Genomic DNA, 48,344 nt, shown 5'->3' with positions numbered 1-48,344 from the left:
AAACACTCACTTACTTCATGCAGCCAGTCTGTCTATTGAATGCTGACGGGGGACAGCCTCGACACGAGTTAGGCTTTGTTCATCCAGCTGATAAAAATAATATTTTGTCTTATTGATCACTTTTACCCGAGCTCGAACCATCATCAGACCGAGAAATTCCAAAATTTCATTCAGTTGCTGCATCGGTTTTTTGTCAATATCAGCGCGTTGTTCCAAATCAAACTGCCCTTCGAAATATATCGCAAGAGCTTTGTATGCTTTCACAAATTCATTCAGATCATGGCTTGAGACCTCGATATCTGGATTAAAGTTCTCGCCGTCGAATATTGGCGTACACTTCAACACGGTAGATATTAGATAGGAACCATATGCGAATTTTTTGCATGTCTTAAGCTCGAGGCTTGTGCCATCGGTGCTTTCATTATTTTTTATGGCGTCGAAAGTGTTGTTGTTAGCTGCACTATCTACAACCTTTCGGTATAAACTTATCTGTTTTCGGAAGCTCCCATTTCCGTCTTCACGGACTAAATCTTCAGTTATTGCCTCACAATAGAATAACTCAATTTTGGTCCGATGATATCTGTCTAAAAAACTCAATGGGATAGAGATATTCAGATGATTTTTGGCATCTTCCAATTTCTGAAAATAATAGAGATTTAGCTGCTTGGCGTTAGCAATTCGATGGACCTGCTTTTCAAGCACCACCATCGAGGCGGCATCATTCAGTTCTTTCCCTTTTTTTGAGGAAATCTGGTCAAATTCCTTATAATTTATATAATATGACTGATCTCTTTTATATTGAATGAAATGCTTTTTTAGGTTGTTTTTAGAATGGCGTTGAGAAGCTACAATTTGAGCAGCCATTATGAGAAATGGCCTTATCTCATATGCGGTTTGGTTCGTTTGGATATTAAAGTTATTATGAGACAAATCTTGAAGAAATAGGGCCTGCATGTCGGCTTGCACCACGCCGAACTCAGTTTCAAAGTTATATACTTTACCTGAAACCCATACATTTATATCCTTCGGATTGCGAACTCGACCAAGCTGCTGATCGATATCAAAATGAGTGTTTATTCGATCTGCAAAAATTCCATATACTATATCGATTTCCTGGCTGTCGTTTTGAAAAGTGATATCGATTCCGGTCCCTAAAGAGGGTGACGTAAGAACCACATCATAATTTAGAATTTCCGTTTCAATGTTACTAATAAAACTCTTGATCGGTTTGCTGGTTGAATTCTCTGATGTAACTACAATTCTCTTAATCGTTATGTTATTTTTAGACTCAATCGTTCCGAGAATCTCATCCAATCGCTTAATTTGAGCTTTTGAGTTGGAAGTTACAAAGACCCTTTTTTTCGATACAACCGATTCAATAAGATCATTTATTAGATGGTCTCTGTTCCCATAGACATTGATATTTTTTTCTGGAGGTTTGTACTGGTTTACAAATATGGTGATCGGGAGTTCGGGAGGCAGAGCTTCGTCATGTTCACCGGTTTTCCGGATCATTTTTTCCATAAAAATCGATATGATGGTATCAAATGTAATCCAGCCAAGGTCTGCATCCAGAAGCACCACTTTTGACGCTTTGCGTAATAGCGCGCTGAAATTTGCAAATAGAGAGTCTCGTCTTGACCCGATAGTTGCCGATAGAAAGTGGGATAAAACTTGCTCAGATTCGTCTATTATCACCCAATCATAAGTTCGACCTTCAACTTTCCAGAGACTATCCAGACAAACTCCGTAACGATTCCGTATTTCATCGAGTCTGTGCTTTTCGTGGTTTTTATCATTGAGGTAGCAATTTAAATCCAGCTTGTCGCATAAGCTCCCAATCAGCGCTTTTCTGTGCCCAATGAGAAGCACCGACCTGTCCGGGTGGTAAAATGGAAATTCTGTATCCCCCTCTGAGTTGGAATATTTTCTTACAGGATCGTTGGGTTTGTAATGACCATCAGGATCAACGCGAATATATTCCCGTACATCGTTGGCGATGAGCGTCGTTTTTCCGGTGCCTTTTGGGCTTTTGATGAAGTTAAGTCCTGCAGGCAAACTAGCTAAACTAGAATATCTCTGATTTTGAACTTCAACATGCCGGGCCTCAATTGTAACCTTCGAACCCGATTCAAGGAAACGCTCTATTCCTTGCTTTGGACTAGTAGCTTCACGTGTCGAAGTTTGCTTTTTTAGGCCAACGACGACGTTTTCAAAGTCGTTAAAATCATAGCGGGGTGGTGCAGACTTTTGCCACCAAGTCAGCTGGCATTTGGAGCAGTGAAGATACCTGTTTCTATGCTGGTTGAGTGCGACAAAGGCACTGGCATTTTTGTCATTATGAAACGGACAATGTACGGAAACCTTTTTATCGATTTCACCCAGTTCAATTATCGACCCATCGTGCAATTTAATGTTCGTAGTTGGCTTTAGTTGTAGGTCTGATCTGTTAGCGGTAGCTATATTTCCAGTGATCGATTCCCTTGTCGGAACGACCTGACCGTCTGTAATTAACTCAGCTAAATACTCATCGGTTAACGAATTCGCGAGCAATTTATGTCGACAGTTAGTTGATCCATAGAACATCCTCGCAGGATCTGTAACGCTTGGATCACCTCCAAGGCGCCTAGCTAGTGATGTCATGGCACATCTAAGTTCGTTCGGGTCAGTTATGGTTCGTGGTAAAATGAACACGACCCGAAATCGATCTCCATCAGCAGAATGAGACGGAGTGGTGTAATAGAAAGATCCGTAGGATTTGACGATTGGATCATCCAAAGTGTCTTCGATGGTTCGCCCACCATCCATATCGGCACAAAGAATGTCAGCCGCTAGGAAATTTTCTGTTTTGCGGACGTTGTCATTGAAATCATACGAAAAGGCACAGCCTTTCGAGACGATCTTCGCAAACTCCTGAATTGAAAATTCATACGTTTCAAATCCCTCGGTATAATGACGCTTGTCCTGAGGTGGAATTTTGTCAATCAGTTTGGAGTTGAATGAAATACGCAATTTTCGTGATGCATTGGATTTTGAAGTTTTTTTGGTACCCAGCATCATCAGATTCCTCATTTCAAAATCTGTAGGGTAATCCTAGAACAACTTCCAAACCAAATCATCAAAGGATGGAGTTCCAGTCGCGATTGGTTGGCACAATAGTGGTAAGCCAAGCTACCCTTTAACTTGCCATATTGCTATATCCGATGAGCGTAAAAGCAGACATTGTGGAGGAGTTAGCTGCCGTTCCGCTACCGCCCCAGGTGCGGACTTTAGGGTGATCCATATCAATGCCTGAAAGCTGCCATTTATCGGAGAAAAATCTTTTCGGCTTCAACGAAAACCAAAGTTTGCCGTTCGCGCCGACCCAGAGCATGATAGCTTCGAGGTCACATCGCGACGTCTGCTCACATCGCATTTAGTGCCTTGAACTGGTTCATTCTATCTATATCACAATCAACACCAAGAAAGGGCTATTCCGACCGGCTTTTGGAGAACAGACATTGAATCGCATTAAATCGCTCTCACTCCTTACCGTGTTGATGCTCGGAATGAGCAGCGGTGCCAACGGTCAGGAAGCTGCAGATGAATGCGCTCGACCCAAAGTCGAGAAGGTCGAAAGACCCAATGTCGTGTGGCAGCCGGGGCCGGGCGGGAATCAAGTCCCTCTGTGGCCGGAAAACCTCAAAATCCAAACGCCAGAAACCGACGGCAATCCGGAAATGGTCGGGAATGGCTCCCCGCTCGTCGCAGGACGTATATGGAATTGGGCGACCTATGTTTCCCGCCCAACGATGACAATCTTTCCACCGAAGGGTGAAAATACAGGTGCAACCATGCTGGTCTTGCCGGGCGGTGGCTATGTTGCCATCGCGATGGACCTTGAGGGGACGGAGATCTGTGACTGGATTACGCAGCACGGCGTGACGTGTGTCGTTTTGAAGTATCGGACGCCACAAATATGGGGTCGAGGGGAAGACGGTAGTCGGCTGCCGCCGGAAGGTGATCTGCTTCCCCTACAGGATGCTCAGCGCGCGATGGGGCTGTTGCGATCCCAAGCCTCTTCCTACGAAATCAACCCCGACAAAATCGGCGTGATCGGCTTCTCTTCCGGCGCACATCTTGCGGCTGCAGTCAGCAATGCGAACGAACGCACTTATGATCCGGTTGACGCGGCAGACGAAGCGTCCGCACGGCCCAATTACGCGATCGTCATGTACCCAGGAAAATTCATGTCCGAAAGACGCCCGAAAAGACTGGAGCTTGCTCCATGGATGGAGATTAGCGCTGAGGCGCCTCCAACACTGTTGATTCACGCGATGAACGATGACTCCAATGATATCCGCAATACCATGGCCTATGCTCTGGCGCTCAACGATGTTGGCGTTCCCGTCGACATGAGAATTTTTGCCAAGGGTTGCCATGCGTTCGGGCTTCGACCAACCGACGATCCCATCACGACCGAATGGCCCGGGCTGGCCGTAGAATGGTTGCGGGATATCAAAATCTTGTGAATACCAATGTCCGTTCCCTTGGCTGCGGCATCAAAAAGCTGCCGTTCAGCAAACCACCCAGTTTCGGTCATTCCGACTGGTGAGATGGAAAATAGAAGCGGTTGGTCAGCAACCGCCCCAATAGCGGTCGTTCCGGCAGGCAGTGGCCAGTATTAAAAGCGGACAGACGGTTAACGACCCAGTCTGCAATATTGCGGCCGCAGGTTGATGCTCGAACCCAGCAATTCAATCATATGCTTCATTTCAGCACTGTCAGATCGCCATCGATTTCGGAATAATTGGCAGCTTGTTTGGCCCAACCGCATTGAACCGTAAAATCACAACTTTAGCCATTCATCCGCTCTCTAGATCTTTGGAGACGGACTCAATGAGATTTTCGATGCGCACAACCCGCGCAGGCAATGTTCGGCCACGTCGAGAAATCATCCACAGATCATGGCGGAGCCTGACGGAAAGGACCGCGATCTGGAGCCTGTCTTTGTCAGGGTAGCTGTTCACGCCGCTGCGTGGCAGCAAAGTATATCCGATACCGTTCGCTACGGGTGCAGGAATCTGGCTGATCTGGTTTACAAAAGTACGAATATGCAGACGGTCCGATCCCTGAAACTCTTTCGGAAAATTCAGCGAGAGCAGACTGTTAGCATAGGCAAACCCGTCAGGATGCGCCACAAAACCTAGGGCTTCGAGCCTCTTGAAGCTGATCGGAGACTTCATCGCATTACGCGGAACAACTAGGCAGAGTTCCTCTTGTCCCAGATGTTTGGCATCGAGCCTTGGATGATACGGATCATGGTCAGCAACTCCGAGATCAAATTGCCCGTCCAGTACACCGGCTAGTACCTTGTCCTGCGGAGTTGCCTCGAGCCTTATGGTCAGTTTCGGGGAATCCTGCATTGCCGACAGGAGATGGGGAAACAGAAGCATCGCAAAACTACCCGAACACGCAATTTTAACTTCTCCGACCGCCGGGTCATCGCGCAGGACGGTTTCGAGCAGTGCTTGTTCCTCAGCGCGTCTCGCGCGGCCTACGGCCAGAACAGCTTCGCCGGCCGAAGTAGGGCTAAAGCTTTTTCCCTGGCGCGAGATCAGCGATTGACCGACTTGGGCCTCAAGCTTTCGCAAATGCTGCGAAACGCCCGGCTGGGTCATATTCAACTGCTCTGCAGCCCTCGTAAAGTGGGCGGTGTCGCAGAGTGTGACGAAAGTTTCCAACCATTGCGCATTCAACATTATGCATTACTAAATGTAATGATAAGATATTCAATTGATTATTTCTAATAATGGAGAAATTTCCTTATTTCCATCGGCACACGGAATAGAAGGAACTCCTTGATGCTGCCTACACCACGCGCTTTTTCCCATATCGGCCTGTCGGTCCCTGACCTCGATGCCGCGGTAAAATTCTACACCGAAACCCTCGGGCTCTACATCATCATGAAACCGACCGATGTGACGGAAGACGAAAGTCCGGTCGGAATCATGTGTACCGACGTTTTCGGTAAGGGATGGGGGAGTTTGCGCATTGCCCATCTTGCGACTGCCGACCGTGTTGGGATCGAAATCTTCGAATTCCCGGAAAATCGTGCGCCTGACAAGAATCTGGATCATAAGCGCCACGGAACTTTCCATTTTTGTATTCAGGATCCGGACGTCGAAGGCTTGATCGAGAAGATCGTCGCCGCCGGAGGAAAGCAACGGATGCCGGTTCGAGAATATTATCCGGGAAAAAAGCCTTATCGCATGTGCTATGTCGAAGACCCGTTCGGCATTGTATTCGAAATCTATAGCCATAGCTATGAACTGACCTATTCCGAAGGAGCCTATTCGTAGCAATATGGCTGGATAAGGTACGCGGTCTTGAGCCAGAGCTCCGGTCGCGCATCGGAGTAGCTGAAACTTGAAGTAATGTAGAGAATCAGATCAAATTGGAGTTAGACGTCAGGAAAGCTCAATTGTTTCTTACATCTCGCGACCAAATCCGCCACACCGGCGGACAGCCCGTAACAAGCCCCTGGATGGAGAAAATTGTGAATATTCTGACCGAAATATCAGTCGAGGCGGTGTGGGCAGGTGGCTGACAAGCAGAATCTGACTGACGATAATGCCGGTTATAAGTTCAAGCAGCACGAACTGCCGATCTTGCCCGGATCGCCGGCGAACCCGGACCATCCGGCGTGCCGCAAATTTGCTTATCTGGTAATCGGGCTATTTCTGGGCCTCGTCGGAGGAGCCCAGAACGGATTTTTGCTAGCCAACACGGCCGCGCTGCAGGGCGAGTTGGCGCTGACTCCGGTACAGGCCGGGTGGATCAGCGTTGCCTTCTATTCGACCTATGCCTGCATGAGCATGTTGCTGTTCCGCGTCCGCCAGGAATTCGGCATCCAGCCATTTGTCAAATATGCCATGATCGGCCTTGTCGCAGCGAATTTTATCCAGCTGCTGGAACTCGGCTATTATCCTGAAATCGCCGCGCGAGCGATGGCCGGGATCGCTGCTGGCGGCCTGTCCGCGCTATCGATTTATTATCTGATGCAAGGGCTGCCGGCATCCGCACGGATTGGTGCGCTCGTCCTCGGCATCGGCCTTGTCCAGACGGCTTTCCCGCTAGCGCGCGCCATATCGCCATATTTGCTCGTCGACGGGAATATTAGCCGCGCTTTCCAGTTACAATTTGGTCTGTCCATAATTTCGCTTGGAGCGGTCTATCTTTTGCGACTTCCCATAGGGTTCAGGAAGAAGACATTCGAGAAGCTCGATCTGCCAAGCATCACGTTGTTTCTGCTCGGCGTGGCGGCATTGCTGGCCTTCCTGATCCAGGGACGGATCCAGTGGTGGGATGCCAGTTGGCTTGGGTGGGCGCTGGCGCTTGCTATCCTGTGTCTCGGCGGCTGCCTTCTTATCGAGATGAACCGGAAAAGCCCGATGCTCAATACGAGCTGGCTATCGAGCCGGGCGATCCTGTCTCTCGCAATCACCGGCGCAGGGGTGCGGGTTCTTGTCGCCGAACAAAGCTTTGGAGCGAGCGGACTGTTCTCCGCACTTGGCTATGGCAACGAGCAATTGACCGGCTATTATTTTGTGCTGGCCGGGGCAACCGTTGCCGGCAGTATCCTTTCACTAGTGCGTTTGGACCCAAAAGACCTGACCCGACCGATCCTTTTTGCCATAATGGTTATTGCGATCGCGGCATTCGCGGATACGCGCACCGGCATCATGTCTCGTCCCAGCGATCTCTATTGGACCCAGGCCGCAATCGGTTTCGCTGCAGTTTTTGCGATGGGGCCGGTGATGATGGAAGGCATGTTGCGTGCCCTTGCAGCCGGCCCCGCTTACGTGATCAGTTTCATCGCGGTCTTTTCTCTCTCCCAGACGCTAGGTGGTTTAGCGGGCGTATCCGCGCTCTCCGCCTTTCACACCATCCGGCTCAAAACCCATCTGATCGACGCCGGTGCCACGCTGACAGCTACCAATCCGCAACTCGCCAGCGAGATAGGACAATTTTCGACCCGTTTTGCGGCGACAATCACCGATCCGCTGTTACAGCAGCAGGCAGCGGCTGCGCGCATCTCCCAGGAAGTCGGTCGCGAGGCAGCGGTATTGGCATTTAACGATGTCTTTTTTCTTATCGGATCGCTCGCTTCCATCGCTTTTGTCGCGGTGCTAGTGCCCTGGGTGATTAATCGCGTCCGGGGACGGAACCCACTCAGCAAGGAACTCGTCTTTCTCGAGAACATGATCGCCAGGAGCAAGCGTTGAAGCAGCAGACGAATAGCGACAAGCCAGATGACGGCGACCCGGAGGTGGAAAATATTTCCGATCCTGAAGAGGTGCCAGAAACAGGCTCCGAGGATGAGGGCGGTTGGAAGCCTGACGTCTCTCGCAAAAAACTTGTGCTGGGCATACTGGTGATATTCGCGGGCGTGTTGATAGCGCTTTTCTCTTGGGGACTAACCCCATTCAACAGTGGTAATCAAACGACCAACAACGCCTATGTCCGCGGGATGACGACGGTGATCAGTCCGCAGGTCTCGGGTTATCTGACCGAAGTGCCGGTCAAGGATTTCGAGCGCGTTAAGAAAGGGCAGTTGCTCGCCAGAATCGACCCGGCGCCCTATCGTCAGCGCCTGCAACAGGGACAAGCCAATACGGCGGCCCAGCGTGCAAATCTTGCCAACAGCCAGCAAAGCTTGCGCTCGGGCGAGGCACAGATGCGCCTGCAAAACGCCTCGGTCGCCAGTGCCCAGGCTGGCTTGCAGAAGGCACAGGCCGACATGCGACGGATTGAAGAACTGGTTGGCCAAGGATCGGTGTCGCTCCGTGAACGCGATCAGGCTCTTGCGGCATTGAAACAGGCAGAAGCGGGTGTTCTGCAGGCGAAGGCACAGCGCGCGATCGCGGCTGAACAGATACGGTCGGTTCAGGTCGGGCGCGGCGCTCTCGAGGCACAAGTGCAAGGCGCAAATGCATCGGTGGAGCTGGCAGAAATCGAGCTGTCTCGCACAAATGTCCGTGCGCCCCGCGACGGGCGGCTTAGCGAGATTTCGGCCCGTCTGGGCCAATTGGTGACCGGCGGCACCCAGCTGATGTATCTTGTGCCGGATGATCTTTGGGTTACCGCCAATTTCAAGGAAACCCAGACTGCCAAAATGGCAGTCGGCCAGCGGGCCACCTTGACGGTCGATGCGCTGGGCGGAGCGGAGTTGACCGGTAAGGTACAAAGCATCGCACCTGCCGCAGGCAGTGAATTTAGCCTGGTCAAACCAGACACCGGTGCCGGCAATTTCGTCAAGGTCCCGCAGCGCATTGCCGTGCGGATAAAGTTCGATCCCGATCAGGAGCAGGTCAAGCGGTTGGGTCCGGGCATGTCGGTTGTCGCTACGGTGCATACACGGGCAGGGCAGTGATCCGATGAACATTTCATCCCGCCCTATGCTGGCCGTTGTCACACTGGCTGGCGCTATCGCGCTTAGTGCTTGTGCGCCTGGCGTGCGCCCCTTGCCCGCGTCGATCGGCGTGGAACCAGCGCTCGAATGGCGGACCGAACTTTCGATCACAGAAGAGCTGGAGCACAGTTGGTGGCAAAGATTTGGTGATCGCCGGATGGTGGCGCTGGTCGAGAAGGCGCGAGAGAATAATCCCGACATGCGTCTAGCTGCGGCAAGGGTGGAGGAAGCCCGGGCAACGGAAGCGGTGTCCCGTTCTCTGTTGTTGCCAACACTCGAAGCAGGACTAGCGGGAGGAGCGCGACGCGAAGTGTCGGCCTTTGGCCAAGGGCAGAATTCACTGGTGGCGGAACCCGCGTTTCGCGCATCCTATGAAGTGGATTTGTTCGGTAAAAACCGAGCCAATATTAATGCGGCGGAAGCGGGCGTCGCGGCAAGCGAGGCAAGCCGGGAAGCCGCACTGCTGTCGGTTACCGCGGCAACGGCCAGCGGTTATGTCAGCTTGCTGGCGCTCGATGCCCGGCGCAAGGTCCTGAGCGATACGCTGGAACTGCGCGCACAGGCATTGAAGTTTGCTCGCGACCGGGCCGAGGTCGGCTACACCTCGCAGCTCGAGTGGCGCCAAGCGCAGGCGGAGTATCATGCGACGGCACAGCTCGTGCCGCAGATCGAGGCGCAAATCGCGCGGCAGGAAAATGCCCTGTCCGTGCTGACAGGCGAGATTCCGGGCGATGTTATTCGCGGTGGCTCGCTCGCCGACCTTAAGCAGCCACCGGCTCCCGATCTCGTCCCCTCGGAACTCTTGCGGCACCGACCCGATATTGCCGCGGCAGAATATCAACTGGCGGCATCCGACGCACAAATGCGGGCTGCACGGGCGGGCTTCATGCCGAGCCTGAGGATCAGCGCCTCTGCGGGTGCGGCAATCTCCGATCTTTTAGCCGACCCGATCTCGATATGGTCGGTCGGCGGAAGTCTGCTCGCGCCGATATTCAATGGTGGCCGGCTACAGAGCCAATTTGATGCCGCAACCGCGCGGCGCGATCAGGCCGCATTCTTCTATCGCTCGACCGTCTTGAACGCCTTTCGGGAAGTGGAAGACCGGATGGCGGTCGTGGCTCGACTGGGTGATCAGCAACGCGCTCTGGAAGCCCAGCGCGCAGCTGTAGCCGACGCATTGCGCCATGCGCGCAACCGTTACCGGGCAGGCTATACGCCTTATATTGAGCAGGTCGACGCGCAGCGTAGTCTGCTCGGTGTCGAACTGTCTCTTGTTCAGGTTGAAGCCGACCAGATAAACGCAATAATCGGGCTCTATCAGGCCGTCGGTAGCGCACCCGATACCGAACCGACGGTAAATTAACTTCCTGTGGTAGCGTCATCTAAAAGAGCATGTGTCTCTGGGCATTGAACCTGAAGATCAGCAGGGTAGCTGTTTTTTCAGAGCCTGCGTTCCGGGTTTTGGTGCGACCAGATTAGGATCAGTATTTGTGCACGAGCCGCCTGCGACCGATTTATCGCTCAATGGCTCGGTACGTCACTTTGCTTTCCAAAGCCGGAAAGTTTCCTTTGCATCCGGTCGTGAATTTCTGAGAATGGCAAACCTAATGTTCGTTTTCGGCAAGTTGCAGATATAAGGATCAGGCACGAAGATAATGCCTATTGCGCGCGCGTTGCTGTGGCGCTGTACCGACCCTATAAATGTCCGTTTCTTCCGCCTGAGTGCCCAACAGCAGACGGACAACTACCCACCCAGTTTCGGTCATTCGACAGGGAAAAAACTAAAGTCCGCTTATGAGATGAAGCAGACATTTTCTAATCTTCAAACCGTTGCTGAATTGGATTGGTTGTTTGAGGTTTCTTCGCTCTGGTTTTGGTAATCTGGGCTGCTGCAGAAGACGTTACGGTTTGGCCATAGTGCTTCTCAAGCATTTCAATCGATGTCCCCATTTGCTTTGCCAGATGAAACGGAGATACATCCTCATATAATCTCTGCGTGGCGTAAAGATGGCGCAGGGAATAGATGGTCCGAGCTGTCCCGTTTTTCATTATCGGCACATTTGCAAATTCCAGCAACGAGTGAAAAGACCGTTTGAAGGTTCTAATCTCAGTCCCATCAGGATGACAAAATACTAATTGATCCCGATGGGGTTTCCAGAGTTCAGGATTATCTGGATGCTGTTCTTTCAACTCCGCGCAGCGCAGATCGATAATCTGGTTGAAGATCCTGCCGGTTCCCTTTTGACAGACAACTTCGCGAATACCTGTTTTGCCACGAACTTCAGCAACGACATATTTGGCATCATCATCTTCTATGGGTCTTAGATCTCCCCATTTTAATTTTCTAAGTTCTCCAACGCGAAGTCCGGTATTTACCAAAATGAGAAAATAGAGCTTCGCCAAAATGCGATCTTTGGAGGTGGCTTTCTGTTCGCCGTCTTTAAGCCAGCCATCCATTGCTCGTATAATTGCTTTCCATTCCTGTTCCGTAAATGTTGGTCTTCTCTCTCCGTTATTTTTGGGCGGAGTAGAATCTGGGATTTTCGCAAGATGCCCCATTTTAACGGCGAAATTGAACAACGAGCGGATTGATGTTCGTTCACGGCCTAATGTGGCATTTGATGGGATCTTCTTGGCGTAGTTTTCTTTGCGCCAGAGCCAATAGTTTTGAAAATCGGTTGGGCCAATTTGGTCAATCTTCATCGACCCAAAATACTCAAGAGCATATGACCGGACACGATCGATTGTCGAAGTCCAAGAGCCCCCTTTTGTTGTGGGACCCATCAAGGTTATCGATTTTTCCCATTCTTCGAAAACCTTTGCAAAAGTCTTGGTTTTTATGGAGCCGCCCATTCTTACATGGTGATCAAGGTCATCATAGAGATTGGCCGCAAATCGTTCGGCATCACGAAGATTAGCTGTTTTTGTGGAAATGGTTTTATAACCGGAAGCGCCTGGAACCCGAATGCGCGCTTGCCATTTAGGATTTTTTAAACCTTCTCGTTTGTATAAAATGATGCGCCCATCACCGCGAAGGTCAATTCGCTCGTCAGCATCAGTGCTGCCAGATCGGTTGCTTTCCACTAAGATTCTATAAACTAAAACGAATTTCCCGGGAACAGTTTTTTGTATAACTTTTGTACATAGCTAAAATGCACAAATTTACACATTCACGGAATTATGATTTCCGTTAAAGCGTTGAAATATAATGAAATAATGGTGCACCCGACAGAATTCGAATCTGTGACCTCTGCCTTCGGAGGGCAGCGCTCTATCCAGCTGAGCTACGGGTGCCAAGGCGTGTACCGCCGGATGGGCGTTTAGCAGCGACATTGCCTGATTGCCAATCAAATATTTGGCCCATTGCGAGCGGCGGTCTAGTCTTCGGTTGCGGCCTTCGGAATTTTCTCGATTTGCTGGAATTTGCCGAGACCGCAGGCGCCGCGGCTGTCGAGCCGGCCGCCGGTCTGGGACAGCACGTGGATGATATCGACGCTGCACAGCCGGTTGGTCGATGTCTTGTAGGAAAAGGCTTCCTCAAAGGCCAGGCCGCTGCATTTGTTGGGCAGGCGATTGCGATAGATATCGCCATTGCGCATCTTGAAATCGATGGTCTGGTCGTCGATCACATCGGTGGAGCGGATGCTCGAGCGGTTGATACAGCTTTTTGCTTCACCGACCTCGCGGATTTCATATTTGTCGTCCTTGGACGCTTTTTCGGCGGCAAAGGCGACGCTGCCGGCGGCCAGAGCGGAGGCTATGATGATCGTGGATTGCAGGCGCATGGTCTTCTCCTGTGGATGTTTGCCATCTTGGCCGGGAATTTACATCCGGAAATATTTCCCGAAGCTGAATGACCAGCGCGATGTCGCGGGCCGGCCGGCCTGCAATCGCCGGCTGTCATGCGGGCGCGGGCGTCTTCTTCTTGAACCGGCAGAGATCGGCGACCGGGCAGCGCCAGCATTCGGGCTTGCGCGCCTTGCAGATATAACGGCCGTGCAGGATCAGCCAGTGGTGGGCGTGGACGCGGAACGGGCCGGGAGTCCGGGTTTCCAGCTTCTTTTCCACCGCTAGTACGGTCTTACCCGGCGCCAGGCCGGTGCGGTTGCCGACGCGGAAAATATGGGTGTCGACCGCGAAAGTCTCGGCGCCAAAAGCACAGTTCATCACGACATTGGCGGTCTTGCGCCCGACTCCGGGCAGCTTGACCAGCTCGTCGCGGTCGGCGGGAACCTCGCCGCCGAAATCGGCGATCAGCATTTCCGACAGGGCGATCACATTCTTCGCCTTGGTGTTGAACAGACCGATGGTCTTGATATGCTCTTTCAGCCCGTCGAGCCCGAGATCGACCATCTGCTGCGGTGTTTTGACCTCGGCAAACAGCAGCCGAGTCGCCTTGTTGACGCCGATATCGGTCGACTGCGCCGACAGCGCCACCGCGACCACCAGCTGATAGGTGTTGTCATAGTTGAGCTCTGTCTCCGGCGACGGATTGTCGGCGGCAAGACGGGAGTAGAATTCGAAGATATCGGCTTTTTTCATGGCGCGTCAGTTTTCCGGAACCCGGTCCATCAAATCCATGAAGTCCCGCGCGCTATTGCGATCGGCCTCGTCTTTGAAGGCCTTGTCCAGATCCAGATGGGTGCCGAGCATATAGAGCACCGCCCACAAGGCAAAGCGCCGCCCGCGATCCTTCTCCAGACCGAAGTCTACCCGCATATGCTCGATGCCGGCGTTCATTGCCTCCGGCTGGATCGAGCCAAGATCGGCGGTGCCGAAATAGCGTTGCAACTGGTCATCAAAATCCATCCGGAAGACCTATTGCGTCCCCCCGACCTTGGCAAGCAGATTGGCTGAGGCGATTGCAGGCCTTCATCTGCCCGCAATCGCTTCTAACGGCCTATTTTACGCAATATTTGCCGGAGGTTTTCAATCCGCTCGAGCAGCTGCCGCTTCTGATTTCGGCATAGTCGCCTTTATCACCGACGCAATAATTGGCGGACGATTTGAAACCCGAGGGGCAGGAGCCGATTTTGGCAATGGCGACCTTGCCGGAGCTCGATTTGCACGAGCTTCCCGACGATTTGAATCCGGTCGGGCAACTGCCGTCCTTGGCTACGGTCGTGCCGCTCGACTGGGCGAAAGCCGCCGGAACGGCCAGACTGGAAATGATCAGTGATGATAAGGCGATTGCGTAACGCATATTGTGGTTCCTTCTGGAAATTTGATGAAGTGAAGCGGGTTCGAAACTATCGCGCCGGCGCGCTCAGATATTCGAAGGCGACCAGGCTCTTGCCGGTTCTCTTGTTATAATATTGGCAATAGAGCTTTTCCGTTTTCGCGCGGCTGTGCTCGTTAAGGCGGGCGAGAAAGCTGATGCCATATTTGCCGCGATTTTTCCGGTCGGCGGTATAGGCAGAGGCCCGGGACGAGTTAGAGCCGGTTGCGCAATCGCTGACACCCTGGTCATTGCCGCAATGCAATTTCATATGGGAGTCCCCAAGATATTGATCACTGTGCCACGTCCAGTAATCGACCGTACCGGCGCCCGGATCATCCGATTTCACGCACTGCCAGACAAAGTCATTGCCCTTGTCCATCGCCTTGTACTTTTTCTCGTCGACTTCAAAATAGAGAATTTCCTGCGGTTGCAGCGAGGGCGCGATGCAGGAGCCGCTGACTTTGCCCGGCTTGCGGTTGATGAAACCGGTGCGCTTCTCTTTGCTGAAGCCCTGCTGGAACGTGTAACTGCCAAGATTGCCGACGGTCACGTTGGAAAGGGCGATACCCGCGCATTGCGTTTGCGATGTGAGGTTCGCGGAGGGTGTGCCGAGGGTAGTTGATCCACCACCGCTGCTGCCGCCTTTTCCGATTTGTGCTCTTTTGCCTGTTTTACCGCGGATCGCATTGTCGATCGCATTTTCCGCGTCGTTTACGGCTTCGCGTTCAGCGTCGCGCTTGCTTTGCTTTGCTTCTTTCTTGATCGCCTTGCCCAGACCGCCAAATTGCGCGTGAGCAGTTCCGCTGCCGAGCATGGAAACGGTGAATAATGCCGCGATAGCCGGTTTCAATAATTTCATTGTTGATCTCCATTGCATTTACCGAGGCAAGTAATGAAGTCGCGGAGGCATTAGAATATACCATATAGTACATAGTGGCGGATTATCGCCGGAAAATGCTTGTGAAACAGCCCGGTGCGGATTGGCGCTATCAGTCGGCGGGGATGTCGAGCACTGGCTCAATCCCGGTGGATTTTCGCAGCTTCCCCGAATATCTGATGCGGGACTTGCTGAATCGCCAGACTGCCGACGTCCTGCAACGGCCCGATCAGGTTGAAGCCATAGCGATCACAGAATGTTGCGACCATATCGGGTGGCGCAAGCCGGTCTTCCGCTCCGCTAATAACCGTGACCGGCACCTCCAGATCGCGGCACCATTTCGACCAGTCACTCGCCGTCAGGATCGCCTGTTGGGCGGTGGATTCGTAGCCGTCTTCAAACGTACGCTTCATCGATCGCTGCATCAGGTCGGCGACGTCGGGCCGGTTGAGCGTTTTCATGTCGGCAGCGCTTTCGCCATAGATGCTGCGGAAATAGGCCATGCTCTTCCCGCGCCGGACCATCGTCGAGATGGCCGCAAAATATAGTCGCACGAACGACGGCGCGATACGGGCGAGCCGCAGAGGCGCGCGATAGCCCATGGCGAGATGCGAGAAATCATTGTCGTTGCCCGCCGGCAAAATTGCGCCAGCCATGACCAGTCCGCAAAAGCGGTCCGGGTGGCTGCGAATGGCGGCCATGCCATAAGGCGCGGCCACTCTGGCCGAAACGACGGAACAGCGCTTTATTTTCAGCTGGTCCAGCAAATGGACAAGCCGCCCGACAAATTCGTCAACCACCGCAAGGCCAGTGTTCGCCATCTTGCTGCCGGCGTAAAAGGGAAGCCAGGGGGCGATGACGCGCAGGCCCTGCTGCGCGGCGGCGTCCTGCTGGCGTGTGGTCAGATAGGCGCCATCGATCGTCGCGTGGAGATAGAGGACCGGCTTTCCGTCCGGATCGCCATAGACTTCAAAAGGCAGGTCGCTGCCATCCCGCAAGGTCAGTTTGTGGCTCGAACGGGAGGAGGGCAGGTTCTGTTCCTGCGATTCTGCGGTTGCAAAGGCGCTGCTAAAGCCCGCGTAAAGCGAGATAAGCTCGGTTTGCGAACCGATGCCCAGTTTGCGCAGAAGGGTTTTGAGCTGGTTTCTTGCTGTTCCCAAGGCCCGCTTTCGCAGCGCCGCAAATTCGATCACCGACAGGCCGTTGACCAGATGTTCCGCAAGCTGCTCTTCGGTTGCTGTCAGCTCCAGAGACCGTGCGAAGGCATTGCCGATAACGTCATTCCAGCGCAGCCGCATGACGCGGAAATCCAGTTCGGCATTGCTGGCGCCGGACAATTGGGCGGCAAACAGCACGCCCCTGTCATCGTCCCTGTCCGTGTATAGACGGACAATTGCGGGGCCGGAGCTCCTGCCTTTGAGCAGCTTTTCTACCTGTGCATAAGCCTCGCCATCGACGCCAAACAGCCAGTCGGGGACCGATCTCCCATCGTTCAGTTCGGAGCTTTTGAAGATCTGCTCGTCGACGTTTAGCACCGTCATCGAGGTGCTGAGCGACAGGTCCGGTTGCGCTAGCAGACCGTTGGGTCCCTCGAGATCGCGGGCATAAGTGGAAAAATCGTCGCCGACGCTGGGATCGATCTCGGTCAGCAACTCGGTAACATTGGCAAAATGCGGCTGAAGGTCGCCTTCATTCTCGGCCCCCGGCTTTTGCAGGAGCGTCAGTAATTTCATCAACCGTTCCGGCTGGGCCGCGATGGCATAGGCGTCGCGGATCAGCGGATCGAGAGAATCATTCGGCATAGATGCAGCCTATAGAAGCCGGTGACTCACGGGAAGCCTCTCGCGCTTTTTCTATCCATTTTTGAACCTATTGTGTTTGCCGGTTGTTCAAACTGCCCGGGCAGCGGCAAAGTCAGTATCGTCCGGCCCGGTCCGCCCATTTGTCTTCCCGGTTCCGGTTTCTGGCGGGAGCGGTTGACCGGTGATCGGGCGTCGGGGAAGGCTGTCAATGGGTTCAACCTTTTCCAGTCCGCTACGCTGTGCGTGGTTCAGCAGCAATTCGGTCGCCGGCGCAGGCGCAACGGCGGGCGAGTACAAATAGCCCTGTCCGAGTTTGCAACCGATCTGGCCGAGCAAATAGGCCTGATCTTCGGTCTCGATTCCTTCTGCGACAACCCGGATGTCGAGCTTCCGCGCGATGTCGAGAAGGCCTTCGATAATCGCGATGCTGCGGTTGTCGAGCCGCAACTGGCTGACAAAGGATTTGTCAATTTTGATGATGTCGACCGGCACCGTCAGCAAATGGGTGAGCGAGGCAAATCCGGTTCCGAAATCATCCAGTGCTATCCGCAGGCCATGGGCGCGAAGCGACTTGATTTCTTGCGCAACAACCGGGTCATTCTGCCCGAGATAGACCGATTCCGTCACTTCGAGCACGACATGTTTTAGCGGGACATTCTCGCGACCAAAGGCGGCTTCGATGCGGTCGTAGAGCGTGCCGCTATGAAAGTCGGCAGAAGAGATGTTGATGCCGACATGCTGGAACGGGATGCCGCGGTCCAGCCAGGACCGAAGGTCAGCAGCGACCAGAGCCAGCATGCCCTGGGTCAGTTTGGCGGCCACATCCACGTCTGTCGTGGCCTGATGAAAGGCGCCTGCCGAGACGATATTGCCTTCCGGCGTCCGCAGGCGGCAAAGCGCCTCCATTCCGGAGATTTCCCGCGTGTCGAGCCGGATGACCGGCTGGTAATAGGCCTCGATCCGTCCTTCCCGCAGCGCACAGTCGACGTCCTGGATCACTTCGATCCGCTTCTTGATCGCGGTGCCGATGCCCGGCCAGTAGCGGACGAAGCCGCCGCGACCGGTTTCCTTGGCGTGATAGAGCGCAAAATCGGCATGTCTGTGGACGGTTTCGGCATCCTCATCGCCCGGCGAAAGCGCGGCCCCGCCGATAGTCGCGCGCGGCTGGATCATATGACCGCTGCAACTGGTGACGCTGCCCACCGCATCGAGAATATGTGATGCGGTTCTGTCCAGATTGGCAACCGCGCCGGCCTCCTGCAGGATCACCGCAAATTCGTCGCCGCCGAGCCGGAACACGTGATCAGGCAGGACATTCACCCGTATCCGCTGCGCCACATTCTGCAGCAGTTCGTCGCCGGCCTGATGACCGAATGTGTCGTTGATTGTCTTGAGATTGTCGAGATCCACCACCATCAGCGCCCAGGTGCCCGGCTCGTCGCAGGACAGGCGGCTTAGCGCCGTATCAAAGCTGGACCGGTTCGGCAGGTCGGTCAGCGCATCGATCGAGGCCCGCCTTTCCCGCTCGAGCGCCCGGTCGTGCTGCTCGAGCGCGATCGCGCAAAGATGGATGCAGGCGCTGACCAGTTTCTCTTCGAGCGGGTTCGGCTTCCGCTTCTGCTTGAAATAGAGCGCAAAAGTACCGAAGACGACACCCGCCGCATTTTCGACCGGCACCGACCAGCAGGCCTTGAACCCGGCTGGCAGCAGATGTTCCTTGAATCCGGTCCAGCGCGGATCATTGTCGATGTCGGTCACAATCACGGGTTCGCCAAGATAGGCGGCGCTGCCGCAGGATCCGACATTGGGGCCGATCATCGTCCCGGCAACCAGTTCGGAAAATATCGCCGGCAGGCTCGGCGCGGCAAGCGGATAGAGCAAGCCGCTGCGCTCGACCCGGAGTACCGAACAGGCGACGTCTGGCAGCAGCAGTTCGATTTCGTGACATAATCGCTCCGCCGTGACATCCAGCGACACTCCGGTAGCGATCATCTCCAGGATGATGTTTTGAAAACGCAGCAACTAATAGAACCCTTTTCCACGCGGAAAGATACCGGCTGAATTTACGATATCGGGGTAAAGATAAGATGAAGCGGCGTGTCGGCGAAATTCTTGTCTGGGAAATCATGATCTTAGCCGGGTTGATCTGTAAAATTACTGACTCGATACTCGCTCGGTCCACAAATTGCGGCGTTGAATCGGGCAAGGGGGCTGCGTTCTTTCAACCCCGTCACCGGGTACGGCCGGCGATATTCCTGTTGCCCGGAACTTGACAGCGGTGGCTTGTTTTATTTTCTGTAAACTTTGCCCTGAAGCCTCAGATTTCCGGTATTTCCAGGTCGCGAACCGGTCACCCAGTGTAATCTTAGCGTGACCTTTGCATTTGCTTCGTCAACGGGGTGGCCAGAACCATGCGGACAGCCGTCAACGCCAATATTATATCCAGTTTGTCAAAGAGCCTGCCGCGATCTTACGCGATGGGCGTGGATGTAGGACAGGGCTTTTCCGGGGCTTTGATAGCTTCTTGCTCATTTCAGAAGGATGTTGACTGCGAAGGTCAGAGCGATGCTTACAACCCCAAAACACCATCCATCCCGTACCGTCCAGCACTCTGCCCGACCAGCCAGCCAGCCGCCTTCACCGCGCCGCGCGCGAAGATCATGCGGTTTTCCGCGCGGTGGGTCAGTTCGATGCGTTCTTCGTCGCTCGCCAATATCACCGTGTGATCGCCGGCGACCGATCCGCCGCGCAAGGCGGCAAAGCCTATCGCTCCCTTTTCGCGCGCGCCGGCGATGCCGTCCCGGCCGCTTTCGCTGTGGTTGGCGAGGTCGATACCGCGGCCGCGTGCGGCGGCTTCGCCCAATAGTTTCGCGGTTCCCGAAGGCGCATCGACCTTGTGGCGGTGGTGCATTTCGACGATTTCGATATCCCAGTCATCGCCCAGCTTGCTCGCCGCCTGCTCGACCAATGCGGCCAGCATATTGACGCCGAGCGAGGTGTTGCCGGTCTGCAGCACGGGGATTTTTGTTGCGGCCTGATCGATCGCGGCGTGATGTGCGGTCTCCATTCCGGTGGTGCCGATGACGATCGGTTTGTTTGCCGCGACGCAGGCATCGAGCGTCGCCTGCAGCGCTTTCGGGGAGGAGAAATCGACCAGCACATCGCTCGCCGCGACCAGCGCCGCGACATCATCGCCCTGATCCGCTCCGCCGGCGTGGCTGTGGCCCGCTTCCTCTATGGCCGCGACCAGCGCCTGTCCCATGCGGCCCTTGCTGCCGATTATTCCGATGGCTGTCATTCTGCTTGTTCCCGTTCGTCCTGAGCGCGATCTCGTCATCCTGAACTTGTTTCAGGATCCACTTATCCTCTAAGCAGTTTCTATGAGACGAAATGGATGCTGAAACAAGTTCAGCATGACGAAGAAAGGCAATATGCTAGATCCTATCAACAATATCGTCATCCTCACCGGCGCCGGCGTCAGCGCCGAAAGCGGGGTCGCCACGTTTCGCGGGCCGGATGGCCTGTGGGAGGGGCACCGGGTCGAGGATGTCGCGACGCCGGAAGCCTTTGTCCGCGATCCCGGTCTGGTCCAGAAATTCTACGACGAGCGCCGCGCCAAGCTCAAGACCGTCGAGCCCAACGCAGCGCATCAGGCGCTGGCAAGGCTCGACAAGACATGGGCGGGCGAGCTGCTGCTGGTTACGCAGAATGTCGATGACCTGCACGAGCGCGCCGGGTCGGAACGCCTGCTCCACATGCACGGCGAGTTGAACAGCGCCTGGTGTCGCGCCTGCGACGCGCATTTTCCCTTTGAGGGCGTAATGGCGAGTGGGCCTGTCTGTCCGCATTGCCATGTGCCCGGCTGCCTGCGCCCGGACATTGTCTGGTTCGGTGAAATGCCCTACAAGATGGAGCGGATCGAGCAGGCGCTGAGCCAGTGCGATCTGTTCGTGTCGATCGGCACATCGGGCGCGGTCTATCCGGCGGCCGGCTTTGTCCAGACCGCCCGCTATCATGGCGCCCGCACGCTGGAGATGAACCTCGATCCGTCGGAGGGCAGTTTCCATTTCCACGAAAGCCGGATGGGCAAGGCGGGTGAACTGGTGCCGGACTGGGTCGACCAGGTCCTGTCGCACGGGCTGTGTTGAGGAGGCTGCCGTGAAAGGCCAATGCCATTGCGGCGCGGTGCAGATCATGGTGGCGACAGCGCCAGCCGAAGTGCTGCGCTGCAATTGTTCACTGTGCCGCAAGACCGGCTGGCGCGGTGGTTACTGGCATCCGGATGCAGTGGCGGTCGAGGCGGAGCGGGATGCGCTGACCCCATATGTTCAGGGCGACAGGATGATCACATCGTGGATCTGCAAGACCTGCGGCTGCTTCACCCGCTGGACCCCGATCACCGCGTCGCCCGAGCGGATGGGCGTGAACATGCGGATGTTCGAGCCGGAAGAGTGGCAGCATCTGCCGGTCCGGGACGTGGATGGAGCGAGCTTTTAGTCTGTGCCAGGCAATATGCGAACCCCTGTGGGTGATGAGTGTCTGGTTTCGAAAGCCCCTATCCATTTCGAACGTAAAAGGTGATATTACACTTGGGGTAATATTAAAATATTCCAAAGCAGCATATTCGATAACAACTACGGGTTTAATTGATCGGTAAGTAAGGATGCGATATTCGCTTCTGATATAGAGGGAGAGTTGTGGTGATATTTCGTCCTATCAAATGGTATAAAATATCTCTGGCAATGTCCTTGTTCATTCCATTGCTTGCGCCAATGACCGCATCGGCATCGCCGAACCCTGGGCCGGCTCCGGTAATGAAGTTGCCTGTCATACCGCAGCCGGTGAGGTCTTCGGCGCATCGACTTTCACAAGATGCTGTTCTAAGCGATGCTTCGCTGCAATCGCGAACTTATAATATCGATATTAAAATCCCGGACGACGAACTGATCTCTCTGATAAGAAAGCATCGGATGGATTGCGAATCTTATGACAGCCAGTGCAGCATCATCCAGTCCAGCTCAGATTTCGAAGTAAACGGAAAAAAGCCGGTAGCGGCAAATTATCCAACCAGACAACCGGTTTTGAAATTGGCGGCTGACCCAAAAATTGCGTCCGAGATAGTTGATGGCCTTACCGGTTCACTAACGACGGAATCGGGAGGAAGGCTCTCGACCGAATATCAAACCGAAAATTTGAATGAGACGATTAGAGAGCTAGAGGCCGAAGTCGAAGTCTACGAAAACTTGCTTGGGGACGGTCGGACCGAGAGTTCTGATCTATACCAGCAAGCGGCAATAGCAAAATTAGGCGCACAACTGAGCCGTTCGAAGCAAGCACTTGAAAGATATATGGATCTATCCCGACGAACAATAATATCGATCAATTATAATCGATCCCAGTATCGAGGCGGGTTCAACAGCGGATGGACATGGAACAAGATGATGCCGCCATTCATAATTGGTTCCATCATTCTGCTTTTGTTGATGGTCGGATATATAGTTTTCGCTCACCGGTCCAAAATGAAACAGCATGAAGAGAATATCTGACAAATAATATCATCCAACGTCGCTTTAGAGATAAAGCGGAAGGGGGGAGATCATTTGTTCAGTCTTCATATGGAGTTCGAATTATACCCAGTAATTCGCTACACAAAGGGAGCCTGACTTTGCGAAACCTATCGATCTGTCTGCTGTCGACAATCTATGCATTTGCGTTTGCGCCAGCCGTTTATGCTAAAACAGTCAATGAAACGGGCGTGCAGACGACGGTCAGCAGTCTGGCTGGAAACTATCGCCTCGCCGGGGTGATGGAAACCGCGGCAGAGCTCCAGCTTGACGCCGATGGCAGCTATAAATGGATGCTGATCGTCGGCAGTCTCGACCTCTATAGCGAAGGTAAATGGACGCAAAGCGGCGGGCAGGTGATACTCGGGCCGCATCGGTTCGACAAAGACACGCCGGTATTTGCGCTGGCGGGTGGTTATCCGTGGGGGAGCGAAGAAAGAGACGCGGCTTTTGCCAGCGAAAATATCCGGCTGAAAAACCGGGCGAAGTGGCAATGCGCTTTTCTTGACACGGGCGGCTATTACCAGTCGTCGGATGATCATGCCGCTGCGGAAGGGCTGACGCCGCTGCAACGTTTCGACGCGGCTGTTGAAAGCGAACGCGAACTGCGGGACGCTTATGAAAAGGCGATTGCTGCCTATTTTGCCCGCGACCTGTCCGACCCGGATGACAATCTCGAGATTTCCGCACGAAGCGCGAGACGGGACTGGGGCCGCGCGGTCGCAATTCTGGCCAGCAGCGCCCGCGCCGCCGGCAAGACCGCCCGCTATCAGCCGCCCTCGCTGCCCGCCGACTGTTTTTTCCTGTCCGATTATACGTCCGAATATGCGGGCGATGGATCCGGACCCCGGATCGACTGGAACGAGGGCGTCGGCATCTGGGTCAACCGGCGCGAGCGGCCCAATCCGCGTCTGGACATCGAGGCCGAATTCTCCTTTGCCGATGGCAGCGTCGATACGGCGAACAGCCATGAGCTGGGCTTCGCCTTCGCGCCCGCCGCCGATGAACGGCAGCTAAAGGCGATCAAGCTGAGCTTGCGCCACGACGGTTCGGAATATGCTTCGAGCTTCGATGTTCCGCCCGACCGGGAAGCGCGGGTCTTCGAAGTGAAGCTGGACAACCGGGTGTTTGTAAAGCCGCCGTTCAAGGAACTGCGGCTGGATATCTCGGGCGACACCCTGGTGCCCGCAGACGGCAGCGGCGGAGCCTATCTCAAGCGTGATTGACCTGCCGGTCCGGGCAGGATTTACAGATGCATCGTCACAAACAGAAACACGATCCACAAGGCCAGCGCGACCGTGGTCAGCCAGGTGGCCAACACGCCCAGTTGGCGAAAACGCGGGGAGCCGCCTTTGTGATGCTGTTTCATGCCGACGATATGGGCGACGCGACCGATCAGGAAGATCGCTGCGATGATCGTGATGCCGATATGATTGGCATTGGCCAGCTCCAGTATCGCGAGCATGATCAGGAATAGCGGCGCATGTTCCGACAGATTGGCGTGGGTGCCGCGGGCCGCCAGCAGGTCAGGATTGCCGCCGTCGCCAAAGCCGATCTCGGTCGCAAGGCGAACCTTGACCGTGGCATAGGCGCAATAGATCAGCAGCAAAGCGCAAATCGCGGCGGCGAGGCCGGTTACCGGTAATGTCATGATGTTCCTCCTGCGTTTTTTCTTGTCCTAGCCGATTTTGGACAAAGCGCAAATTGCGAGGGAGGGGAGGTTGCGTTCAGATGGCGGCTGGTCCGCTTCTATTTCGATCCCATTAGTTCGAGCGGCAGCAATTGGGTGGGAAGCAGACATTGAGCTTTGTTGAAGATTATGTCCGCTAATTTCAGAACGCGGGCATTAGCGCACAAATAAAAAACCCTGCAAGATTGCTATAGCGAGGCTTTAGGAAAATTTTGTTGAATGGGCTTAGCCGGTGTATTTATTCGCACGTCAATGCGCTATGAATAGGTGATTGAAGAAGATGCGATGCAGAGAGTGCTCTGCGTCCCATGACATTGTGAATTTCGACAATAGCGCATGAGATCGATACCAAACCTCTGGACACGGATTTGGTGGATCAAATGCCGTTCATGTAATTCACTCAAAAAAATCAGCGTCAAAAGGTTGATAAGTTACTTACATTTTTTTTTACCAACCCACCCAATTGGGTGGTGCGCACTCGCCCCCCCCCCCTCTGCTAGGTGCACGGCATGAGAAACAGGGATAGGTTTATGAGAAAAACAATTTTTACACTCGGTGTATCACTGGCGGTAATGACGACGGCTGGGCAACAGATACGGACAAGCGGACACTAGCGCTCAAACAAAAACCCCGCCAAAATCAACCGCCAGGACTTAGGAGCAAACTTGTTTTAAACTGTCGCTTAAGCGTAGCTAACTTTGACCTTCGCTCTACGCTGACGCCGCATTGCACCGCCAATAGCGCCAAAGCCAAAGATCATGAACGCCCATGTGGCTGGCTCAGGAACAGCACCAGCTACGTTAGAAATAGTGAGTATTCCGCCGCCAGTACCAGGAGTTGTAACAGCCTGAGTCAGGTTATATGTACCCAAATTGAATATGGGATTGGTCCTAGAACCGTCAAAAAGTACGGGGCCTCCAAAGCTGCCAAACCCGAAATTGGTAGCGTTAAGACCTAACTTGGAAAAGAAGCTGTTTCCAAAAGAAATTGAGGTGGCGGTATTTGAAGACCCGGCAGTTCCGTTGAACGAACCGCTGACATTTCGGTAAGTGATCTGCGATGCGCCAGCAAACAGTTGAGATGCATCTGGTGTTTGACCCTGCTCAAGCGAGAAATTGAAGCTTCGATCTCCGCCGACGAAATCGAACAATATAGTGGTCGCTGCGTTGGCCGGTGTGCCAACGGAAAAAACACTTATTGCTACAGGGATGAGAATTGCATTTTTTAGCTTCATCAACTTAACCTTTAGGTTCGAGGAAATAAAATTTAACAAATTGTTAACACTCGTAGTGACGTTTCAGGTCGCTGAAAGGTTTCACATCATCGCGTAATAAAAAATTTATTTACAAGCAGTTACACAAAATTCGGCGAGAATTCACCTAATACCATTTCGTCACACAGGTATTGCCGTGCATGAGTGCCCGTCAATTCGAGATTGGTGTTGCACGTTACGGTCACGTCGGCCCATGCTGGGCTGGCGAGTGTAATCACGCCAGTTGCCACTGAAATTATCATGGTCCGGCTGAGAAATTTGATATGTTTTGACATTGAAATCCCCTTCATTTTGCTGATGTGCCCGCAAAGCGGTGGTTCGCAAATGAAGGTAGGGAAGCGGACGCCAAAAAGACGCAGCGGGTGCAAATGGCGGCCATGTCTATTTTGCGAAAAGGGTGGCCGCCAAGCCCCTTTCGATCTTGTCTGCTCAAAATCATCCCGACGGGCGCTAGCCCGGAAGGGCGTGACGGTTCACGGCATCACAATTGCGTCGATTTCGTGGATGATCCCGTTGGACTGCATTACGTCCGCAATGGTGATATTGGCAGTGCCACCCTTTGTGTCGGTCAGCATCCAGCCGCCATTCGGGGAATGGGAGACCGTCAGCTTGGCGCCGGCAACCGTGGTCAGCTCGACTTTGCCACCCATCATTTTTGCCTTGGCAGCGAGATCGGCCGCAGTCAGCCGGCCTGGCACTACATGATAGGTCAGAATCTTGGTTAGGGTCGCCTTGTTCTCCGGTTTCAGCAGCGTCGCAACGGTGCCGTCGGGTAGATCGTCAAAAGCGGCATTGGTCGGTGCAAAAACCGTAAACGGTCCCGGACCGGAGAGCGTGTCGACCAGGCCAGCTGCCTGCACGGCGGCGACCAATGTAGTGTGATCCGCGGAATTGGCGGCATTTTCTATGATATTGCGGGTCGGATACATGGCGGCACCGCCCACCATCGGATTGCTGGTACCGGCGGCGGTGCTTGAACTGACCTCCCCACCGCCCTGGTCGGACATTGAGCAGCCGGAAAGTGACAGCGCAAGGGCCAAAAGAGGAAGGGTAGGCGAAGATATTGTTCGGAAAGACATAGAAAGTCCTTTCAGTTGCAATAGAATGATTGCGGCGAACCGGAAATATGATCCGGACTACGGGCAGCTACGCTACACAGCGCGAATTGGACGCAGGTTTTCTTAAATTTTTGAAATTGTTGCCGTCGCAATGATCGGGATCGTCGGTGCTTCGAACGGCGCTCCCGACGGATCTTCCATGGTCAGTGCCAGCAGCGAGCCGACCCGGACGAAGGACCGAAAAGCCGGATCAATATTGATTGATCCAGCCCTGTTGGTCGGCAATATTCCCAGGGCACGCGGTGTCCCGTCGGCAGGCACGACCCACAATACCGGGGCACCCTTTCCGGGAACGAGACCCGCGGTGCTCACGTTCATCTCGCCCGTGTCGGGGTCAAAACGGGTGGCTACAGAAAGGTCCGCCTGTTCGCCGGAGAGCTGGGCGATTATCTGCGCCGATGCCAGCTGCTGCACAGGATTTTCAGGGACAACCACCGGAGCCGGCCGGACTAATAACGCGAGCGCCAGCGACGCCGCAATCGCGCCAGCGGTCAGGGCTGCCACGCGCCAGCGATTCAGGCGGCTCCGGAAGGAAATCTTGGAAATATCATCATCGGCAGGCTCTGCGGACCGGGTATTCAGCCGTGCATTGATCGATTGCCAGACGTGATCCGGCGCCGATTGCGGCGGGATCACATCGAGCAAAGGCGCCAGCCGCTTTTCCCAAGCGTCGACGGCCTGCCTGAAATCCTGATCCGACAGGCGCAGACTCAAGGCTGTGGCCAGATCTTCGCCTTCAAGAAGGCCCAGCACTAGTTCCGCAGCCAGCTGCTCGGATTTGTCGAGTTCTTCAGGTAGATCAACCATCTTCAAGACACTTTTTCAAACTCATCAGGCCTCGTCGGATCCGGCTTTTCATCGTGCTGAGCGGGACCTCGACCTGCTTGGCGAGTTGGGAATAGGTAAAACCTCCGAAGAATGCCGAACGGATCGATCTGCTCTGTTCTTCGTCCAATTGTTCAAGGCATTCCATGATTCGGGCCTTCTGTTGTTTGTCTTCAATCACAACATCGCCCAATGGTGCATCGTCGGCTATGATATCGATCACAGCGTTATCATCATATTTTCTGCGACCGTTTTTCCGGAGCCAGTCAATCGAGGCATTGCGGGCGATAACCGCTAGCCAGGAAATCGGGCTATAGGTCCCCGCCTGATATTGATCGGCACGATACCAGACTTTGATATACACTTCCTGTAAGACATCCTCCGCTGCGCTTCTGTCTCCACAGATACGAAGACAAACGCCAAATAATTTCGATGAGGTCAGTTCATAGAGCTTCTCGAGTGCCACTCTTTCCCTGTTTGCAACACCTGCCATAATTTCGAGCAATGGCTCGCTGGTCATCTGTGTATCAGGTTCGGAATGATCCGTCGGTCTCATGTGTGCTAAATGAGTGGAAATTTTGCACTGTGCAATAACTTATTGTCCTCAGAGCCATTTTTAAGCTCGGCAGGAGTTTTCGCACTGAGCTTCTGCAATGACGAACTTCTCCTTGCTAAAAAGCGGTCCGAAATTGGCTTGTGAGACATTGCGTTGCTGGCTCCCCGAATTTTGGTTGATCGAAGATGCCCAAGTTGCGATCCGTCCGCCCAAAGCGGATATTTAATTGGATTGGGATCAATGTCCAAAACTGGGGCGTTTCCGGAACGTCTGTTTTCGTTTTCCATCCGATCAGCTCGAATGGCCGAAACTGGGCGCAAAGCGGAAGGGCGGGTTTCGAGGGGGAAATCGATTGATGCGGATTATCGGTCAGTCCGGCCCTGTTTGTAAAACATCTTCACCTATCCGGCGCACCCACAACCTTGACCGTAAATCCATCGCGCACATTCTCGATTTCATAGTCCGTCAGCGCCGGGCTGACGCCATATGCGCCGGTCCAGTCCATACGCCACCGCCGGTAGATCCACTCTCCCCCGGCACCGCCAGTCATGGCTTTGCTGACCACATCTCGTCCTACAAAAGACACACTCTGAAACTGGGCGCCGGTCGTGACGGTTAGATCCTCGATCGCGAATTTCCCGCTTTTTGCCTCTTTGACCATGTCTTGTTCTACCCGCAGATCGGGAAAAGTGATCCTTTCAGGATTTTTGCCGCGCTGCATGAAATAGACTTCATAATAGGGATAGGGCTTGCCCCAGCTTACCGGCACAGCAATCAGATAGGTGTCGCCTGCATCGGACCGCACGGCTAGCGGAACGCCCCCTGTGGATGGATCGGTTGCCGCCCAGGTTTCCAGCACATCCGCTAGGCCCGTCAGGCCTTCCATGTCAGCGAAACCGGGATCGGAATAGGCCCGCAGCGCTACATATCTGCTGGCATAGACCTCGCGAATACAAGGCACATCAGAATTGCACCCATCAGCGGCCCTTATCCAGGCTAGTTGCTCGCGGCGCAGGTTCCGGTCCTTGTCGCCTTCCCGTGGGTTTGTTTCCAGGGTGAGCGCCTCACCATAAGCCTTGTTCAGCATGGCATCGAGAGCAAGCAGACCGTCCGACTGACAAACGGCTTTTTCCCGTTCTGTCGCTACGGTTGTGCAATCAATAGCATGAGCCGCGTCCGAATAGCCTGCTAGAAAGCACATAAAAAACGGGAGCAGAATATATCGATTAATTGCCATGCACATTGCCCTTGAACCGGTCGCCTGCAGAAAAACCATAATCCTGCGCGGCGTTGGATATTCCCGATAACAAGGTTTCTGCTTTCAGGCGAGAGATACAGGGCAGGAATGGCCGCGACCGGGGCAGAGCCCTCCATTGCAGCCATCCCATATGGAATGGCTTCGGTTCGTTTCGGTGACATGGCGGACCTTTGGATCAGCTACTCACAACAGCACCGGCAGGTCTGTGGTCGGGCGAGTCGACGACCTGACCATGTTAGCGCCGATCAGGTTTTTGGTGGTGTGCCGCAGCTTTTGCAATGCGGGTCCTTGGGCAGGTTTATGCTGCGCATCGACGGTGCGAGGCCATCGAAAAGCTGGAGTTTTCCGGCCGGATCCTGGCCGAAGCCGGTGACCACGCGGATCGCTTCCATCGCTGCAAAACTTCCCATCAGGCCGACCATCGCGCCGAGCACGCCAACTTCGCTGCAATTGTCGCAATCATCGGGGTCGAGCGCGTCGCCGACGAAACAGCGGTAACAGGGCTTGTCCTCTTCCCAGCCGCGGAACGTGCCGAGCTGTCCCTGAAACTGGCCGATCGCCGCGGAAACCAGCGGGACGCGGTGAGTGACCGAGAGATCGGAGACCAGCAGGCGGGTCTGGTAATTGTCGGTGCCGTCGATAATCGCGTCAAAGGGCGCAAAAAATGCTGCGCCATCGTCTGAAAAATGCTGCGCGGTAAGCCTTTGATTAACCTTGTTTATTACAATCTCAGGGTTGAGTCCTTGCGCGAATTTCTCGGCCGCATCGACCTTCGCTTTGCCGATATCATCGGCTGTAAACAGGATCTGCCGTTGCAGGTTCGACAGAGAAACAACATCATCATCGACAATGGTAAGCGCGCCGATGCCCGCTGCCGCCAGATATTGAATCGCCGGACAGCCAATACCGCCCGCGCCGACCACCAATATATGGGCATCGAGAATTTTCTTTTGCCCCACGCCGCCAATATCCTTGAGCACGATATGGCGGGCATAGCGGTCGAGCTGTTCGTCAGTGAGCGAAGTCATGCCGGGTAACGGAAGAAAAAAATGGGACGGCAGCCTCTCAGCACGGGGTTTCTTTCGGTCAATCTATATTCCTGTCGAGCCGAAGCCGCCAAAGCCTCTCGCGGTATCATCCAGATCACCGACCTCGACCAGATTTGCCAGCTGCACCGGCGCGACGACGATCTGGGCGATCCGGTCGCCGCGCTCGATGATGAAATCCTCTTCACCATGGTTGATCAGGATGACTTTCAGCTCGCCGCGATAGTCGCTGTCGATCGTGCCCGGCGTATTGGGTATGCTGATGCCTTTTTTCAGCGCCAGACCGGATCGCGGGCGCACCTGGATTTCATAGCCTGCGGGAATGGCGAAGGCGAAGCCGGTTCCGGCCAGCCCGCGCTGGCCCGGTGCGATGGTCAATTCTTCTGCCGCACGGACATCCATGCCGGCCGAGCCGCTGGTTTCATAGGAAGGCAGCGGAAGGCCCCCGGCATGATCCAGCCGTTTGACAGCGATATCGACGGGTTCGAACATCAGGAAATTTCCTCGCTGATTTTTGCTATTAGCCGCCGCGCGACTTCGGGTTTTGGCAATTGCTCCCAGATTTCGCTGCCGGTTGCGGTGACGATCTGCACACTATTGTTGGTGCCGCCCATCACGTCTCCGGACACATCATTGGCGACAATCCAGTCACAGCCTTTTTTCGCCAGCTTCGCCCGGGCATGTTCGGCAACTTTCTCGGTTTCGGCGGCAAAGCCGATGAGCAGGCCGGGGCGCTGCGCGTGACCCGCCAGGCCCGCCAATATGTCGGGATTTTCGGTCAGCTTGAGCGGCGCGGGCGCATCACCCTTTTTCTTGATCTTCTGTCCGGACTGGCTGTCGGCGCGCCAGTCGGCGACGGCAGCGACCATGATTGCGATATCGGCGGGCAGGGCGTCGTGTACAGCCTTTTCCATTTCAAGCGCGGTCTCGACATCAACGCGCGTGACGCCGGTCGGCGTGGCAAGATGTACGGGGCCGGCGACCAATGTCACTTGCGCTCCGGCTTCGACCGCAGCGGCGGCAATGGCGAAGCCCTGACGGCCGGACGAGCGATTGGCTATATAGCGTACCGGATCGATCGGTTCATGGGTCGGTCCTGCGGTGATCAGGACATGTTTGCCGCGCAACGGACGGTGCCGGTCTGGAGCGAAGGCCGGCTGGCCGTCGAGCGGATTGCGACCCAGCCCGGATTCCTGAGCCACTAGCGAAGGTGATCCCATCAGCGCGCTAATCTCCGCCATCACCGCTTCCGGCTCCGGCAATCTGCCTGGCCCAAATTCGCCGCACGCCATGTCGCCTTCATCGGGCTGCATGACGATGATGCCGTCGGCTTTGAGCTGGGCGATATTGCGCTGGGTGGCGGCATGTTGCCACATCCGTACATTCATTGCCGGGACCGCCATCACTTGGGTATCGGTCGCCAGCAACAAAGTGGTCGCGAGATCATCGGCGATCCCGCCTGCCATTTTGGCGATCAGATTGGCAGTAGCGGGACAAATGACCACCAGATCGGCCTCGCGGCTGAGCTGGATATGGCCCATTTCGGTCTCGTCTTTCAGGCTCCAGAGCGTGGTGTGTACTTCATTCTCGGACAAGGCCGCCAGCGTCATCGGTGTGACAAATTGCGCGCCCGATTCGGTGAGCACACAGCGAACGGTCATGCCGGATTTCCTGATCAGACGGATCAGCTCGCTGGACTTATAGGCCGCGATGCCACCGCCAATGATCAGCAGGATATGATTTGGTTTTACCATCCTATCCGATTTAGGGGCAAGCAGGCCCAAAGCCAAGCGACATGTGTCCTCTAATTCGGACGCAGGTCCGGTTGGTTCATCCCCACAGGAACATAGCGGCGGCTCCGGCTCCGCCCGCCACAATCGCGGTCAGTGCATAACGCCAGAAGCCCCCGTTGCTCGACTTTTTCCGTTTCTCCCAGATCAACTCGACATCGGCCACCGGCGGTGGCGGTGGCGCGCCGCCCTGGCGGGGGAGCTGGGCATCGAGGCGCCGGACAATATCGGGCAGCATCATGATGGTGTCCAGGTCGTCATTGATCCGGTCGGCAATCGCTGCTTCCGGACCCAGTTCGCCGCGGATCCACTGTTTTACATAAGGTCCGCTGGCATCCCACATATTGATCGTCGGATTGAGGTCGGTGGCAATGCCCTCGACCATCACCATCGTCTTTTGCAGCAGCAGCAGATGCGGCTGGGTTTCCATGTCGAAATCGCGGGTGATCGCGAACAATCCGTCGAGCATATCGCCGACCGACAATTCGCTGACCGGTTTGCCGCGCATCGGTTCGCCGACCGCGCGCAAAGCCGTGGCGAAATCCTCCATGCTGTGATGATCCGGCACATATTGCGCTTCGAAATGGATTTCCGCGACGCGTTTGTAATTGCCGGTGGTCAGACCGTAGAGAATTTCCGCCAGCCAGACGCGGGCTTTCTTGTTGATCCGGCCCATGATGCCGAAATCAATGGCGACAATCGTGCCGTCGGCCTTCACGAACAAATTGCCCTGATGCATGTCGGCGTGGAAATAGCCGGCCTCGATAGCCTGCTTGAGGAACGTGTGAACCAGCCGGCTGGCGATCGAATCAAGATCATGGCCCGCGGCGACCAGCTCGTCCCGGTTCGATATTTTTATGCCATCGACCCAGTCGAGGGTCAGCACCCGGCCCGAGGTCCGGTCCCAGTCGATCGCCGGAGTCTCATATTGATCGACCTGAGCCATATGTTCTGCCAGCTCAGAAGCGCTGGCGGCCTCGCGCCGCAGGTCCAGTTCGCGCATAGTCCAGCGACGGAAGTTGGCGATGACCAGTTGCGGACGAAGACGCCTGGCCTCGCCGCCGAGAGCCTCGAGGTGGGCTGCAGCCCATTCGTAGGTTTCGATATCCCGGTTGAATTTCTTGATGATGCCGGGACGCAAGACCTTGACCGCAACATCCTTGCCATCCAGCGTGGTCGCGCGGTGAACCTGGGCGATCGAGGCGGCGCCCACCGGAACCGGATCGATATGGCTGTACAGCTCGTCCAGAGGCTTGCCGAGGCTCAGTTCGATCTCGTCGCGGATCAAATCGAAGGAGACGGGCGGCAGGCTGTCCTGCAATTGCAGCAGATCGCGCGCGGCCGCTTCGCCGATTACATCGGGGCGGGTTGCCAGCGTTTGTCCCAGCTTGATCGCCGCCGGACCGATGGCCTGCAGCGCAGCCGAATAATTAGGCTCCTTCGGCTGAAATGTACCGATGCGCGCGATGCGGAACAGGCGGCGGACTTGTGGCGGCGTCGCCTTGTGCTTCTCCAGATTGCGCAGCGCGCCATGTTTGGCGAGCGTGCGGCCCCATTTGAGCAGACGGAATATATGGGTGCGGGAACTGGTCATCGGATATGTGCTCAGGCTTTCCAGCCGCTGTGGATCGCGACCAGTCCGCCCATCATCGGTTCGACTTTGGTCTGGCTGAATCCGGCGGCCTGAATCATCGCCCGGAATTCTTCCATCGGCGGAAATTTCGCGATCGATTCGGCCAGATAGCGATAGCTCGCTTCGTCATTCGCCACAGCTTTGCCAACCTTGGGCAGGATCTTGTGGGAATAGGTTTCATAGACTTTGTCAAAGCCGGGCCATTTGGTTTGCGAAAATTCCATGCAATAGAAACGCCCGCCATATTTCAGCACGCGATGGGCCTCGGCCAGGGCTTTGTCGATATGGGTGACATTACGGATGCCAAAGACAATCGTATAGGCATCGAAATGTGCGTCGGGAAAGTTGAGCTGCTCGGCATCCTGCTGGCTCCAGACCATGCGCGTTTCGTCTTTGTCGAGCGCCCGTTTCACGCCCTCGGCCAGCATCTCCGCGTTGATATCGGCAACGGTAATATCGGCGCCGCTGTCGACCATGCGAAAGGCAATGTCGCCGGTACCGCCGGCCATGTCCAGGATAGTCTCGCCGGCGCGCGGCTTGACGCGGCGCACGAAGCGGTCTTTCCACAAGCGATGGGTTCCGGCGCTCATCGCGTCGTTCATCACATCATATTTGGAAGCAACGCTGGAGAAAACCGCACCAACCTTGCCGACCTTTTCGCTCTCTTCGACCTCTTCATAGCCGAAGGAGACGGTTTTGCTTTCGATAGCCATTTTTTGCCCGTGCTGATTTTCGTTGAAATCCCGAGTAGACGAGCCTTGGCAGCACTGCAATCACTCTATAGCTGCCTTTTTGACCGTAACGAATAAGGAACCTCATGCCAGAGCTGCCCGAAGTGGAAACAACCGTCGCCGGTTTGCGCCCTGTGCTCGAGGGCCAGCGGCTCACGCTGGTGGAGCCGCGCCGCGCCGATCTGCGCTGGCCGATTCCGGTTGATTTGCGCCAGCGGATGACCGGTGCGGTGGTGACCTCGCTCGGCCGGCGGGCAAAATACGGGCTGATCGAAACCGACAGGGGCGACGTGATGATCTTTCATCTCGGCATGTCGGGGCGCTGGCGGATTGATCCGGAAGAAATCGAGAAACATGACCATCTGCTGCTCGAGACCGATTCGGGGCACCGGCTGGCGCTCAACGACCCGCGCCGATTCGGCTCGCTGGACATCGTGCGTGCGGAGCTTCTGGACAGCTATAAGCCATTTGTGCTGATGGGGCCGGAGCCGCTGGGAGACGATTTTACCGCTACCTATCTGAAAGCCGCGACCAGGGATCGCAAGGCCCCGATCAAGCAATTGCTGCTCGACCAGCGCACGGTCGCCGGACTGGGTAATATCTATGTATGCGAGGCGCTGCACATGGCGGGCATATCGCCGGGCCTGAAGGGCGGTGCCATCTCCAGGCCGCGCTACGAACGGCTTGTTTTAGCGATTAAGCAGGTCCTGACCGCTGCCATCGCGGCCGGTGGCTCGTCGCTGCGCGACTTCGTCAAGCCGGACGGGGAGCTGGGATATTTTGCCAAGGACTGGCTGGTATATGGGCGGGAAGGAGAGGCCTGTCACTGCGGTGCGCCGGTGCTGCGCCGAGTCGATAGCGGGCGATCAACCTTTTACTGTTCGCAATGCCAGAAATAAGCGGTTCACTAAGCTATTGACGGGAATCGGCTCTCACGCTATTGCCCGCCATCTTGAGCCGGAAGCCATACGCAGCGCCCCGGCATTTAATTTCAGATTTTGAGGGTTTTTCATGGCTAATACGCCGCAAGCAAAAAAACGTATCCGTCGCAACACGCGCCGCACCGTGATTAATAAAAATCGCCTGAGCCAGATCCGTACCAAGATCAAGGCCGTGGACGCAGCCGTTGAAGCTGGCGACAAGACCGTAGCAGCCGCAGCCCTCAAGGCCGTACAGCCTGAGCTGGCACGCGGTGTGAGCAAAGGCCTCTATCACAAGAATACGGCTTCGCGGAAGTTCAGCCGTCTGACAAAACGGGTTGCCGCGCTTCAAACAGCGTAATCAGGCTACCCGGTTTAAAAAGAATAACCCGCCCGATTGTGGCGGGTTTTCTTTTGCGCGAGTGCCATTCGATTCGGCCCCAGGACCTTCGAGTGATCCTGTTTTTTCCTTGTGCAGTTGATCCGAAAGGGTTCAAGTCGGGGCAGGGCTCCAATCTGCCATCGTTCAACACCGGTTCAGCCCGGTTTTTCTATCGTGCGGCTCGTGATCGTGGGCAATCTAAAGGGAAAAATATGACTATTTTCGTCAAACAAGTCTCCAATCGGAAAGCGCTATCGCTGCTTGCGCCGCTTGCCCTTCTGGCTCTCGGGGCTTGTACAACACCCTTCCGTGCCGACGTTCAGCGTTTCGTCGCGCTGCCCGACACCACCGGCCAGAGCTTCGCTGTTGTTGCCGCTGATCCCGATCTTTCCGGCGGTCTCGAGTTCGGGCAATATGCCATGCTGGTCGAACAGCGGATGCTCGACCTCGGCTATCGTCGCAGCGATGATCCCGCGGCGGCCGAATTGATCGTCAGCATGGATTATGACATCGACAAGGGCCGGGACAAAGTCGTTGCCGACTATGATCCGTTTTATTCTTCCAGTCGATTCGGCGGATATTACGGACGCCACCGTTATCTATATGGTTTCAACGACCCGTTTCTTTATGGAGGATACGGCTTTTCCGGCTATAACGGCGCTCGCAGCTTTACCGTTTACACCTCGGAGCTCGATCTGAAGATAGATCGTGCGGTCGACGGTCAGCGCTTGTTCGAAGGCAAGGCAGAGGCCTTGTCACGGTCGAAGAATCTGACCTATCTCGTACCCAATCTGGTGGAAGCGATGTTTACCGATTTCCCGGGAAACAGCGGTGAACGAGTCCGGATTTCGGTCGCTCCCGAGAAAGAATAGGCCCCGCGTTTCTAGCGCCTTGCCCCTAGCTCTCTAGCTGGCGGAGCAGCATCCGGACATCATTGTCCATTTCGCTGTCTTCGCCACGCAGGTGCTCGACCAGCTTGACCGCGTGAATCACCGTGCTGTGGTCACGGCCACCGAATTTCCGGCCGATTTCCGGATAGCTGCGCGGCGTCATCACCTTTGCCAGATACATCGCAACCTGCCGTGGCCGGGCAACAGCCCGCGCGCGGCGTTTTGACGACATCTCGTTGCGGTCGAGCCGGTAATATTCGCAAACCGTGCGCTGGATCTCGTCGATCGTGATCCGGCGGCGACAGGCGCTCAGAATGTCGGACAATTGTTCTTCCGCCAGTTCGCGGCTGATTTCGCGGCCGGTCAGTTGCGCGTAAGCGAGCAGCTTGTTGAGACCGCCTTCCAGCTCGCGCAAATTGCGGCTGATCGTGCGGGCCAGAAAATCTACCACTTCTTCCGACACATGCTGGTGCGGCATGGTGGCGAGGCGATGCTTGAGAATGTCGCGGCGCAGCTCAAGTCCGGCAGACTGGATATCGGCAACCAGACCCATCGACAGGCGCGACAGCAGGCGCTGGTCGACACCGTCCAGTGCTTGCGGTGGACGGTCAGCCGCGACGACAACGCGTTTGCCCTGGCTGATCAGCGTATCGATCGTGTGCAGAAATTCTTCCTGCGTGGAATTTTTGCCGACAATGAACTGTATGTCATCGACCATCAGCAGATCGGCTTCGCGCAGCGATGCCTTGAATTCCATCCCCTCGTTGCGGCGCATGGCTGAAACGAATTCGATCATGAACCGTTCGGCGGACATATAGATAATTTTTGAAGACGGAAATTCTGCACGAAAGGCATGGCCGATGGCGTGCATCAAATGGGTCTTGCCTTGGCCCGTCGAGGACTGGAGATACAGTGGGCTGAAAAGTGGCTTCTCGGTTGCCGCCGTCCGCTGTGCGGCATTGAGCGCGAGAACATTGGAATTGCCGGGGATGAATTGGTCAAAGGTCATCCGCGGATCAAGATCCAGGCGGAACTTGCTTTCCGGAACCATATTATACTGGTTATTTGCGGCCACCCCATGGGCGCTATTGGAATTTGAAAGCTGGGCGATTTTCGCAGCGCCGGACTGGGCTTCAAAAGCAAGGCCGCAGACCGCCGGATGATGTGCTTTCCACGCCATCAACAAACGCTCTGAATAACGATCCCGGACCCAGTTGGCGGAAAATTCCGAAGGCAGTAACATAAGTATGTTACCGGTGTCCGAATCAAAAACGGATAATTTGATCGGCTTGATCCATTGGCCGAAAATCTGCGCTCCCATATCGCGTCGCAGACCCGCACAGATTTTTTGCCAGATAGTTTCCAACTCGGCTGAAATAATATTCTCGGATGCCACGGATTGACTTTCAGGCAGGTCGTTAACCTGCGCAGATTTGATTTCGTTCACGAACATCCCCCGATACTATCCCTCTGGCCCGCACGATAGCGATGCCAACATTCAACTGCAGCTTTCAAACATCTGACCATCAACTACCCCCAGCCATGGGAATCAATCAGACGCGAAGAATCTATGCTGAAAACATGTTTTCAGCGATCATTTTCATTTTCATTTGAGGCCTGGAAATTGCATCCGGAGCCACCAGCCAAGATTTGTTATTAAGCCCGTCCGTCCGAGTCGATCAAGAGCGCCATCGTAAAAAAAGTGAAATATATCGATTGACAGCGGCAAGCCGTGGTTTTTTCTGAATAACCTTCTAAGATATTGATATATATTAATAATATTCTGTGGATAAGAAGGTATAACAAACGAATCGCGGAGTCAGCTTAGGTTCCGGCAAATGTAAAAATGACGCCGCCTGATTGGCATCAAAAATCTGTTAGCGGAAATCTTGTTGGCGAACCGGTGCAAATAGGCTTGCCAAAGGCGCAATGTTTTGGCAGTGGCGCTCGCCTGACCCCGGCGATGCAATATGCATCTTGTCATTGGGGGCGATTAGCTCAGTTGGTAGAGCGCTTCGTTTACACCGAAGATGTCGGCGGTTCGAGCCCGTCATCGCCCACCATATCCTTTCGAAGCATATCTGCTTCGACTTGCTTCAGCCAAAACTTGATATTGCGACGATAGAGATCAGCGATAGCGTGATAGCGACCATCATCGGCATCGGGCGCAGCCGGTTTTCGGGTAGCTCTTCGCCGGAAAAGTCACTGCGGGGACGCCCGCCGGTTATCATCGGCCGGACCAGTCTCTCTTTCACGACAAAATGATAGACAGCGATTGCCACGATATGCAGCCCGATCAGCGCGGCCAGCAGGTTGAAGTTGAATTCGTGGATCTCGGCGAACTGTCTGCCGGTATCGAACGACACCAGCACGGCGAGCGGCCCCGATTCGAGACCGTCGACGTCCACGGAGAACAATCCTGTCGTGACCTGGGTAGCCAGCGCCAATAGCAAGGCGAACACGCTCAGGACTGCCAGAGGACTATGGCCGAAGGTCGGAGCATAGTCGCGCTTCTGCAATTTCCCGACGTAGCTCTTTAGCGAGCCTATTCTTTTCACCATCGGAAGGAAGCGCGCCGTCCATGTTCCGATCAATCCCCAGATCAGCCGGAAGAGCACGAGGCCGAACATGGTCAGTCCGAGCCTTCGGTGCCAGTCCATAAGTCCCTCTTCTGCGGTCCACCACAGAAGAGGGACAAGAAGCACCATCAACCAATGCACCAGCCGGATAGCAAAATCCCAGACCAATATGCGTGGGGACCCGGATGCCATGGTCAGCTAGTCATCCAGCCGATATTTGTCATGACAGGCCTTGCACGTACCACCTGTGGTTTGGAAGGCACTGGCGATTTCTGTGACATTGCCGCCCTGGGCCACCGTTTCGAGCTTGGCCGCTGCGTCCTGCAGTGCGGCAACCTTGTCGTTAAAATCCGATTTGCTTTCCCAGATGATCGGCAGTGCTTCGGTTTTGACGCCGGCATCAGGGCCGGTTCCTTCCGGGAACCAGTCGGCCATGTCGGCCGTTTCTTTGGGAACAACCGCAGCGGCCGCCTGAATCTGCGCCAGATCGGGGGTGCCCGCTTTCAACTGGTCGTTGATGGTTTTGAAGGCCTTGCCAATTTTCTTGAGCTGGGCCTGCCGCGCCTCGATCTGTTCCTTTACCGTCATCCCGTTAGGAAGCTCGACGCTGGCTGTTTCGGAAACCGGGCCTGTATCGCTATTCTGTCCGCAGGCGGAAAGCAGGGCCAGCCCGGCAATCACCGGTAGCATGATTTGTATTTTGCAGCGTTTCATCAAATTCTCCAATAAGCCAAGAATGTCCGAGAATAGCGAAATGCGGTATAAATACAATCCGTTCTGCTGATGGCGGTGACTAACCTTCCGCCAGCGTTTCTTCCAGCAAGGTAGCTGCCTTTGCGCCATCCCAATCCATGGCACCAATGACCCGCCATACTTCCTTGCCCTGCGCATCATAGAGCACAGTTGTGGGCATCAGGCCGGAACCGAAGCCGAAACTCAAACCATTTTCTGGATCAACATAGGGTTCCAGTTCCTGAAAATCGCCGCGTGCGAAAAACGGGACAACTTTTTCGGCGCCCTGAATATCCTGCGATACAACCAGCACTTTGAGCCGCTCTTTCTCGCGCGTTGCCAGTGTATCGAGCATCGGCATTTCGACAATGCAGGGCGCGCACCATGTTGCCCAGATGTTCACCAGTAGCGGCTTGCCGATGAAATTGCTCAATCGCACCGTGCTTCCGTCGGGTGCCTGAAAAGGCGTGTCGACCATCGCTGTGCCGCGCAGGGAAATATCCAGCTTGCCCACCATGCCCTGGCTGCTCTCGATGGTCTCGCCGTCTTCTTGGGATTTGTTGCCAGCAAATTCTTGCTCCGCTTCGCTCGAGCCTCTATCGCAAGCCGATACGCTAACGAGCAAGACCAAGAACAGGACGGTACGCATCACAACAGGCACGAAAAATTCCAATAAAATGTGGGGCGGCAGGTTTGCCGATGGCCCTTCGTCAATCATGCGCGAGATAAACGCGTCGATCCCGTTCGACAAGAAGTTATGGCGCCACGATATTCGGGCGAGCCTGGCCCATGTCGCGATGCTGGCGGATCAGGGCATTGTCGAGGCGGAAGATGCGACGCAAATCATCAACGGCCTGAACCAGATTGCCCAGGAATATGAAACCGGTGGCGTTCCAGAAGATCTCGATCTCGAAGATATCCACATGCATGTGGAAGCGCGGCTGGCGGAGATTATCGGTCCGGTAGCAGGCCGCCTGCACACGGCGCGCTCCCGCAATGACCAGGTGGCGACCGATTTCCGGCTCTGGGTGCGCGATGCGATGGACATGGTCGACAGCGCGCTCGCTGCGTTGCAAAAGGCTCTTGTGGATCGTGCCGAAGAACATGCCGGAACGATCATGCCGGGCTTCACCCATTTGCAATCGGCCCAGCCGGTGAGCCTCGGCCACCATATGATGGCCTATTACGAGATGATCCGGCGGGACCGTTCGCGCTTCACCGATGCACGCAAGCGGATGAACGAATCTCCGCTGGGTGCAGCGGCGCTTGCGGGCACGGGATTCCCGATTGATCGAGAAAAAACAGCGTCGATGCTAGGGTTTGATGGTCCTACCGGCAATAGTCTCGATTCGGTTTCTGACCGGGATTTTGCGCTCGATTATCTGATGGCGTCGACCCAGTGCAGTCTGCACCTTTCCCGGCTGGCAGAAGAATTTGTAATCTGGGCCAGCCAGCCGTTCGGTTTCATCAAGCTGCCGGACAGTTTTTCAACCGGTTCCTCGATCATGCCGCAGAAGCGTAATCCCGATGCTGCCGAACTGGTGCGGGGTCATTGCGGCCGGATTGCCGGCGCCATGAACGCACTTGTGATCACGATGAAGGGTCTGCCGCTCGCCTATTCGAAGGATATGCAGGACGACAAGCCGCCGGTGTTCGAAGCGCATGACCTGCTCGGCCTGTCGATCGCCGCTATGACCGGTATGATTGCCGAAGTCGAATTCAGCGGAGACCGGATGCGGGCGCTCGCTGAATCGGGTTTCTCGACCGCGACCGATTTTGCCGACTGGCTGGTGCGGGAAGCCAAGCTGCCGTTTCGCGAGGCGCATCATGTTACCGGAGCGGTGGTATCGCTTGCCGAAGAGCAGGGCTGCGGTCTGGCTGATCTCACGCTGGAGCAGTTTCAGGCGATCGACAGCCGGATCGATGACCGTGTTTTCAGCGTGCTGAGCGTTGACGCTTCGGTTGCCAGCCGGTCCAGCTATGGCGGGACGGCACCGGATCAGGTAATGGTTCAGGTTGCAAAGGCCAAACAGGCTTTGGGGCTGGAGAGTTAAAATGAACAAAGTCCATTCGATCCTTCTGCTGACCGGTGCCACGCTCATATTGGCCGCCTGCGGCAATCGTGGTGCCTTGCAGCCGGCCAAGGGCGAGGCTTTGCCCCCGGCTATCTACGGCGAGGCAAAAGCGCCCAGCGGCGAAGACCTGCTGGTTCCGTCGAGCCAGGCCATGCCGGAGCGCAGCGATGAATTGCTCCGCCGGTCGGAAGAACGGCAAGATGACGAATTTGACCTGCCGCCGCCCGGCTAATCCCGTTCCACAAGTTTGAAAGTATAAGATATTGGACCATTTCCAGCTCAAAAATGGTATTTTGCACGCGGAAGATATCCCGCTGTCGAAGATTGCGGAAGAAGTCGGGACCCCGGTCTACGTCTATTCGCGGGCGACGCTCGAACGTCACGCACGGGTCTTTCGCGAAGGCCTGAAAGATGCCGGCAAAATTCATCTCGCCTTTGCGGTGAAAGCGAATCCCAATCTCGCCGTGCTCAGGATATTGGCGAATCAGGGCTATGGTGCCGACGTGGTCTCCGGCGGTGAATTGCAGCGCGCTCTGGCGGCCGGGATGAAAGCGGAAGATATTGTCTTTTCCGGAGTCGGCAAGAGCCGCGAGGAACTGACGCTCGGTCTCGACAAGGGAATCGGCCAGTTCAATCTGGAATCGGAAGAAGAAGGCGAGATGCTGGCGGCGATCGCCGCTTCGCGTGGCGAAAAGGCATCGGCGACCCTGCGCGTCAATCCCGATGTTGACGCGGGAACCCATGCCAAGATTTCGACCGGCAAGAAGGAAAATAAATTCGGCGTCGGGATTGATGTCGCGCCGGATATCTATGCGCGGCTTTCCAGGCTTGAAGGTCTCAACCTGCGCGGCGTCGCCGTGCACATCGGCAGCCAGTTGCAGAGTCTTGACCCGCTCGAGCAATGCTATGCCAGGATGGGTGCTTTGGTTGCGCAGCTGCGCGGTGCCGGCCATGCTATCACCCATGTCGATCTCGGCGGCGGGCTGGGCGTGCCTTATAAGCCCGAAGACAATCCGCCAAGCCCGGCAGAATATGGCACCATGGTGGCGCGAGTGACCAAGGGCTGGGATGTCACGCTGATGTTCGAACCCGGACGGGTCATCGCAGGCAATAGCGGTGTCATGATCACCAAGGTGATCCGGATCAAGCCGGGCGTGAACAGTGATTTCGTCATTGTCGATGCGGCGATGAACGATCTGATGCGACCGGCCATTTATGACGCCTGGCACGATTTCGAAGCGGTCGAGCCGAGCGGCGAGACAATGGTCGCTTCGATTGTCGGCCCGATCTGCGAAAGCAGCGATATTTTTGCCAAGCAACGGGTGGTTGATCGCGTCGAGACCGACGATCTGGGAATTTTCCGTACCGCAGGAGCCTATGGCGCGACGATGGCGAATACCTATAACAGCCGGCCGCTGGTGCCGGAGGTGCTGGTTGATGGCGATCGCTATGCTGTGGTTGCCGAACGGATCGAACCGGCAACGATCATGGCTGCGGAACATGTGCCTGACTGGCTGAAATAATGCGTCATGCCCGCCGCTGCGGTCATGGCCAACTCTATTGGTGGATGCGATGAACCAATTGCCCATTTTCCTGAATTTGAAGGACCGCAAGGTTCTCCTCCTGGGAAGTGGCGAAATGGCCGATGCCAAACGGAGGCTCTACGAGCGGGCCGGAGCGGTCATTACCGATGACGAGAATGCCGGCGATCTTGCGCTGGCAGTGGTTGCACTGGAAGATGACGAAGAAGCGATAGCAGCGGTTGCGCGCCTGAAAGACCGGGGTCTGCTGGTCAATGCCGTCGACCGGTCGGCGCTGTGCGATTATACCACGCCCGCTATTATCGACCGGGACCCGGTGCTGATTGCCATCGGTACCGGCGGCGCCTCGGCGGGGCTGGCCAAGGCCCTGCGGCAAAGGCTCGAGCGTTTGCTCCCCGCCAGTCTGGGATTACTGGCCGCCGCATTGCTGGACGCGCGGGACCGGATACAGCAGGTCTGGCCGGATGGAACTGCGCGCAGAAAAGCCATTGATGCAGTGCTCGACCCGAGCGGTCCGCTGGACGTGCTGGTCGATCATGAATTGGAAGATTTGGAGGCATGGCTTGACCAGCCGCACGGGCAGGCTCGATCGCAGGTTATTGATCTCGAACTGACCAGCAGGGACCCCGATGACCTGACCCTTCGTCAGGCGCGCTGGCTGGGGCAGGCGGATCAGGTCTTTGCGAGTGACGATGTGCCCGAAGAGGTGCTAGACCGTGCCCGCGCAGACGCGCAGCGTTTCTCGCTGTCGCTTTGGGACGAACAGCCGACAGAGGGACTGACCTTGCGGATCAGGATGAAATTATGAACGGATTTTCTGAAATCGACGGTGCCGATATTGTCACCGTGTTGCAAATCGCGATGGCACCGGCGTTCCTGCTGGTGGGTATCGGGGCGATGCTGAACCTGTTTGCGGGGCGTCTGGCAAGGATCATCGACCGGTCGCGGGATCTTCAGGCGCTCTACAAGACCACGACCGGCATGGACCATGATCTTGTGGTTGCGGAACTCGGCGATTTGCAGGTCCGCCTCAGGGTCGTCAACAGCGCCATCTTCCTGAGCGTTGTCAGTGCCATCATCGCCTGCATGCTGATCGGTATGCTGTTCATCATGGGCCTGGCCAGCGTGGACCTTTCATTGGGCGTGGCCGGCGCGTTCGTTGTTTCAATCAGCCTGCTGTCGCTGGCCCTTGTCCAGTTCTTGCGGGAGGTACGGATCGGGGTGCGCGATTTCATGATCCGCGAAGAATATCTGGAAGCATCGGATAGAGCGAAATGAAAAGAGGCTGCCGGTCCGTTAGGACCAACAGCCTCTGAACATGGGTCAGCGGTAGGAAGTGCCGCTGCCGGGTTGCCTGATCGCTAGATCAGATTTGCCCCCCGAACGGATTTTTCCGACCCCTGTGCTGAACCATGAGACATCGGACCACCTCCTTTCGCTTGTGAATATAATACGAACTGTTGCATTGAATCATTCTCCGCTGTTCGACGATCCAAATGTGAATCAGAACCGGCGCGCGAACAAGTCTTGAATTTTTTTATTTTGCTGTCACAATTGCGCGTTCCGGCCTGAGACCCAACAGATCAGGCCCGGCAATCTTCCACCACACGACTGAATTCGGGCCAGACCGGAATGGCGAGCGATTGCAGGCCAGTGGTTTCGACGGCAAAGCGGCCGCGGCTATAGGCGATGCGGTCCATCATGATGTCACCCGATGCGACTGAAATGGCGGCATAATGCGGCGTTCCGCCACTATTGCTCGCCGGATAGGATTGCAGGCCAGCGCTGCTGCGCAGAACCATTTTGGCGCCTTCAGCAACCGAACCGGCGCGCGACAGGAACAATTGCCGGCGCGATTTATCGCAGCGGATGATGAAAACTGCATCCCTGTTGGTCTCGCCGAATAGGGCGAGGGAACCACGACTATCGTTTCGATATACCCAACCACCGGGGGTGATTGGCCAGTCGATCCAATCGCCTTTCGGTTGCGTCAATACCGGTGTCGGTGCTGTGACGGGCTTGGTCGGTTGCGGAGCGGGTGCGGGTTCGGGCGGCGCGGGCGAGCAAGACGCAAGCGCAAGCAGGAGCAGCGGAACGGACAGCGGTGCAGAAATGATTCTCATGGTAAAGGAATATGGCCAAAAGCGCGGCGCTAGGCTAGTCCTGATTTGCAATGACCCAGTCTGAACCCAAAGTCGTGAAACAACGCGTTGACCAGATACTGGCGGACCGCGGCCTTGCTGACAGCCGGGCGAAGGCGCAAGCCTATATCATGGCCGGTCTTGTGACCGTAGCGGGCAAGAAAATTGACAAGCCGGGCCACAAGATAGCGAGCGACGCAGCGATTGAACTCAAGGGTAAAGACCATCCCTGGGTGTCCCGCGGCGGCATCAAGCTTGATCATGCGCTGCAACATTTTGATATTGATGTAACCGGCATGATCGCCATGGATGTAGGAAGCAGCACCGGCGGTTTCACCGATGTGCTGCTGAGCGGCGGCGCTGAAAAAGTCTATGCCGTCGATAGCGGCACCAACCAGCTGGCCTGGAAGCTGCGTCAGGATGACCGGGTCATTGTGCACGAACAAACCAGTGCCCGGATTCTTACCGAGCAGCATATTCCCGAAAAAGTCGATATCATCGTTTGCGATGCGAGCTTCATTTCACTGGTGAAAGTGCTGGAACGACCGCTGGAATTCGCCAAGGAAAAGGCGATACTGGTTGCGCTCGTCAAACCGCAATTCGAGGCCGAGCGCGCCGATGTCGGCAAGGGTGGCGTTGTTCGTGACGAAGCGGTCCGCCAGGCGGCCTGTGAAAAAGTGAGAGACTGGCTGATCACGTCCGGCTGGGATATTATGGGAATTACCGAAAGTCCGATCACCGGTCCGAAGGGTAATGTGGAGTTTTTAATTGGCGCTCACAAACCCTGAAAACGGCACGCTTTAGCTTGTCGCTTTCTATCACGCGGGTTGTTATTTTCCGTCGTGCTCACTAGCTGGAGGCCTATGACAAAAACAACAGATACCGCCCTTATGCCAACCGTGCCGGATATGGGTGCGTCCATACAGCGGCTGGCCGTAGACGGCTCTCGCTGGCTGACCGAGCATTATGTGGAACTGATTTTCGCTATCCTCATCGGCACTGCCATTTTTTTCCTGCTCGGCGCGGTCAAGCGGCTTGGTTCGCGCTATGTCCGTAACAACAGCGGACTGACCGGATATCGAACGATCATCGGTACTGCGATTTCCCGAACCAGCAAGTTTTTCATGTTGATGGTCTCGGCCGAATTGGTCGTGAGCTTTGGCAGCGCGCCCTCCAGCGTCGAGCGTGTGGTGCATGTCTTGTTCACGATCGCCATGGTTTTACAGGTTGCCATCTGGCTCCGCGAAATCATTCTCGGCTTGATCGTGCGCAAGACCTCGCAAGATCCCGACCAGCATGAGACGCTGGAAAATGCGATGACCCTGATCCGCTTGCTGGTGACCTTTGTCGTCTTCGCAATCGCCGCCATCATGATCCTCGACAATCTGGGTGTGAATGTTACCGGCCTGATCGCGGGTCTTGGCGTCGGCGGCATAGCCATCGGTCTCGCTGCCCAGGGCATTTTTTCCGATCTGTTTGCGGCCTTGTCGATCATTTTCGACAAGCCTTTTCGGCGGGGTGATACAATCACCTATGACACTACCATCGGAACGATCGAGAAAATCGGCCTGAAAAGCACGCGGCTAAGGGCCACTACTGGCGAAGAAATCATCATTTCCAACACCAATTTGCTGGACAAGGAAATCGTCAACATGACTCGCCTGGCGAGACGGCGGACGCGCTATGGCATTGGTGTGATCTACCAGACCAATCCGGACGAGGCGCGCCGGATTCCGGCTCTGCTCAAAATGATCGTCGAAGCCAATGATGCGGTGTTCGTCCGGTCGGGCTTTGTCGGCTTTGGCGACAGCTCGATCAATTTCGAACTCGATTTCGATATCATGAGCAGCGATTATGACGTGGTCTATGAAGGTCGCCATAGAATCGGACTGGCGATATTGCAGGCATTCAATGAAGAGGGTCTGGAATTTGCCTATCCGACTCAAACAACCTTCACCGCTGCGCCGGATGGGGAGATGATTATGCCCTATCCCGAAGGCGGCTATCCGGTCCCGGTCGGCAACGACTAGGGTTCCGTAACGGCAGAGCGTCGCAGAAAAAATTCCTTGTTAATTGACCGATTAACGGGGACAATGCGCCTCAAAATCGACTCCGATATCAATCAGAAGGATCATCAATATGCGTGACGCAGTCATCGTTTCCACCGCCCGCACACCCATAGGCCGTGCCTATAAGGGTGCTTTCAACACCACAACCGGTGCAACGCTGGGCCATTATTCGGCGAA

The 48,344-nt window shown here is 55.3% G+C and carries 48 protein-coding genes and 2 tRNA genes (1 of these 50 only partly in view); 21 read left to right on the top strand and 29 right to left on the bottom strand.

What is annotated here, in order from left to right; all coding sequences use genetic code 11:
* Window positions 1-15: 15 nt before the first annotated feature.
* The gene (locus tag AACZ86_RS12375; RefSeq protein WP_339693007.1) at window positions 16-3,060 is read right to left on the bottom strand and encodes a plasmid replication protein, CyRepA1 family; all 3,045 of its coding nucleotides are present in this window, start codon (window positions 3,058-3,060) and stop codon (window positions 16-18) included.
* Window positions 3,061-3,500: 440 nt separating this feature from the next.
* Between AACZ86_RS12375 and AACZ86_RS12370 the strand changes: the two genes are divergently transcribed.
* Window positions 3,501-4,511, top strand: a complete 1,011-nt coding sequence (locus AACZ86_RS12370) for an alpha/beta hydrolase (RefSeq protein ID WP_339693005.1) — start codon at window positions 3,501-3,503, stop codon at window positions 4,509-4,511.
* Between the two features lie 333 nt (window positions 4,512-4,844).
* Here the strand turns inward: AACZ86_RS12370 and AACZ86_RS12365 are convergent, their stop codons facing one another.
* A complete protein-coding gene (locus AACZ86_RS12365) occupies window positions 4,845-5,741 on the bottom strand; it encodes a LysR family transcriptional regulator (protein ID WP_339693004.1) in 897 nt (298 codons plus the stop codon).
* 102 nt (window positions 5,742-5,843) lie between these two features.
* Between AACZ86_RS12365 and AACZ86_RS12360 the strand changes: the two genes are divergently transcribed.
* The 4 genes from AACZ86_RS12360 (at window position 5,844) to AACZ86_RS12345 (ending at window position 10,817) form a co-directional block, all read left to right on the top strand.
* The gene (locus tag AACZ86_RS12360) at window positions 5,844-6,341 is read left to right on the top strand and encodes a lactoylglutathione lyase family protein (RefSeq protein WP_339693002.1); all 498 of its coding nucleotides are present in this window, start codon (window positions 5,844-5,846) and stop codon (window positions 6,339-6,341) included.
* A gap of 240 nt (window positions 6,342-6,581) precedes the next feature.
* A complete protein-coding gene (locus AACZ86_RS12355) occupies window positions 6,582-8,267 on the top strand; it encodes an MFS transporter (RefSeq protein WP_339693001.1) in 1,686 nt (561 codons plus the stop codon).
* Window positions 8,264-9,415, top strand: coding sequence for an HlyD family secretion protein (locus AACZ86_RS12350; protein WP_339693000.1), 1,152 nt, complete (start codon window positions 8,264-8,266; stop codon window positions 9,413-9,415). The genes AACZ86_RS12355 and AACZ86_RS12350 overlap by 4 nt, the downstream gene beginning before the upstream one ends.
* A 4-nt stretch (window positions 9,416-9,419) precedes the next feature.
* Window positions 9,420-10,817: an efflux transporter outer membrane subunit gene (locus AACZ86_RS12345; RefSeq protein WP_339692998.1), complete on the top strand. Its 1,398-nt coding sequence runs from the start codon at window positions 9,420-9,422 to the stop codon at window positions 10,815-10,817.
* A 452-nt stretch (window positions 10,818-11,269) separates the two neighbouring features.
* On the opposite strand, the gene AACZ86_RS12340 is transcribed toward AACZ86_RS12345, so the two are convergent.
* The 10 genes from AACZ86_RS12340 to dapB all read right to left on the bottom strand — a co-directional run bounded on the left by AACZ86_RS12340 (window position 11,270) and on the right by dapB (window position 20,652).
* Window positions 11,270-12,538, bottom strand: coding sequence for a site-specific integrase (locus AACZ86_RS12340; protein ID WP_339692996.1), 1,269 nt, complete (start codon window positions 12,536-12,538; stop codon window positions 11,270-11,272).
* Window positions 12,539-12,671: 133 nt separating this feature from the next.
* Window positions 12,672-12,748: transfer RNA gene (locus tag AACZ86_RS12335), tRNA-Arg, on the bottom strand.
* Window positions 12,749-12,831: 83 nt separating this feature from the next.
* Window positions 12,832-13,239, bottom strand: coding sequence for a hypothetical protein (locus AACZ86_RS12330; RefSeq protein WP_339692994.1), 408 nt, complete (start codon window positions 13,237-13,239; stop codon window positions 12,832-12,834).
* Between the two features lie 115 nt (window positions 13,240-13,354).
* A complete protein-coding gene (gene nth, locus AACZ86_RS12325) occupies window positions 13,355-13,996 on the bottom strand; it encodes an endonuclease III (protein ID WP_339692992.1) in 642 nt (213 codons plus the stop codon).
* Window positions 13,997-14,002: 6 nt separating this feature from the next.
* Entirely contained in the window at window positions 14,003-14,263 is a 261-nt protein-coding gene (locus AACZ86_RS12320; RefSeq protein WP_339692990.1) for a hypothetical protein, read from the bottom strand.
* 91 nt (window positions 14,264-14,354) lie between these two features.
* Window positions 14,355-14,657 carry a hypothetical protein gene (locus tag AACZ86_RS12315; protein WP_339692988.1) on the bottom strand — a complete coding sequence of 101 codons (303 nt, stop codon included), beginning with the start codon at window positions 14,655-14,657 and terminating at the stop codon, window positions 14,355-14,357.
* 46 nt (window positions 14,658-14,703) lie between these two features.
* Window positions 14,704-15,534 carry a hypothetical protein gene (locus AACZ86_RS12310; protein ID WP_339692986.1) on the bottom strand — a complete coding sequence of 277 codons (831 nt, stop codon included), beginning with the start codon at window positions 15,532-15,534 and terminating at the stop codon, window positions 14,704-14,706.
* Between the two features lie 158 nt (window positions 15,535-15,692).
* On the bottom strand, window positions 15,693-17,354 hold the full coding sequence (locus AACZ86_RS12305) for a hypothetical protein (RefSeq protein ID WP_339692984.1): 1,662 nt from the start codon (window positions 17,352-17,354) through the stop codon (window positions 15,693-15,695).
* Window positions 17,355-17,441: 87 nt separating this feature from the next.
* Window positions 17,442-19,376 (bottom strand): EAL domain-containing protein, encoded by a 1,935-nt coding sequence (locus tag AACZ86_RS12300; RefSeq protein WP_339692982.1) that lies wholly within the window; start codon window positions 19,374-19,376, stop codon window positions 17,442-17,444.
* A gap of 547 nt (window positions 19,377-19,923) precedes the next feature.
* Complete coding sequence (gene dapB, locus AACZ86_RS12295; protein ID WP_339692979.1) at window positions 19,924-20,652, bottom strand: 4-hydroxy-tetrahydrodipicolinate reductase; 729 nt, start codon at window positions 20,650-20,652, stop codon at window positions 19,924-19,926.
* A gap of 115 nt (window positions 20,653-20,767) precedes the next feature.
* On the opposite strand from dapB, the gene AACZ86_RS12290 reads away from it, so the two are divergent.
* The 4 genes from AACZ86_RS12290 to AACZ86_RS12275 all read left to right on the top strand — a co-directional run bounded on the left by AACZ86_RS12290 (window position 20,768) and on the right by AACZ86_RS12275 (window position 24,144).
* Entirely contained in the window at window positions 20,768-21,502 is a 735-nt protein-coding gene (locus AACZ86_RS12290; RefSeq protein ID WP_339692975.1) for an NAD-dependent deacylase, read from the top strand.
* A gap of 10 nt (window positions 21,503-21,512) precedes the next feature.
* Window positions 21,513-21,851: a GFA family protein gene (locus AACZ86_RS12285; protein ID WP_339692974.1), complete on the top strand. Its 339-nt coding sequence runs from the start codon at window positions 21,513-21,515 to the stop codon at window positions 21,849-21,851.
* A gap of 275 nt (window positions 21,852-22,126) precedes the next feature.
* Window positions 22,127-22,900, top strand: a complete 774-nt coding sequence (locus tag AACZ86_RS12280) for a hypothetical protein (protein WP_339692973.1) — start codon at window positions 22,127-22,129, stop codon at window positions 22,898-22,900.
* Between the two features lie 119 nt (window positions 22,901-23,019).
* A complete protein-coding gene (locus tag AACZ86_RS12275; protein WP_339692971.1) occupies window positions 23,020-24,144 on the top strand; it encodes a hypothetical protein in 1,125 nt (374 codons plus the stop codon).
* Window positions 24,145-24,164: 20 nt separating this feature from the next.
* Here the strand turns inward: AACZ86_RS12275 and AACZ86_RS12270 are convergent, their stop codons facing one another.
* From AACZ86_RS12270 to AACZ86_RS12215, 12 genes are all read right to left on the bottom strand, one after another.
* Complete coding sequence (locus AACZ86_RS12270; RefSeq protein ID WP_335652383.1) at window positions 24,165-24,569, bottom strand: MAPEG family protein; 405 nt, start codon at window positions 24,567-24,569, stop codon at window positions 24,165-24,167.
* A 721-nt stretch (window positions 24,570-25,290) separates the two neighbouring features.
* On the bottom strand, window positions 25,291-25,842 hold the full coding sequence (locus AACZ86_RS12265) for a PEPxxWA-CTERM sorting domain-containing protein (RefSeq protein ID WP_339692968.1): 552 nt from the start codon (window positions 25,840-25,842) through the stop codon (window positions 25,291-25,293).
* Between the two features lie 512 nt (window positions 25,843-26,354).
* A complete protein-coding gene (locus AACZ86_RS12260; protein WP_339692967.1) occupies window positions 26,355-26,888 on the bottom strand; it encodes a fasciclin domain-containing protein in 534 nt (177 codons plus the stop codon).
* A 174-nt stretch (window positions 26,889-27,062) separates the two neighbouring features.
* Entirely contained in the window at window positions 27,063-27,806 is a 744-nt protein-coding gene (locus AACZ86_RS12255; protein WP_339692965.1) for an anti-sigma factor, read from the bottom strand.
* A complete protein-coding gene (locus AACZ86_RS12250) occupies window positions 27,799-28,344 on the bottom strand; it encodes a sigma-70 family RNA polymerase sigma factor (protein WP_339692963.1) in 546 nt (181 codons plus the stop codon). The genes AACZ86_RS12255 and AACZ86_RS12250 overlap by 8 nt, the downstream gene beginning before the upstream one ends.
* 433 nt (window positions 28,345-28,777) lie before the next feature.
* The gene (locus AACZ86_RS12245; RefSeq protein ID WP_339692961.1) at window positions 28,778-29,581 is read right to left on the bottom strand and encodes a lysozyme inhibitor LprI family protein; all 804 of its coding nucleotides are present in this window, start codon (window positions 29,579-29,581) and stop codon (window positions 28,778-28,780) included.
* A gap of 25 nt (window positions 29,582-29,606) precedes the next feature.
* Complete coding sequence (locus AACZ86_RS12240) at window positions 29,607-29,768, bottom strand: hypothetical protein (RefSeq protein WP_339692959.1); 162 nt, start codon at window positions 29,766-29,768, stop codon at window positions 29,607-29,609.
* A 115-nt stretch (window positions 29,769-29,883) separates the two neighbouring features.
* Window positions 29,884-30,666, bottom strand: coding sequence for a HesA/MoeB/ThiF family protein (locus tag AACZ86_RS12235; RefSeq protein WP_339692958.1), 783 nt, complete (start codon window positions 30,664-30,666; stop codon window positions 29,884-29,886).
* 63 nt (window positions 30,667-30,729) lie between these two features.
* The gene (dut, locus tag AACZ86_RS12230; protein WP_339692957.1) at window positions 30,730-31,176 is read right to left on the bottom strand and encodes a dUTP diphosphatase; all 447 of its coding nucleotides are present in this window, start codon (window positions 31,174-31,176) and stop codon (window positions 30,730-30,732) included.
* Window positions 31,176-32,438 (bottom strand): bifunctional phosphopantothenoylcysteine decarboxylase/phosphopantothenate synthase, encoded by a 1,263-nt coding sequence (locus tag AACZ86_RS12225; protein ID WP_339692955.1) that lies wholly within the window; start codon window positions 32,436-32,438, stop codon window positions 31,176-31,178. Before AACZ86_RS12225 ends, dut begins: the two co-directional genes overlap by 1 nt.
* 76 nt (window positions 32,439-32,514) lie before the next feature.
* The gene (ubiB, locus tag AACZ86_RS12220) at window positions 32,515-34,068 is read right to left on the bottom strand and encodes a 2-polyprenylphenol 6-hydroxylase (RefSeq protein WP_339692953.1); all 1,554 of its coding nucleotides are present in this window, start codon (window positions 34,066-34,068) and stop codon (window positions 32,515-32,517) included.
* Window positions 34,069-34,079: 11 nt separating this feature from the next.
* Complete coding sequence (locus tag AACZ86_RS12215) at window positions 34,080-34,820, bottom strand: class I SAM-dependent methyltransferase (protein WP_339692952.1); 741 nt, start codon at window positions 34,818-34,820, stop codon at window positions 34,080-34,082.
* Between the two features lie 104 nt (window positions 34,821-34,924).
* On the opposite strand from AACZ86_RS12215, the gene mutM reads away from it, so the two are divergent.
* The 3 genes from mutM to AACZ86_RS12200 all read left to right on the top strand — a co-directional run bounded on the left by mutM (window position 34,925) and on the right by AACZ86_RS12200 (window position 37,012).
* Window positions 34,925-35,737 carry a bifunctional DNA-formamidopyrimidine glycosylase/DNA-(apurinic or apyrimidinic site) lyase gene (mutM, locus tag AACZ86_RS12210; RefSeq protein ID WP_339692950.1) on the top strand — a complete coding sequence of 271 codons (813 nt, stop codon included), beginning with the start codon at window positions 34,925-34,927 and terminating at the stop codon, window positions 35,735-35,737.
* A gap of 112 nt (window positions 35,738-35,849) precedes the next feature.
* Complete coding sequence (rpsT, locus tag AACZ86_RS12205) at window positions 35,850-36,119, top strand: 30S ribosomal protein S20 (RefSeq protein ID WP_176279717.1); 270 nt, start codon at window positions 35,850-35,852, stop codon at window positions 36,117-36,119.
* A gap of 233 nt (window positions 36,120-36,352) precedes the next feature.
* Window positions 36,353-37,012: a DUF4136 domain-containing protein gene (locus tag AACZ86_RS12200; RefSeq protein ID WP_339692946.1), complete on the top strand. Its 660-nt coding sequence runs from the start codon at window positions 36,353-36,355 to the stop codon at window positions 37,010-37,012.
* 25 nt (window positions 37,013-37,037) lie between these two features.
* Here the strand turns inward: AACZ86_RS12200 and dnaA are convergent, their stop codons facing one another.
* Window positions 37,038-38,426 (bottom strand): chromosomal replication initiator protein DnaA, encoded by a 1,389-nt coding sequence (gene dnaA / locus AACZ86_RS12195; protein WP_339693017.1) that lies wholly within the window; start codon window positions 38,424-38,426, stop codon window positions 37,038-37,040.
* Between the two features lie 591 nt (window positions 38,427-39,017).
* Between dnaA and AACZ86_RS12190 the strand changes: the two genes are divergently transcribed.
* Window positions 39,018-39,093, top strand: a tRNA-Val gene (locus AACZ86_RS12190).
* Between the two features lie 33 nt (window positions 39,094-39,126).
* Here AACZ86_RS12190 and AACZ86_RS12185 read toward each other — a convergent pair.
* The 3 genes from AACZ86_RS12185 to AACZ86_RS12175 form a co-directional block, all read right to left on the bottom strand.
* Complete coding sequence (locus AACZ86_RS12185) at window positions 39,127-39,801, bottom strand: cytochrome b/b6 domain-containing protein (RefSeq protein ID WP_339692945.1); 675 nt, start codon at window positions 39,799-39,801, stop codon at window positions 39,127-39,129.
* A gap of 6 nt (window positions 39,802-39,807) precedes the next feature.
* Window positions 39,808-40,323, bottom strand: a complete 516-nt coding sequence (locus tag AACZ86_RS12180) for a cytochrome c (protein WP_339692944.1) — start codon at window positions 40,321-40,323, stop codon at window positions 39,808-39,810.
* 79 nt (window positions 40,324-40,402) lie between these two features.
* Window positions 40,403-40,990, bottom strand: a complete 588-nt coding sequence (locus AACZ86_RS12175; RefSeq protein ID WP_339693015.1) for a TlpA disulfide reductase family protein — start codon at window positions 40,988-40,990, stop codon at window positions 40,403-40,405.
* A 28-nt stretch (window positions 40,991-41,018) separates the two neighbouring features.
* Between AACZ86_RS12175 and argH the strand changes: the two genes are divergently transcribed.
* Genes argH through AACZ86_RS12150 form a run of 5 tightly spaced genes read left to right on the top strand, consistent with a single transcriptional unit; the run spans window position 41,019 to window position 45,235 of the window.
* Window positions 41,019-42,395, top strand: coding sequence for an argininosuccinate lyase (argH, locus tag AACZ86_RS12170; RefSeq protein WP_339692942.1), 1,377 nt, complete (start codon window positions 41,019-41,021; stop codon window positions 42,393-42,395).
* Between the two features lies 1 nt (window position 42,396).
* Window positions 42,397-42,648 (top strand): lipoprotein, encoded by a 252-nt coding sequence (locus AACZ86_RS12165; RefSeq protein ID WP_339692939.1) that lies wholly within the window; start codon window positions 42,397-42,399, stop codon window positions 42,646-42,648.
* Window positions 42,649-42,679: 31 nt separating this feature from the next.
* Complete coding sequence (gene lysA, locus AACZ86_RS12160) at window positions 42,680-43,939, top strand: diaminopimelate decarboxylase (RefSeq protein ID WP_339692936.1); 1,260 nt, start codon at window positions 42,680-42,682, stop codon at window positions 43,937-43,939.
* A 49-nt stretch (window positions 43,940-43,988) separates the two neighbouring features.
* Window positions 43,989-44,765, top strand: coding sequence for a siroheme synthase (locus AACZ86_RS12155; protein WP_339692933.1), 777 nt, complete (start codon window positions 43,989-43,991; stop codon window positions 44,763-44,765).
* Window positions 44,762-45,235 carry a DUF2721 domain-containing protein gene (locus tag AACZ86_RS12150; protein WP_339692932.1) on the top strand — a complete coding sequence of 158 codons (474 nt, stop codon included), beginning with the start codon at window positions 44,762-44,764 and terminating at the stop codon, window positions 45,233-45,235. The genes AACZ86_RS12155 and AACZ86_RS12150 overlap by 4 nt, the downstream gene beginning before the upstream one ends.
* Window positions 45,236-45,540: 305 nt before the next feature.
* Here AACZ86_RS12150 and AACZ86_RS12145 read toward each other — a convergent pair whose 3' ends face one another.
* Window positions 45,541-46,080, bottom strand: coding sequence for a hypothetical protein (locus AACZ86_RS12145; RefSeq protein ID WP_339692930.1), 540 nt, complete (start codon window positions 46,078-46,080; stop codon window positions 45,541-45,543).
* 50 nt (window positions 46,081-46,130) lie between these two features.
* Here AACZ86_RS12145 and AACZ86_RS12140 point away from each other — a divergent pair, with 50 nt between their 5' ends.
* The 3 genes from AACZ86_RS12140 to AACZ86_RS12130 all read left to right on the top strand — a co-directional run.
* Window positions 46,131-46,886: a TlyA family RNA methyltransferase gene (locus tag AACZ86_RS12140; RefSeq protein WP_339692928.1), complete on the top strand. Its 756-nt coding sequence runs from the start codon at window positions 46,131-46,133 to the stop codon at window positions 46,884-46,886.
* A 75-nt stretch (window positions 46,887-46,961) separates the two neighbouring features.
* Window positions 46,962-48,128, top strand: coding sequence for a mechanosensitive ion channel family protein (locus tag AACZ86_RS12135; protein WP_339692926.1), 1,167 nt, complete (start codon window positions 46,962-46,964; stop codon window positions 48,126-48,128).
* Between the two features lie 109 nt (window positions 48,129-48,237).
* Window positions 48,238-48,344: the 5' end (the start) of an acetyl-CoA C-acyltransferase gene (locus AACZ86_RS12130; RefSeq protein ID WP_339692925.1), read on the top strand. It continues 1,072 nt past the right edge of the window; the window shows 107 of its 1,179 coding nt (coding positions 1-107); it begins with the start codon at window positions 48,238-48,240; the stop codon falls past the right edge of the window.

The organism is uncultured Parasphingorhabdus sp. (genome assembly GCF_963975735.1).
In the GTDB taxonomy this organism is placed as follows: Bacteria; Pseudomonadota; Alphaproteobacteria; order Sphingomonadales; family Sphingomonadaceae; genus Parasphingorhabdus.
This window is presented reverse-complemented; position numbering and strand designations above follow the sequence as displayed.

Excerpts from the sequence above, each read along its gene's own strand:
- AACZ86_RS12375 (WP_339693007.1), bottom strand. The coding sequence starts at position 3,060 with ATGATGCTGGGTACCAAAAAAACTTCAAAATCCAATGCATCACGAAAA.
- AACZ86_RS12365 (WP_339693004.1), bottom strand. The coding sequence starts at position 5,741 with ATGTTGAATGCGCAATGGTTGGAAACTTTCGTCACACTCTGCGACACC.
- AACZ86_RS12360 (WP_339693002.1), top strand. The coding sequence starts at position 5,844 with ATGCTGCCTACACCACGCGCTTTTTCCCATATCGGCCTGTCGGTCCCT.
- AACZ86_RS12345 (WP_339692998.1), top strand. The coding sequence starts at position 9,420 with ATGAACATTTCATCCCGCCCTATGCTGGCCGTTGTCACACTGGCTGGC.
- AACZ86_RS12330 (WP_339692994.1), bottom strand. The coding sequence starts at position 13,239 with ATGCGCCTGCAATCCACGATCATCATAGCCTCCGCTCTGGCCGCCGGC.
- nth (WP_339692992.1), bottom strand. The coding sequence starts at position 13,996 with ATGAAAAAAGCCGATATCTTCGAATTCTACTCCCGTCTTGCCGCCGAC.
- AACZ86_RS12320 (WP_339692990.1), bottom strand. The coding sequence starts at position 14,263 with ATGGATTTTGATGACCAGTTGCAACGCTATTTCGGCACCGCCGATCTT.
- AACZ86_RS12315 (WP_339692988.1), bottom strand. The coding sequence starts at position 14,657 with ATGCGTTACGCAATCGCCTTATCATCACTGATCATTTCCAGTCTGGCC.
- AACZ86_RS12310 (WP_339692986.1), bottom strand. The coding sequence starts at position 15,534 with ATGAAATTATTGAAACCGGCTATCGCGGCATTATTCACCGTTTCCATG.
- AACZ86_RS12305 (WP_339692984.1), bottom strand. The coding sequence starts at position 17,354 with ATGCCGAATGATTCTCTCGATCCGCTGATCCGCGACGCCTATGCCATC.
- dapB (WP_339692979.1), bottom strand. The coding sequence starts at position 20,652 with ATGACAGCCATCGGAATAATCGGCAGCAAGGGCCGCATGGGACAGGCG.
- AACZ86_RS12290 (WP_339692975.1), top strand. The coding sequence starts at position 20,768 with ATGACGAAGAAAGGCAATATGCTAGATCCTATCAACAATATCGTCATC.
- AACZ86_RS12280 (WP_339692973.1), top strand. The coding sequence starts at position 22,127 with ATGACCGCATCGGCATCGCCGAACCCTGGGCCGGCTCCGGTAATGAAG.
- AACZ86_RS12270 (WP_335652383.1), bottom strand. The coding sequence starts at position 24,569 with ATGACATTACCGGTAACCGGCCTCGCCGCCGCGATTTGCGCTTTGCTG.
- AACZ86_RS12265 (WP_339692968.1), bottom strand. The coding sequence starts at position 25,842 with ATGAAGCTAAAAAATGCAATTCTCATCCCTGTAGCAATAAGTGTTTTT.
- AACZ86_RS12260 (WP_339692967.1), bottom strand. The coding sequence starts at position 26,888 with ATGTCCGACCAGGGCGGTGGGGAGGTCAGTTCAAGCACCGCCGCCGGT.
- AACZ86_RS12255 (WP_339692965.1), bottom strand. The coding sequence starts at position 27,806 with ATGGTTGATCTACCTGAAGAACTCGACAAATCCGAGCAGCTGGCTGCG.
- AACZ86_RS12250 (WP_339692963.1), bottom strand. The coding sequence starts at position 28,344 with ATGACCAGCGAGCCATTGCTCGAAATTATGGCAGGTGTTGCAAACAGG.
- AACZ86_RS12245 (WP_339692961.1), bottom strand. The coding sequence starts at position 29,581 with ATGTGCTTTCTAGCAGGCTATTCGGACGCGGCTCATGCTATTGATTGC.
- AACZ86_RS12240 (WP_339692959.1), bottom strand. The coding sequence starts at position 29,768 with ATGGGATGGCTGCAATGGAGGGCTCTGCCCCGGTCGCGGCCATTCCTG.
- AACZ86_RS12235 (WP_339692958.1), bottom strand. The coding sequence starts at position 30,666 with ATGACTTCGCTCACTGACGAACAGCTCGACCGCTATGCCCGCCATATC.
- dut (WP_339692957.1), bottom strand. The coding sequence starts at position 31,176 with ATGTTCGAACCCGTCGATATCGCTGTCAAACGGCTGGATCATGCCGGG.
- AACZ86_RS12225 (WP_339692955.1), bottom strand. The coding sequence starts at position 32,438 with ATGGTAAAACCAAATCATATCCTGCTGATCATTGGCGGTGGCATCGCG.
- ubiB (WP_339692953.1), bottom strand. The coding sequence starts at position 34,068 with ATGACCAGTTCCCGCACCCATATATTCCGTCTGCTCAAATGGGGCCGC.
- AACZ86_RS12215 (WP_339692952.1), bottom strand. The coding sequence starts at position 34,820 with ATGGCTATCGAAAGCAAAACCGTCTCCTTCGGCTATGAAGAGGTCGAA.
- mutM (WP_339692950.1), top strand. The coding sequence starts at position 34,925 with ATGCCAGAGCTGCCCGAAGTGGAAACAACCGTCGCCGGTTTGCGCCCT.
- rpsT (WP_176279717.1), top strand. The coding sequence starts at position 35,850 with ATGGCTAATACGCCGCAAGCAAAAAAACGTATCCGTCGCAACACGCGC.
- AACZ86_RS12200 (WP_339692946.1), top strand. The coding sequence starts at position 36,353 with ATGACTATTTTCGTCAAACAAGTCTCCAATCGGAAAGCGCTATCGCTG.
- AACZ86_RS12185 (WP_339692945.1), bottom strand. The coding sequence starts at position 39,801 with ATGGCATCCGGGTCCCCACGCATATTGGTCTGGGATTTTGCTATCCGG.
- AACZ86_RS12180 (WP_339692944.1), bottom strand. The coding sequence starts at position 40,323 with ATGAAACGCTGCAAAATACAAATCATGCTACCGGTGATTGCCGGGCTG.
- AACZ86_RS12175 (WP_339693015.1), bottom strand. The coding sequence starts at position 40,990 with ATGCGTACCGTCCTGTTCTTGGTCTTGCTCGTTAGCGTATCGGCTTGC.
- argH (WP_339692942.1), top strand. The coding sequence starts at position 41,019 with ATGTGGGGCGGCAGGTTTGCCGATGGCCCTTCGTCAATCATGCGCGAG.
- AACZ86_RS12165 (WP_339692939.1), top strand. The coding sequence starts at position 42,397 with ATGAACAAAGTCCATTCGATCCTTCTGCTGACCGGTGCCACGCTCATA.
- AACZ86_RS12155 (WP_339692933.1), top strand. The coding sequence starts at position 43,989 with ATGAACCAATTGCCCATTTTCCTGAATTTGAAGGACCGCAAGGTTCTC.
- AACZ86_RS12150 (WP_339692932.1), top strand. The coding sequence starts at position 44,762 with ATGAACGGATTTTCTGAAATCGACGGTGCCGATATTGTCACCGTGTTG.
- AACZ86_RS12145 (WP_339692930.1), bottom strand. The coding sequence starts at position 46,080 with ATGAGAATCATTTCTGCACCGCTGTCCGTTCCGCTGCTCCTGCTTGCG.
- AACZ86_RS12140 (WP_339692928.1), top strand. The coding sequence starts at position 46,131 with ATGACCCAGTCTGAACCCAAAGTCGTGAAACAACGCGTTGACCAGATA.
- AACZ86_RS12135 (WP_339692926.1), top strand. The coding sequence starts at position 46,962 with ATGACAAAAACAACAGATACCGCCCTTATGCCAACCGTGCCGGATATG.